Here is a 57,440-nt window from a genome sequence, read left to right as displayed (position 1 = left end):
TTGTCGTTGCAGGGCGGTGAGTTGGTGGCGCAGGGTGAGGATCTCGATGTCCTGCTCGCGGTCGGTCATGCGCGATAGCCGCAGCGCGCGGCGAAAGCGTGGGTGACGGCGAGGTAGGCGAAGCGGACCAGCACGAGCCGCCATCATGCCCGACGGCGGCCGCTCATAGCCTCATTTGGCATCGTCTCCTGTTCGGCCGGTTCGACCTGCTGCCGGATCAGTTTCGCGTAGCGGCCACCTTGGCGAAGCAGTTGGTGGTGTGTGCCTTGTTCCACGATCGCACCACCGTCGAGTACGAGAATTACGTCGGCGTCCCGGACGGTGCTGAGGCGATGCGCGATGATGATCTGCGTGCAGGTCAGGCTCTGCAGATTCTGCGCGACCTTTTTTTCTGTTTCCACATCGAGGTGGCTCGTCGCCTCGTCGAGCAGGAGGATGGCCGGCTCGCGCGCGACCGCACGCGCAATCGACAGCCGCTGCCGCTGGCCGCCCGAAAGCGCACTCCCACCCTCGGCAACGAAGGTGTCGTAACCCATCGGCATCGCCGTGATGTCGTCGTGTATAGCCGCGATCTTGGCCGCCTCGATCACACGCTCCCGCTCCAGCGCCAGGTTACCCAAAGCGATATTGGCGTATATCGAGCCGCTGAAAAGCATGCTTTCCTGGAGTACCACGCCGAATTGGCGTCGCAGTTCCTGCCAGTTCATGCGTTGCAGCGAGAGCCCGTCATAGATCACGTCGCCTTCTGTCGGTACGTAGAGGCCCAGGAGTAGTTTCGCGAGAGTGCTCTTGCCCGAGCCGGACGGCCCGACAATGGCGACGCGCTGCCCGGCTTCGATGGTCAGGTCGACTCGGCGCAGGACGTGCGGGCTGTTCGTGGCGTACCGGAAGCCAAGCTGCTCCAATCGCAAGGCGCCGGAAAGGGGAGGCGCCGGCGCCACGTCCTGGCGGTCCTGCTCGGGCTCTGCCTCGGTCACATCGCTGATGCGGTCGAGGTTGGCGCGTACGATCTGGAACTGCTGGCCGCTGTTCACCAGTGACGCGAGCGGAGCGAAGAAGGCGCTCGCCAGCGCGAGCAGCGCCACCATGGTTCCCAACGTGATCGACCCGTTGAGCACCTGCGCCGCGCCCACCCACAACAACGCCAGTTGCCCGAAGGAGCGCAGCGCGGTCAGAATCGCCGTCAGGGTTCCGGACGCGGTGTGGTAGCGCAACGAATTGTTGAGCTGGTCGAAGAACGCGTTCGACCAGCGTTCGAACGCGCCATGTTCGGCACCGGCGGCTTTCAGCGTGCCGATTCCGACCAGCGATTCGGCCAGATAGCCCTGGGCCTTCCCGAACGCGGCCAACTCTCTATGTGCCAGCCCGCCGATATAGCGGTTGGTGGCGACGAGGAGAAGGACCTGGAAAGCCCCGAAAGCCAGCGTCAGGAGGCCGAACGGGAGTGATTGCCAGAGCAGAATGACCAGGTAGAAAACGACGAGGCCGCTGTCCATCACGGCTGAAAGGAGCTGATTGCTGAGCACCTCGCGCAGCATCGCGTTGCTGGCAGCCCGGGACAGCAGATCGCCGCTGGAACGCTGCTGGAAGAAGCGGTAGGGCAGCGCGAGCATGTGCTCAACGAAGTCGAGCATCATGTGCATGTCGATGCGCGCCCGCAGATATACCAGCAACCATTCCCGTAAGAGCGCGGCCACCGTCGTGGCGAGGAACAGGACGAGAATGCCGATCCCCAGCAGGGGCATCACTTCCTGAATCCGGTACGGGAGGAGCCGATCCACCACGACCTTGGTCAGCACAGGCAGCGTCAGCCCGAGGAGCAGAAGCACGAGCGAGACGCCGAGTATCTGCAGGAAGGTCCCTGGAGCTTGTTTCATGTAGCGGAACAGATAGCGCCGAGACCGCTGCCGGGACGGAGCCGGTCGGCGATCGAATGCGCTTCCGGGTTCTGGGAGGATCACGACCCCCGTGAAGCCGGCGTCGAACTCGTCGTGGGTCAGGCGCCGCCGGCCCACAGCCGGGTCCACGACCGTGACGTATCTGCGCGACCATCGTTCCATGACGACAAAGTGGTTGAATTCCCAATGCAGTATCGCCGGCGTTCTGATGAAACGGAAGTCGTTCCACCGCAGCGATATCGCCCGTACCCGCATCCCGTAACGCCGGGCGGTCCGGACGATGTCCAATGCCGACAGACCGTCGCGTCCCACTCCCGAACGCGTCCGCAACTCGGAAAGGGAGACTCCGCAACCATAGTGGTTGAGGACCATGGTCAGGCAGGCAAGGCCGCATTCGACCTCGCTCATCTGCCGCACTTCCGGAACCCGTTTCCGCCACATCGCCTGAATCATCTCGCGTCCTAAGACGATCCCGGAATCACCAACAGCGGCTGCTGCCTGCCGGTCTCTACCTGTGCCGTTATGCGGGTCCCGGCGTAGCGGTCGGGCGGCAACGCCTCACCATCCCCCACGACCACGACGACCGACGGCTGCGAAACAAGATCCGGCTCGACGCCGTACCGCTGCTGCAGTAATGCCGGCGGCACCGCGTTCTGCCCGACCTGCGCGACCGTTCCCTCGACGTAGGTTTCCGATGAGCCGACCGTGATGTGTGCCGGCTGGCCGACCCGTAGCTGCCCCGACTGATCCGGCGGCACGAAAAGGACGACCGCGCCGGAGGCGGGCCGAAGCGGGTCAGAGGTGGTGACGAGCCCAGGGGCGGCGACATAGCTCGGAACTCGAACGGTGAAGGCGAGCACTGCGGCCGCGAGAAGCACGCCGAGCAGGAGCCAGGCGCACGCGGTGACTCGGCTGGAGACAAGGCGAGGAAGGACGATCTTGTCGGTGCCTCGCCGGTACGCGTCCAGTGCCTGCTCACGAAAAATGGCTCGCTCGCTCATGGCCGCCGCCTTCGTCACGGTTGCGTCTGCCATTGTGGCGGAGCCAGCAGGAGGACGCACGGCACCTTGTCGGGCTCTGCCAGGCGTAGCAGCCCGTAGCCGACCCCGGCCAGGCCGGTCATGAAGCCGGGCGTCTCGATGCCCAGGGGTACCCCCGTGGCCGGCCCGTCGGCTTCGATGCTCGACACGATCACCGCGGTTGCCTGCTCGAGCGCCGCACGGTCTTGTGTCCTCCGCAGGGTCCGAGCCGCCGTCAGCAGGAGTTCCGCGTTGCCCAGCGCACCGTGACACAGCGAGTGGTTGATGTCGAAACCGAAGCGAGTCGTGGCGCTCAGCGCGGCCTCTATCTCGGTGTGGACTTCCGGACCATCCATCAGGGACAGCGTGGCCAACCGGCCGAGCCCGATCCCCGCCGCGCCGTGACACCAGGCGACCATGCTCTTCGCGGGGGACCCGGCGGTGGTCTCATCGAGCCGATCGGCACCAGGCGGCGCCGAGAAGACGCGCAGGTCCGCCCAATTGCCCAGTTCGGGAATGAACAGGCTCCGGTCGTACGACAGGGCCTGCCGCGCGAGGTCGCCGAATCGATCGATGCCGCTCACCGCGGCCAGCCGGAGCAAGCTCGTCGCGATACCGGCGGTGCCGTGTGAGAATCCGCCGAGACGTGGCTGGTCTGCCAGAGTTGTCCACGCCTTCCCTCGGCTGGCCGGTTGCGCTGTGGCGACGAGGCGTTCGCCGCACCGGATTGCCGCGTCCAAGGTGCGCGGCGAAGGTCGCACCGCGTGAAGAGCAAGCAGGCACAGCAGGCACCCGGCCGACCCGTAGACGACATCGAGGTGGTCGTCGCGTGCGATGAAGGGTGGAAGCCGTGCGACGACGTCCTCGGCTTCGTCCAGCAGGCTCGAATCCGACCAGAGTACGCCCAGGTTGGCCAGCAGGTAGATGAACGACCCGAGACCGTCGAAGGCGCCGACGGTCATGTCGGCCGGTTCCTGTCCCGTTGCTCCGTCCGCCGCGAGCCACTGCCGGTACTGTTCGCTGACCGGCGTGAACGCGCGATACGCCAGTTCCGTGTAGGAGGGGGTGCGGGTCACTGCGCCGAGATAGGCCAAGAACAAGGCGATACCGGGGTTGCCGGCGTAGAGATCGATTCCGGAGGGAAACAGGCCCCAGGCCGACTCATCGAGGGGGCCCACCCCGAGCCAATGTGCGCAGGCGGCGCTCCGCAACGCGAGTTCGTCGATGCGTTTGCCGCAGGTGTCGGCCAGCGCCAGCAGACGCTCGCTTTCGACCGGACGTTCGGCCGCGAGCTGTGCCTGAGGCCGGGGAATCGTTTCGCGACCCATCAGCAGCGTGGCGAGCGAGGCCTCGATGATCCAGGTCTGCTTGGCGAGATCCTCGTCTCCGAGCCGCTCCATTCGTTGCCGCGCCAAGTCCAGGCTCGGCGCATCGAAGAAGTCGGCAATGGATTCCCCCTCTGAGGTGACGATCGCGCAACTGTCGGGGCGGGTCCGGAAGACAGGAATATCGCCGCGGAGCAGATCGTGCCGTTCCGCTCCGATGAGCCGGGTGAGATAGGGACGAGTAGCCGCCTCCGCCCAGATGCGGTCGAGAAAGCGGTCGCGGTCGAGCGCGTCCCGCAGGAGATCGGGATGGAAGCTTTCGTACCAGAGGAGGCCGTATACGTTCGTCGAACGGACCACGACTCGTATCTCGTCGTGGGCGAAACGTGGTAGCCGCTCCTGCAGCAGAGCGGTTCGATGACGGCAGAGGAGGCGGTACATGTCCGTGAAGCCGCGGAGGAGGGCATCACGGTAGTCGACGGCGTCGACTTCTCGATCCCTCAGGCGCGGCCGGTTGTCGCTCGCGGGCAGTTCGACGTGCTCGCGACCGAGCCGCATCTCATCCGTTCTCACCCCGGTCCAGCTCACGAGGCGATGGGGATTCATCTGCCCTTCCTGCCCGCCCAGCCCGCTCATGTCGACGCCCACCGACTGCTCGTCGGACCATATTCGCCGCGGGAGTATTCCGACCTGCCAGACGGATTGATCCAGGGCTCCCGCAGCCAGGTTGTCGGTCAACAGGCGGTCCCCGCCATGGACCGTCGGGTGAAAGAGCGCCTCGAGGTCGACGAGGATGGGGTGCTCGCCGACGGCGATGAGGTTTTCGTTGTGCAGGTCGGCCGCGCACAGGGCGTAGAGGAGTGCCAGGTAGCTTCCCTGGCGCCGGTAGAACCGGGCGACTTCCGCTTCCGAGGTACAGGAAGCCGGCGCGACGAACTCGCACCATCCGTAGTCGCCGCGATCGACGACGATGTGGGGACACAGCGGCGGATCCGCCCCATGTTCGTTCAACCAGGAGAGCAACTCCTGAAAATGTGCCTCGACGGCAAGAGGTCGCGGCTTGTACAGGACACGCAGGCCGGAGGCGAACCGCAAGAGCAGCACGCTCCGTCCGCTGCGGTGCCGGTCACCCATTCCCGCGTCGATGTCGAGCAACGGTCCTGGATCGCGGCCGCCCGCGAGGGTGGTCCGAATGACCTCCCGGTCGGCACAGAGATTCGTCAAGAACTCGCACAGGTAGTCCGCCCACTGCTCGACGGTGAGCACCAATTGGCGCGCCAGTACCGGATACTTGACGAGAATCGAGGCGACGATCCCTTCTTGACGCAGCATGGCCGAGAAGTCGTCGAACCTCGCCGCTGGTGTCTCGCCCCGCAGGCTTCCCCGCAGCCGTGCGATGTTCATTTCGAGAATGAACGGTTTGCTCATCTGAAACAGGACCGTCGCCGAGATATTGCGTAGGAAGGCCCTGCTCAGCGTGTCCGGCTGGATGGGCACGAACGGATATTCTTCTCGGAGCGCGTCGACGTGGTCGTGCAGCGCGTCGAGCGCGCGCTGGAACAGCGGACCGAGCGCCGGTAGCCATGGGCCGAGCGGATGGCTGTTCTCGACGTCATCGAGCAGGGTGAGCAGCTCCGTACGAGGAGGTGTGTCGACGAGGGCCCGTCGAAGAGCGACGAGCCATGCTGGTTCCCTCGCGAGTCGGGTCCTCAACTCGTCCGCGGGCTCCGCGAGAAGTGTCAGTAGGTCTTGTTCCGACAGGGAATCCAAGGCCAGCCGTGCTGTGAACAGTGAGTCGTTTCCGAAGGGTTTCTGTGACTTCCACGCCCGAAGCCGCCGGGCCGCCCTGTCGGCGTGGGCTGGTGGCGGGGCGGGAAGCGGACCGCCCTCGGGGCCGCACCGTTCCGTGAGCGGGAGTGCCCGATACCACGCGGCAGCGTGCCAGGTCTTCGCGTCTCTTGCCACAGGGTTGTCATCTTTCTCGACGGCTGCCGTCCGACCCCAGCGCTCTAAGGGCCGCTGAACTGCCGTCCAGCGGCCCATGTAGTCATCCTCGGCGTTCTCGTCGACCGTGCGTTCAGCAGGCGTCGCAGGGCTTGAGCGAGTTGCCGCGAGTGTGGACGCAGGTCTTGGTGTTGCACCCGACGCTGGCGCCGCTTTGTATGCCGCCGAGGACTTCGCCCAGTTCCGCGTCGGTCAGTTCAATTGCTCCGGCCGGGTGCTGCGGCAGGGCGGCCAGGTCGTCGGCGCTCAAGCTGCTTCGGTACTCCGGGTCCTCCCATGCACGGATGGCCTTGTCGATACCCATGACGTTCGCCTCGTCTCCCGATGTTCGATGCCTATATCGTTGCCTAAGTGGGAATCCACGAGGTCAGATTTCATCGCGTGATTCTCACACCATCTTTTTGGCACTTCGTTTTTCGTGCCGCCATGTTGCCGACCTTGGCGGCAGAAATCGACAGGGACCGAACAGTCGCTCAACAATTCGCGAGCCGCGGCCCCGCTGTTTTCTGGTCGGACGTGTTGAGGGTGACAGTGGGTGAGTGGCGGGTCAAGAGAGGCGCTCACCCGGGTGGGTGGAGATCGTTGGCAGCAGTGACACGCAAGCATTCTCGACGCCGCCGCGCGAGTCACCGATGCTTTCGCAGCGGAAAAGATCACCCGCTGCGGCATTTTGTCTGCATAACAGCGAAATTCGTTGACGATTTCCAGGTTCGGTGAACCTATTCCCGCTTCTTCAGGCATGCGCTGGATGTCGAGAGTCTCCACGCACCGGCTCCCGCGCGGACACCAGGTCCACCTGCTCCATCGCGTGCGCGATGTTGTCCAGCGCCGTCCCGGGATTCAGCAGGCTCTTTCCGCCCTCGCTGATGAGCAGACCATTAGCGTGCTCAGCACGATCATCCGGCGTGAGGGCGATGAGCCGCCGGGCAAGGACGGTCCTCAAGCCCGATTCTGCCGGCGGGTTCTTAGTCTCGCTGCTCGCGGAGCGGTGCCGTGAGCAGCCGTTCCAGCTCCTCGTCGGCCTCATCGCACCCGGCGTCAGATATCCGTTGCAGCTCACGCAGGTCACCCTTCGCGACCGCGCGCCGGGTGAGCAGGTGCCCGGCATGCATGCTTCCCTCGTCCAGCAACTCGCTCAGTTCCTCAAGATCCGCACGGGCGTCGGCGAGGTCGGCCAGCCGGTCCAGGGCGATCTCGTTGCCTTCATCGGCCAGGGCGCGCAGGGTCTCTCGGTCGTAGTTCGCACTCACCATGACGACATGGTGCAACGTTTCCCTTAGGGCAAGGTCAAGTGAGATCATGGTCATGTGATCACTATCGGCCAGCTGGCCAGGTATGTCGGTGTGTCGACCAAGACGATCCGGGTCTATCACGACAAGGGACTGCTCGCCGAGCCGAACCGCGATGCCTCCGGTTACCGACGGTACGAAGCCAGCCACGCCATCGAGCTGATCAAGATTCGGACCTTGGCTGAGGCCGGTGTTCCCCTGGCGCGCATCCGTGACCTCGGGTCGGCCACCGACGAGGAGATCCGCCAAGCGCTGCACCAGATCGACACCGACCTCTCCGTGCGCATCCGTGACCTGAAGGCGACGCAGGAGCGGCTCCGACGGCTCGCCGACGGGCGTCTCCTTGCGGTACCAGCCGAAGTCGCAAGCTACCTCGAACGGTTGCGCGGACTCGGGTTCAGCGAGCGATGGGTGGCCCTTCAAAACGACTTGTGGATCCTGGTGTTCGCGACTCATCCCAACACCGCGAACGTGCTGTTGCGCGACCAGGCCGACATCCTGACCGACCCGAGGCTGCGCCAGATAGTTCTCGACTACGACCACGCCCATGACCTCGATCCCCATGACTCGCGCGTCGACGACCTCGCGCGCCGGATCGTCGACGCCACCCGAGCACGCTACGGAGCCGATGATCTGCCCGGATATGCCACAGGCTCGGAAATCCCGGCGATGATCCAAGCGGCGGTCAACGCCGCGTCGCCGACATGGCAGCGGCTCGACACCCTGATCCGAGAGCAGCTGGACGCTCGATAGGTCGGGGCCTCGCGGAGTGGCTCATCCCGCTGACTCGCGCTGGCTCGGAGGTGTCGATCATCTGACTTCACACCCGCCCGGGCTGCCGTCTCCGCCGGGGCTGATCGCTGTTACGAGTCGGCCCGGATGATCGCTAAGAGCAGCCGACAGCGGGCGGCACCGATGCGCAGCTTCCGGCGAACTGTGTCCGCGAAGGTCGGTCGGCGATGCGTGACCGCGCCGTGCCGCTGGCGAATGCTGCTGACCGTTCGCTGTTCGACGCCGAACCGGTCACCCAGTACACCGTCGCGTCGGACTGATAGCCAGCGATCAACTCCTCGATTCGATTGTTACAGGGAGTGACCGCGCGATGATACGGCCTTCACAACACTTTCTGAGCTGGGAAATCTCCGGCTTGATCACTCATCGGATGGCGGACATGAAGGTGCCGAAGATCGTTGTGCCGGTGGTTCCGGCTGATCTGGTCCGCAGGGTGTCGGTGGGCTGTCAGGGCCGGTCGTTGGAGGGTCGGCGGGATACGCCGATTAGCTGTGCCGGTAGAACTCGACGACCTGCTGGAACGTCGGCCTGTTCTGCCAGTCGACGTCCGGCTGGCCGACGATGCCGACCGGCCGGAAGGCGATGGCGTCGTACTGCGGCATCGTCTGCTTGGCCGCCACGGTGTCCGGCGTGCTCGTCCAGCCGGCCACGTCGGTGGAGTCGCCGTTCGCCGAGACGAGGGTGCGGTAGGTGTCGGCCAGCGCCTGGTCGATCACCCCGGGGCAACTCGCCGGGCCGGAGCCGCAGATTCTCGACATCACGGCAGGGCCGAACGGCGAAGCCACCGGGGCTCCGCGCAGCTGCCGCAGCACCTTGACGACATAGCTTTCGTAACCGCCGTCGTAAGCGCTGCCCAGGTGCGCGCCGCCGCTGTTGGGCGTGTTCACCCACTGCATCGGCAACGCCGAGTACCCCGCCGCGGACGCCCCGCCGGTCGAGCCGACGCCGGTGACGCCGCCCGCGGCGAGGACCGAATCGAACAGCGCTCGAATCAGCTTCGTCTGCAGCACGTCCATGATGGCCACGGCGGCGTGGTCGGCGTACTGGGCTTCGCCCGGCGCCGTCTTGCGGCGGTGATCACCCGTGGCGTTCCAGCGCTCGAGCACGCCGATCATCTGCCGCACGCCGGCCGGCTCGGAGCGACCGTCGAGGTAGGACAGCAGCTCCGGCAGCGTGGTCAACCCGTCGAGATCCTGGGTGGCGGCGGTCTCCATGGCCTGCACCAGGTTCGCGCGGGTGAGCTGACCATGGTGAGCATTCAGTTCGTCCGCGATCTGCGTGTCGAGCATCTGCACCCGGTAGACGGGACCGTAGCCGTACTGGCTGTCCGAGGCCGAGAACCCGGGCGCCGGTTTGTTGTTCCAGCTGGTGAGGACGCCCGACGGCGGGTCGATGGCGTGCGGGTGCTGGGCGGCGGGCAGGAACCCCTGCCATTCCGCGCCGCCGGTGCCCCAGGTCGGCAGATTCGGGTCGGCACCGGGCTGCCGGACCGGGTCGAGCCCGGAGTTGTAGTAGGCGATGTCGCGGCTGTCCGCGTAGAACCAGTTGAACGTGTACCCGATCTGCTGGGCACCGGCCATCCAGGACGCCGCGTCGTGGGTGAGGGCCGGTTGACCCCAGTGCAGGAACCCGACGACGGAGTCGACCTCGTGCCCGTAGGTGGAGCGCTGGTCGACCACCGCGACCGGTGCGCCACCGGCCGCGCTGGTCCAGCCCTGCACGATGCCGTGCCGGGTGAGGTAGACGTCGTGCGTGATGACGGTCGGCGCGCCGACGCCGCCGGGCTTGGGCACCGCGGTCTCGGTGAACGTCTCGTGGGTCATGGGCAGGCATCGGCCGTCGAATTCGTAGTACTTCCCGGTCGGGGCGGGCGACGCCCCGGTGGGATCGCAGACGCGTTCCAGCCGCTGATCGGTCAGATCCGATCCGGCGGAGGTGGCCGACCAGGCGAAGTCCCTGCCGCGGCCGAGTTCGACCAGGCCGGTTCCGGGGAACGACGCGCCTTCGGCGTCGTAATCCGGTGAGTGCAGGTCCTCCTGCATCAGGATACCGGGCGCGAAATAGGACACCTGCGGGCCGAACACGGCGATGGGGTGCCCGTCCGCGGAGTGCTGGGCGGAGACCACCAGCGCGTTGCTCATGTGCTTCGGCATGGCGAGCAGGTTCGCGACGATCTCCGTGGCGGCCGGGTTCGGGGCGGTGAGGTCGCAGCCTGCGGTGGTGCCGGCCGGACCGCCGGTCAGCGGCTTTCCGGCGTCGTCGGGCAGTGCGGTCAACGCAGGGTCGACGTGGCCGGGAATCTCGTAGGGGAACGTATCGTCCACAGTGGTCGGTGCGTCGCCGTCGTTCTGCTGCTTGAAGTCGGTGAACGCCTGCCGTCCCGGGGCGTCACCCAGCTGCCGTTGCAGGTACTGCAGCAATGCGGCGTTGTGCACTTCGGACCCGCCACCGTCTCCGAAGATGCCGCCGATGAGGGAGGCCACGTAGACCACGTCCGCGACCGACCAGCGTTGCGGTGGTTGCAGCGCCGCGGCGTAGTCCGCCGGAAGGGCGCCCGGGTCGGTCGTGGTCCGTCCGATGTAGGCGTTGACACCGTCCACAAAGGAATAAATCATCCGGCGGGCGAGGGTGCCCTGGGTGCCGAACTCCGCGGGCAGCGCGTCCACCTGGGCCTGGGCCTGTGCCGCCGTGTACGGCGCCAGCAGGAGCTGGTCGTGGTCCATGCGCTCGTCGGCACAGGACGGTCCGAGGAACTGCGAGAGGCTGCCCGCACCGTAGTGCCGCAACACGTCCATCAGGAACAGCCGGTCCTCGGCCTGCGCGTAGCCCGCGCCGAACGCCAGCGCCGCGTCGTTGTCGCCGTAGACGTGCGGGATGTCGCGAGCGTCGCGGTAGATCACCACCGGCTGGCCGGCGGCGGGATGCTCGGTGCGGGTGACGTTGCCGGGCGCGATGCCGAACGACTCGTCGCCGTAGTAGTCGCCCAGCGTCGCGTCCGTGAGCGAGGGTGCGCCGTACAGCAGGCCGGCGTACGGCCCGAGCTGGTCGTCACTGTGGGGTGGGCGCGTGCCGTTCAGTTCGAACTGGGCGAGCTGAGCGGCGTCGACGAGCCCGTTCTCGCCGGGTGGGTCGATGCTCATGACCCGGCCGTCGCCGTAGTCATGGGCCCGGTAGGTGGGCGGTGACGAATCGGCCGCGGCCGGGACGGCGGAGGCCACCAGAACCGCGGCGGCTGACAACAAGATCCACGACGGACGCCGGAAGGTGCTGCACGCGCGGCTCATGGGGTGTCCTAGCTGTCGGTGCGGCTCAGCGCCGCGGCGATCTGACGGGCGTCGAGGGTGATCTCACGGAACATCCCGCTGGGCGGATTGGTGTAGCCGATGAAATGCAGGCCGGGTGCCGTGCGATGGGTGCGCGGCCCGTGTACCAGGGGCAGGCCGGTGGGGCCGAGTACACCGAGGTGACCGACGAGCGGTTCCAGCCCGCGGCGGTAGCCGGTCGCGGCGATGACCGCGTCGGGCCGGATCGCGGTGCCGTCGGCCAGGCGAACCCGGTCCCCGTCGAATCCGGTGACGGCCGGGACGGGTTCCACGCGCCCGTCCAGCACTGCGTCGACCACTCCCGTGTCCAGTATCGGAATCTCCCCGCGCGCGGACCCGCGGTACACGCCGGGTCCCGGGTCGGGCAGTCCTTTGTGGTCCAGCCTGGGCACGGACCGTTTCCGTACCGGCTCGGCCAGCCGGTCGGCGAGGGCGACGGGAGCGTGCCGCAACAGCACCGCGACGAGCTGGGTCGGAATGCCGAACTGGGAGCGCCGCAGGATGTGCGGCGGGGTGCGAAACGCCAGCCGTACCCGGGCGGCGCCGTGCTCCACCAGGTCCACCGCGATCTCGGCCCCGGTGTTGCCGGCGCCGACCACCAGCACGTCCTGGCCGCGGAACGGCGTGCCGTTGCGGTAGTCCGCGGCGTGGCAGAGCGTCCCGCGATACGTCCGCCGGCCGGGCCATTCGGGCAGCAACGGGCTGTGGTTGTACCCGGTGGCCACGACGACGGCACGCGCACGCAGGTCGTGCCGCCCGCCGTCGTCGCACCGCAGCGACCAGCCGTCGCCGGACCGCTCCACGCGCCGCACCGTGACGCCGGTGCGGATCTCGAGATCGTGGTGCACGGCATAGCGTTCGAGGTACGCGATCACCTCGTCCCGAGAGACCCACCTGCCCGCCGTGCGCGGGATGCGGTAACCGGGCAGATGGGACAGCCAGCGGACGGTGTGCAGGTGCAGCCGGTCGTAATGACCACGCCAGCTCGTCGCCACGGACGCGCCCCGCTCGAGCACCGCGGCGCTGACCCCGCGCCTGGCCAGCGTCGCGGCGACCGCGAGACCGGCCGGGCCCGCGCCGACCACGGCCACTCGCGCTCGAGACCCTCCGCTCATGTGTCCTCGCACGGTCATCCGTCGTGAACAAACACGAACCTGAGTCAGGTTCTTGTCTGTTTGTACACTGGAGGTGTGGCAGAGGCAAGGGGTGCCGCCGGGAATACCGACCGGGCGGCTCGACGGGTGCCGGTGCAACGGCGGAGCAGGGAGCGGGTGGCACGGATCCTCGACGCCGCCGCGGACCTGGTCGTGGAAGCCGGGATCGAGGCACTGGGCACGCGAGCCGTGGCCGCGCGGGCCGGGGTGCCCATCGGTTCGCTGTACCAGTACTTCGCCGATCGCGACGAGATCATCCTGGAGCTGGTGCGGCGGGACACCGCCGAAATGGACGAGGCCGTCGCGCGGGCGGTCGCCGCGCTGGAGCGACCGACGATGCGCAACGTGGTCGAGGCGACCATGCGCGCGTTCGTGGGCGTCTACCACCACCGGCCCGCGTTCGTCGTGATCTGGTGGCGCGGGCGCACGAATGCGGCCGTTCAGGAGTTCTGCCGTGCGCACAACCGCGAGATCGCGGCGTTCCTGTTCGCGTTCGCCCAGCAGCAGGGCATGCTGCGCGACGGCACCGACCCCGTGATCGCCGAGCTGGCGGTGGAGGTCGGTGACCGGGTGTTCCAGCTCGCCTTCGAACACGACCTGCACGGCGATGAGCGGATCATCGCCGAGGGCATCGACCTGGTCACCGGCTATCTGGAGCGCCACACCCGCGGCCGGTGACCAGGGCCCGTCACAGCGCGTCGAGCACCTCCCGCGCGGCCCGTTCGCCGGATCGCACCGCGCCGTCCATGTACCCGGCCCAGTAGGTGGAGGTTTCGGTGCCGGCCCAGTGGATGCGTCCGATCGGCCTGCGGATCCACTCGCCGTAGGAGACCAGCAGACCGGGGGGTGCGAGCGCGACCGGGCACCCCCGGGTCCACTGCTCGGCCGCCCACTGGGTCTCCAGGTAGCCGGTCGGCGACAAGGCCGCCGGACCGAAGAAGCCCGAAAGCTGGTCCAGCACCGCCGCTTGCCGGTCGGCGGCCGAGAGCTGCGCGAAGCCGCGTGCGCGGTCTCCACCGACGAAACCGAAGACGACACCGGGGCCGCCCTCGGGCGGGGAGTCGTCGAACGTGGCACTGATCGGGCCGTCCGTGCTGATCGCCTGGCCGGTGAGCCCGGCGGTGCGCCAGAAGGGTTCGGGATAGACGGCCGCGACCTTGCTCAGCGTGCCCTGGCCGAACCGCTGGGTCAGCTGGTCCCGCTGGAAGGGCAGCAACGGCTGGTAGTCGATCCGCCCGGCCAGCGCGGGCGGAATCGCGACGACCACCTGCTTGGCGGACACCGTGACGCCGTCGGCGGTCACGACGACCCCGGTGCCGGACTGGCTGATCCGGCGTACCGGGGCATTCAGCACCAGCCGGTCGCCGAGCGAGTCGGCGATGCGCTGACAGATCAGCTGCGACCCGCCGGCGAAGCGCCACATCTGCGCCCCGTCGCGGGTGTCGAAGTTGCGTTCGAAGGTGCCCGGCGTGGTTTCGTTGCCCGAGGCGGCGATGTAGTAGAGCACGTACAGCAGGGACAGCTCCCGCGGCTCCGCGCCGAAGATCGGCCGCGTCGCCGCCGCGGCGAGCGCGGCGAAGTCCGGGTTGACCGTGTTGGCCGCGAGCCAGCTGCCCAGTGACTGCCGGTCGTACTCCTCGGCCTTGGGGGCGGTCCACGGCGCGTCCACCGGGACTTCGGTGGACATCTGGTCCAGCCGGGTGATGACGGTGGTGAGGTCGGGCAGCAGCAACGGGTCCGGCGGCGCCGAGCCGGTGGGACCGGTGTCGCTGTAGGTCTGCCTGCCGCTGCCCGAGACGTAGACGTCGTTGCCCGTGTCGTAGGTCGGGAACGTGGCCACGCCGGTCTCGGCCGCCAGGTTCAGCACGTGGTCCTGGGTGGGACCGACGAATGTCGCCCCCGCCTCGGAGATGACGCCGCCACCCAGTTCGTGGTTGTACGCGCGACCCCCGACCCGGTCCCTGGCCTCCAGGACCACCACCGACGCGCCTGCCCGGGTGAGCTCCCGAGCAGCCGTCAGCCCGGCGAATCCCGCGCCGACCACCACCACATCCGCGGTGGACGGCGCCGCGCCGCTCGCGGCCGCGGAGGGCGCGGCCTCCGCCAGCAGTGCGCCGGCACCCAGCGCCGCGCCCGTCCCGAACAGGCTACGACGCGTGATGTCCCGATCGGCCATGAGAGCACTCCTTCCACAGCGCCCCCTGTTGTCCGCCCGCACAAGTGAACACAACTCAGGTTCACTTTGCAAGCGCCGCGTACGCCGGCTCCGATGTTCGAGCCGCCGGGGTCGGCCACGCGCGTCCGGCGGGGGATCGGGCTGCCTGGGATTCCGATGTGGACGGTCGAGAACGCATGCGAGGAGATGCGGGGGCCTACGCGAGCGCGGAGCGGGCGGCGGCGCGGGCAAGGACGGAAACGCTTGCGTGGTCACAAATCCCGTCGCCCGGGCATGGCGATCACGCCACCACCTCTTGGCCCACCCCCAGCACCTCCGCGCAGATCGCCGGCAGCGCTTCCGTCATCGCGGGGTTCCGGCGGACGTGCACGGTGCGCCCCGCGTCGTTGATGATGTTCAGCACCGCGTGCACCCGGACGCGCGCGACGGCCGGGCTCAGGTCCGGGTGCGTTCCGCGCAGCAGGTGGACCCATTCGCTGATGTAGTCGGACTGCGCCCGGCGCGTTTCGTGGCGTTCGTCGTCGGGCAGGTGCTCGATCTCGGTGATCAGCAGGCCCGCCAGGTCCGGGTTGTGGAGGATCGCGGTGAGGTACGAGCGGATCAGCTGCCGCAGCGCGTCCGCCGGCGTCGTCGCCGTGCGGTAGGCGTGGGACAGGTCCGTGAACAACACCGCGGTGCCGCGCCGGAAGGCCGTCACCAGCATCTCGCTCTTGCTGCTGAAATTGTTGTAGATACTCGGGCCCGCGATGCCGACCGCCGCGGCGATGTCCTCGTTCCCGACCTGCTTGTAGCCGCGCGTGGCGAACAGGTGGACCGCCGCTGCCAGAAGCGCCTCGCGCCGGGACGCCGGTATCAGCGTCGCCCGGCCGGGGTTCTCCGTGGGGGCGGCCGGCAGGTCCGGCTGGACCTGTGCGTCGAGCACGATGCCGGCCAACTCGGCCAGCACCGCCTCGTACTGCGGCCTGTCCAGGTCGAGGCGGTGGTGCGACGGGCTCGTCAGCACGGACACCAGGCACCGGCGGATCAGGTCGGCGGCGGTTTCGCCCAGATCGGGGCGGGCCTCCCGCACCCGCTGGGTGAGAGCGCGGCCGATGCCCCGCAGCTCGAGCACGACCGTCTTGCGGTCCTCAAGGGACAGGTGGCGCGCTTCGCGGCGCCAGAGCACGGCGAGCCGCTGCTCGCCGAGCGACAGTGAAGCGATTCTGCGCCGGCCCGTATCCTCCGCCAGGTCCACCTCGTTGACGACAGTGCGGATCGGGTCGAGCCCGGCCGTGATCGTTTCGACGAGCAGTTGTGGTTTGCCGGAGAAGTGCCGGTACAGCGCCGACGGTCCTATTGAGACCGTCGCGGCGATCTCACCGACACTGACGCGGTCATAGCCGCGCGTCGCGAACTTCTCCGCCGCGGCGGCGATGATGAGGGCGCGGCGGTTGCGTGGCCGGGTCCCGCGGGCCGGTCGTACGGCCGGTTCGTCCACCGTCGTGCTCCTTTGCTGGGCCAGTGCGCCAGTACAACGTTGTTCAAGCTACTGATCTTTCACTTGGACACTGTTTTTCCTTGACACAGCGGAAGTGAAAAGTTCATGCTCTCCAACCCATAGGGTACTGACCATTCACAACACGCCAGTGTTGGTGGCTTGTCGGCGAGGCCAATGACGACATCGACGGACGAGAAGCCCACAAACGCGAAACCCCCCGGCTGGCTGCGGCCGCTGCCGCCGATCGGGCAACTGGTCGGCTTCACGGCGGAGACGATGCGGTTGTCGTTCCGTCGTCCCTTCCAATGGCGCGAGTTCTTCGACCAGTGCTGGTTCGTGATCCGGGTTTCGCTGCTGCCCGCCTGCCTGATCACGATCCCGCTGGGCGCCGTGCTGGCGCTCCAGGTCTTTTCGCTCTTCCAGCAGCTCGGCGCGGAGTCGTTCACGGGCGCGGTCGCGGTCCTCGGCATCATCCAGCAGGCCGCTCCACTCGTGACGGTCGTGATCGTCGCCGGCGCGGCGGGCAGCGCGGTGGCCGCCGACCTCGGCGCGCGGACCATCCGCGAAGAGCTCGATGCCATGGCTGTGCTGGGAATCTCGCCGATCCAGCGGCTCGTGGTCCCGCGGGTGCTGGCCATGGCCGTCGTCGCGATGCTGCTCGACGGCGTCGCCACCGGCGTCGGCCTCGCCGGCGGCTACACCTTCAACGTGCTCGTGCAGGGTGGGTCGCCGGGCGCCTACGTGCAGGCGTTCACCGCGCTGGCGCAGCTGCCCGACCTGTGGGTCGGCGAGTTCAAGGCGCTGATCTTCGGGCTGATCACCGGGGTCGTCGCGGCGCACCAGGGAACGCACGCCAAGGGCGGCCCGCAGGGTGTCGGCGACGCGGTGAACCAGTCGGTGGTGATCTCCTTCGTGCTGCTGTTCGTCGTCAACACGGTCATCTCCGCGCTGTACTTCCAGATCGTGCCGCCGAAGGGTCTCTAAGTGTCCACAATGGAAATCCTGGGGAGGTTGCGGCGGAAGCCCGTGCTCGCCGTGCGCGCCCTGTACGACACGCTGGCCGCGCTGGGCGACCAGATGCTGTTCTTCGGGAAGGTCCTCGCCTGGACCCCGCGGTCGGTGCGCCGCTATCCCAAGGAGATCACGAAGCTGCTCGCCGAGGTGAGCCTCGGCCGCGGGGCGCTGGCGCTGGGTGCGGGCACGCTGGGTGTGATCATCTTCGAGTCGGTGTCGATCGGCGGTGTCGTCGGACTCGTCGGATACCAGGGCCTGCGGCAGGTCGGGATCACCTCCTACGTCGGCTTCCTCTCCGCGTACTTCAACACCCGCGAGGCCGCCCCGCTGATCGCCAGCAACGCGCTCATCGCGACGGTGGGCGCGGGTTTCACCGCCAGACTCGGCGCGATGCGCATCAACGAGGAGGTGGACGCGCTCGAGGTGATGGCCGTGCCGTCCATCCCGTTCCTCGTCACCACCCGCTTCATCGCCTCGGCCGTGGCGGTGGTGCCGCTGTACGTGATCTCACTGATGGGTACCTACGTGGCGACGCAGGTGGTGTCGGTGTCCTTCTACGGGCTCACGAACGGCACCTACAACCACTACTTCAACCTGTTCCTGCCGCCGATCGACGTGCTCTACTCGTTCATCAAGGTGTTCGTGTTCGCCTGCATCCAGAGCCTGATCTGCTGCTACTACGGGTTCAGCGTGCGGGGCGGGCCCGCCGAGGTCGGCGTCGCGGTCGGCCGCGCGATGCGGCTGGGCATCGTGGCGGTCAACATCGTCGACCTGCTGCTGAGCCTGGCGCTGTGGGGTTCGACGACCACGGTCCGGATCGCGGGATAGGTGCGGGATGGCTACTGGCTGGCGGACGCACCTCAAACCGTTGCTGGGACTGGTTTATCTCGCGGTTCTGGTGTTGCTGGGCGCCGTCTGCGTCTCGGCCTACGACAAGACGCTGCCGTGGCAGCACACGGTGGAGGTCACGCTGACCACGCAGAGCGCCGGGCTGGAGATGAACCCGCTGGCCGACGTCAAGCTGCAGGGGATCCGCGTCGGCGAGGTCAGGGACATCACCTCCGACGGCACGAACGCCGTGCTGCACCTCGCGCTCGACCCCGGGCAGGTGCACCTGGTGCCGTCCGATGTGGACGCCGAGATCGTCCCCAAGACCCTGTTCGGCGCGAAGTTCGTCAACCTCGTGCTGCCTCCGCGGCACAGCTCGCAGCCCATCGCGGCGGGCGCGGACATCCGGCAGTCGACGACGTCGGTCGAGGTCGGGCAGCTGTTCACGCACCTGGAGCCGATTCTCAAGACGCTGAACCCGGCGCAGCTGTCGGTGACACTGGACGCGCTCGCGCAGACGCTGTCGGGCCGCGGCGAGGAGCTGGGGCAGAACCTGGAGCTGGTGCACCAGTACCTGACCGGGTTCGACCCGCACCTGGAGACCTTCACGCACGACCTGCACCAGCTCGCCGGCGCCACCGACGTGTTCAACCGGGCAGCGCCGGACTTCCTGCGCCTGCTGGACAACTCGCGTGCCATCGGCAGCGATCTCCTGGTTCCGCACGAGCAGTCGTTCGCGTCCTTTTTGGACCAGACGATCGCGACCGTCGACGAGACCAACAAGGTGCTGTCGGCCAACGCGCACGACCTCATCACCCTGTCCGGCAACGCCCGGCCGATCCAGGAGGTGCTGGCCGCCTACTCCAGCGAGTTCCCGTGCCTGATCACCGCGGTGAACCTGCACAACGCGCTCGCCGACCGGATTCTCGGCGGTGAGGGCCCGTACCTGCGGGTCTCCATCGACCTGGTCGCGCACCGGGACGCCTACCAGGCTCCCGGGGACCTGCCGCGGAACCCGGCCAGCGACGCCAGCAACACCGGACTGCCGTTCTTCGTGCCGAACTGGGCGCCGCACTGCGCGCTCGTGCCACCGCAAGCGCAAGGGGTCCAGGACGTACCTCCGTATTACGCACAGGTACACCCCGCCCCGGCGCAGCCGGCCGCGCCCCGGACGGACACGGATCCCAGGCAGGCCATGGCGAACTCCGTGGCCGCGGTGGCCATGGGGGTGTCCCCGGACCAGGTGCCCGGCGTCGGCTCGATGCTGGTGCAACCGCTGCTGGCGGACGGGCAGGTGAGCTGAGTCGTGAAACGCTTTCCGTCCTCCGCGCTCAAGGTGGCTGCCTTCTCGGTCGTCACCGTGCTGGTCGTCTGGTTCATGGCCACGATGATCGGCAACGTGTCCTACAGCCCGAGCACGACCTTCAAGGCGAGGTTCACGGACGCCACGAGCCTCAACACGGGTGACCCGGTGCGCTTGGCGGGTGTCGAGGTGGGCAGTGTGCAGTCACTGGACCTGGTGTCCGACGGCGAAAACCGGGTCGCCGAGGTGACCTTCTCCGTCGACCGGTCGGTTCCGGTGTACGCCAGCGCCCAGGTGCAGCTGCGCTACCAGAACCTCGTCGGTGGCCGCTACATCGCGCTGGAAGAGCGGCCCGGTGACGGCGCCACGATGCCCTCCGGCGGCACGTTCGACCTCAAGCACACGAAGCCCGCGCTCAGCCTCACCCAGTTGTTCAACGGGTTCCAGCCGCTGTTCGCCGCGCTGCAGCCGCAACAGGTGAACGACCTGTCGATGCAGATCATCCAGACGCTGCAGGGCGAGGGCGGCACGATCCAGCAGCTGATGACGAACACCGCCCAGCTCACGAACACGATCGCCGAGAAGGACGGCGTGATCGGGCAGGTGGTCGACAACCTGACCGCCGTGCTCACCACCGTCGACCAGCGCGACGGCTCGCTGACCGCCCTCATCTCGCAGTTCCGCGATCTGATGACCGGGCTGGCGCAGAACAAGGACACGCTCGGCTCGAGCCTGCCCGACCTCGCCTCGCTGCTGAACTCGTCGAGCAGCATGCTGTCGGCCATCCGGCCGCCGCTGCGGGGGGACATCGACGGGCTGCGGTCGTTCGCGGGCCAGGTGGCGTCTACAAAGGACACTCTCGATCAGGTCCTGCAGGTGGTCCCCGAACGCATCAACACCTACACGCGGATCGGGCACTACGGCAGCTGGTTCAACTTCTACCTGTGCGGCGCGGACGCGGAGTTCTCGTTGCTTGGCCAGTCGATGGAGCTCAAGACCCCGGCGGGCGTCCAGGCCGACGAGAAGGACACCGTGTGCGGCGGCGGGCAACTGGCAAGGGGAGGTGGCCGATGAAGTCGTTCACGGAGCGCGATCCGGTCAAGCTGGCCGTCGGCGGGATCACTCTGCTGGTGGTGTCGCTCGCCGTCGCCTTCAACGCCAACCGGCTGCCCCTGATCGGCGACGGACCGCTCTACCACGCGGAGTTCGCGGACGCGTCCGGGCTCGCGGCCGGGCAGGAGGTGCGCATCGCGGGCATCAAGGTCGGGTCGGTCTCGGCCGTCCAACTGGACGGCGACCACGTCGTGGCGGACTTCCACGTCAAGAACGCCACGTTCGGCACCGCTACCAAGGCCTCGATCGAGATCAAGACACTGCTCGGCGAGCACTATCTCGCCCTGGAACCGGCGGGGCCGGGTGCGGTGGACGAAGGGGGGACGATCCCGCTGGCGCGCACCTCGGTGCCGCTGAACATCGTCCCGGCGACACAACAGCTGACCGAGCAGAACAACGCCATCGACACGCAGCGGGTCGCGCAGGCCTTCGACGCGTTGTCCAGCGCGTTGAACGCCAGCACGCCCGAGGCGCGCGCGACGCTGGACGGTCTGTCGAAGCTGTCCCACACGATCTCCTCCCGCGACACGCAGCTGCAGCAACTGTTCGCGCGGGCACACAGCGTCGCCGGCACCATCGCCTCGCAGGACGGCAACATCGACCAGCTGATCGCCGGGTCCAACCAGGTGCTGGAGGTGCTCGACCACCGCCGGGACTCCATCCACGAGGTCCTCACCGGGACGCGGGACCTGGCCGAGCAGCTCAGCGGGCTGGTGCACGACAACCAGGCCACGCTGGGGCCCGCGCTGGACCAGCTGCACCAGGTGGAAACGGTGCTGCAGAAGGACGACGACCAGATCAACCAGATCTTGCAGCGGCTGCCCGCGTACTACCGGGTCTTCACCAACGTGGTCGGCAACGGCCGCTACTTCGACTCGACGGTCAAGGCCCCGCGCAGCGTCGCCGCGTGCGACGTCGGGGCCCCCGGATCGCTGTCGGCACTGCTCGACCCGATCCTCGAACAGGCCGACAGATCCGCGGGCGGATCCGGCGGGCCGTGCCTGCCGCTGGGCCCGGCCGCCGACGCGGTCAACCCGCAGCAGGGAGGCGGACAGTGAAGGGCAGGCTCGTCCGGATCGGCGCCGGCGTCGTGGTGCTGGCGCTGCTCGTCGCCGGGCTCGTGGTCGCGCTCGACGGCGGTGCGCCGCAGAAGCAGCTGACCGCCGACTTCACGAGCACGGTCAGCCTCTACCCGGGGGCCAACGTCGAGATCCTGGGCGTCGCGGTCGGCAAGGTCACGTCCGTGACCACGCAGGGCACCCATGTGCGGGTCGGCATCAGCTACGACCCGAAGTACAAGCTCCCCGCCGACGTGCGCGCGTCGATCGTGCCACCGTCCATTGTGGGCGATCGGTTCGTGCAGCTGAGCCCGGCGTACCACTCGGGCCCGACTCTGGCCGACGACGCGGCCCTCGGTACGGACCGCACGGCCGTGCCGCTGGAGCTCGACGACGCCTACCGTGGGCTCGACAAGATGGCGACGGCGCTGGGCCCCAACGGTGCCAACGCCGACGGCGCGCTGTCCCGGCTCATCACCGCCAGCGCGGCCAATCTCGACGGCAACGGCGCGGCGTTCCACGACGCGATCGAGGGCCTGTCCCAGGCGGTCGGCGCGCTCAACAACAGCAGCGGCGACATCGCGGGGACGGTCACCGACTTCGGCAAGATCACTGGAACGCTGGCCGCGGACGACCCGCAGGTGCGGCAGTTGATCAGCAACCTCACGACGGTGTCGGGCGAGTTGAACGGGCAGCGCACCGACATCCACGACGCCAACACGGAGCTGACCACCGCGCTGGATCAGGTCTCGAAGTTCGTGGGTGACAACCGCGGCCCGCTGACCGCCGACATCGCCGACCTCGGCAAGATCACCGGCACACTCGCGAGCCACCAGCGCGACCTCGCCGAGCTGATGGACCTCAGCCCGCTCGGGGTCACCAACCTGGCCGACTCCGGGGCGTACGAGAACTTCGATCCCACGCATCCCGGCAACATGGTGGACCAGGCGAAGACGACGGCGGTCATGTCGCGCAGCAACACCTTCGACGACATCGCGACTCAGCTCGGGTTCACGATGACCGCGGTGTGCGGCGCGCTTCCCCCGGCCCAGCAACAGCAACTCTCGTCGCTGTGCACCGCGCTGCGGCAGTCCGGCGGTCAGCTCGGCACAGTGCTCGACAAGTTCCTCAACCCGCAGCCCGACGGCGCGGGCGGCGGCGGGCTGACGGTCGCTGCGCCGGCCCGGTCGCTGCCCGGCCTGATGCTGGGAGCGGGCTCGTGAAGCGGCCGATGCAGCTGGCCGGGTGCCTCGCGGTGACCACGCTCGCTCTGTCCGGCTGCGACTACCAGGGCGCGGCGAGCCTGCCGCTGCCCGGTGGCGTGAGCGGGCCGGACACCTACCCGGTGTCGATCGTGCTCGACGACGCGACCAACCTGGCGGTGAAGGAGACCTGCCGCAGCAACAGCGTCATCGTCGGCAGCGTCTCCTCGATCTCGATCGGGCCGGACCTGAAGGCGCACGTGGTCTGCGCCATCCAGAAGTCCACGCACCTGCCCGCCAACACCTCCGCCGTGCTCTCGTCGACGAGCCTGCTGGGGGAGAAGTTCGTGGCACTCGGACCGGCGCCCGGGCAGCAGGCGTCGGGCGACCTGCCCGCCGGCGCGACGATCCCGGACTCCGGCACCCGCGTCGACCCCGACATCGAACAGGTGCTGGGGGCTCTCTCGGCCGTACTCAACGGCGGTGACCTGCCGAAGATCGCGACCATCAACGGGGAGCTGAACAACGCGCTCGGCGGGCACGAGGGCGACGTCCGCTCGCTGCTCGGCCAGTTCACCACGCTGACCGGCGAGCTCAACGCCCACAGCGACGACATCACGCGGGCGCTCGACGCGCTGAACCACCTGTCCGGGACGCTCGACCGGCAGCGCGACGTGCTCGGCTCCTCGATCGACGCGATCCCGGCCGGGCTCAAGGTGCTCAACGACCAGCGCCCGCAGCTGATCGCGTTGCTGCAGCACCTGCAGCAGCTGTCCCACACCGTGGTGCCGCTGATCGACGCGAGCGAGCAGGACACCGTGGCGGACCTGAAGTCGGCGCAGCCGATCCTGGACAACCTGGCGACGAACGGCGACCAGCTGGCCACCGCGGCGCGCGCCCTGCTCACCTATCCCTTCCCCAACAACGGCGAAGCCGCCGTGAAGGGGGACTACGCCGGCTTCTACGGAACCGTGCACGTGGACATGGGCACCATCAACAGCCTGCTGGCGCTGTTCCCCCAGCCGGGCCCGCCGCCCACGGCACCGGGACAGGCGCCGGCGCCGCCGGCCGCGGCCGTGCCGGGCCTGCCGGCTCTGTCCGGGGTGCTCGATCCCGCCACGCCGATCGTGCCCGCGGCGCCCTCGCAGGATCTGCCCGGTCTGCTGTCGGGAGGTAACCGTTGATCCAGCGCGGTATCAAGATCCAGCTGGCGGTGTTCGCGCTCGTCGCGCTCACCGCGCTCGCGTACGCAGTGGTCCGCTTCACCGGGGTGACGGACCTGGCCTCGCCGCCGTATACGGTCCACGCGACTTTCGCCGAGCCGGGCGGGATCTACCCGCGCGCCGAGGTCGACCTGCTCGGCACCCCGGTCGGCACGGTGCGGGACCTGACACTGGAGCCGGACGGCAAGGTGTCGGTCAACCTGACCATGAACAACGGCGTGCGGGTACCCACCGATGTCACCGCGACCGTCGCCCAGCGTTCCGCGCTCGGCGAGCAGTACGTCGAGCTGACCCCGGGCAGCGCGGGCGGGCCGTTCCTGCAGAACGAGAGCGTCATCCCGGTGTCCCGTACCAGGACGCCGGTCCCGGTCAAGAACCTGCTGGGCGATCTCGACGGGCTCGCGAAATCGGTCCCCACCAAGGACCTCGACACCACCCTGCGGGAGCTGGCCACCGCTTTCGGCGGCACCGGGCCGGATCTGCAGCACCTGCTCGACGACGGCAACAGCCTGACCCGCAGTTCGCTCGCCAACCTGCACGACCAGATCGGCCTGATGGACTCCAGCGCGACGGTGCTCGACACGCAGGTCGCGGCGGGCGCCCAGATCACGACGCTGACCGCGCAGCTCGCCGGGCTCACCGACGAGCTGCGCGACCTCGACTCGACGTTCCCGCAGACGTTCGCCAACGGCATCCGCGCGGGCAGCCAGGTGACCGGGCTGCTCGCCGAGAACGAGGCGGCACTGCCGCAGCTGCTCAACCACCTCATCACGCTCACGGACGTGACCTTGCCGCGCCTGCAAGGAGTCCGGAAGACGCTGGTGGTGTTCCCGTGGGTGCTGCAGGCGGAGTTCGGCGCGATCCGGTACTGCGACGACAACGATCCGGCCACCGGCAAGCCGATCCAGAGCACGTGTCACTACGACCCGGCGACGGGGCAGCCACTGTGGACCCAGCACTTCGGTGCGCAGCTTTCGCAGACGCCGGGCAAGGACCCCAGCGACGACCCGTGCGTCAATGGCTACCAGGGCACGAAGCGGTACCTGCCGAACGGCGCGCCTGCGGACGGGCAGGGACCCGCGGAGACGGCCGACACGCCGGCGAACCTGAACGCGCACTGCGCGGCGTCCCCGTACGACCCGAGAACCCCGAACGTGCGGGGAGCGCAGAACGCGGACACCCCCACCGGCGCGAGCCCGCCGGGACCGTCCGGGCCGTCTTCCGGCGCGCCGGCCCCGGGCGGCGGGCACGACATGGCGATGTACGACCCCAACAGCGGGGACGTCGTCGCGACCGATGGCAGTGCCTACCACCTCAGTGGTCTGACCGGCGGGCCGATACCGCAGGGCCCGGACGGGCTGGGCTGGCTGCTGACCGCACCACTGACCGCGCAAGGAGGCTGACGTGACCGAGACCGACGAGAAGACGGTGGACGAGAAGGCTGCGGACGAGCCGGTCGAGGAGAAGGAGAGCCGGTCCGCGTCGCGACGGTGGTGGCCGGCGAAGCCGCGGCTGCGCACCGTTGTCCCGGTGGCTCTTGTGATCATCCTTTTAGGACTGATCGTCACCGGCGGGGTGGTGTGGTGGCGGGGCCGCCAGACGCTCGACGAGGGACCGCAAGCGGTGGCGAGGCAGGAGGCGCAGAACTTCTTCAGCCTCGACTTCCACAGCGCCGACGCCGACATGGCGCGCGTGCTCGACCTCGCCGCCGACCCGTTCAAGGCGGACTACACGGGCAAGCAGCAGGACGTGCGGCAGGGCCTCACCTCGAAGAGCCTGGTCCTCACCGCGGCGCTGCCCGACAACGCCGCCGCGATCGAGTACGAGCACGGGGACACCGCGGACGTGCTGGTGGCGGTCGACGTCACCACCAAGACGCCGAACGGGCAGCAGGAAGTGGCCCGCAACCGGGTCCGTGAGCAGCTCAAGCTGATCGACGGGCGCTGGCTCGTGGCCCAGTTCAACCAGGTCGGATAAGGAGGCAGCGACCCATGAACGCGAAGCAGGAAGCCACCGAATCCGACGTGCTACCAGAGGAATCCGAGTCGGCACGGCCGAGCCCACGCCCGCGCGCCGAGAACGCCGCGGCGGAGACGTCGGCGGTGGACGAGAAGGCCGAACCCGCGGAGGGTAAGGAAGATCGCGAGCCGCCCACGAAGCGACTGTCCACTCGCTACAAGGTGGTCGTGTCGGTGCTGGCGCTGCTCGTCGTGGCAGCGGGTACGGGCGTCGGGTATCTGCTGACCCGTCCGGCCCCGCCGGACGTGCAGCCCACGGTGGCGCCGGACGGGAACTACACGGTCGGCAGCTTCCCCTCGGACGCCGGGCAGGCGGCGGTGAGGGCCGCGGCAGGCAAGCTGCCGACGGTCCTGACCTACGACTACCGGTCGCTCGACGCCGCGGAGAACCAGGCCGCGCAGCAGATGACCTCGTCCTACGCCGGCACGTTCCGGGGTGTCTTCGACAAGACGGTCAAGGTCATGGCCGCCAAGCAGAACGCGGTCACGAGGGCGCTGGTCCGGGGAGCGGGCCTGGTGAACCTGTCGGACGACGACAACACCGCGACGTGCCTCGTCTACGTCGACGAGGTCCTGGTCTCCAGCAACGACGCCAGGCAACCGGCGCAGGTGAGCCAGAACCGGGTGTCGGTCACGATGAAGCACACGGGAGACGGGTGGCTGATCGACAACATCCAACCCTTCTGACCACGCAGGTCCCCGGCGCCTGACCCCACGATGTGGGACCCGGCCGGCCCGGAACATTGGCGAACTTCCTGTTCCCGCGGCCTGTTCAACATCATCGCCGGCGCCTCCGCGATCCCCGACGACCTGTGGGAGGCCGGCACCAACTTCCGGCGCCCTGCTCGGAGGTTCGGGCGCGGGCAAGTCCACTTTCCTGCGTGCTGTGGAGGCGTCGGTGGCTGGCCCCGGCGCGTGAGCAGGGGCCAAGCCCTCCTGCGCTGCGGAGTCGGTCGGGAGTGTTGTGCGGGTGCGCCGCCACACGGTGAGGCGAACCGGTTCAGTTCGGGTATCCGGCGAGGATGCCGCTGGTCTGGGCCGCGTAGCCGGTGGCGCTGCCGGAACCGCCGAGGGAGGGGCTGTCGGTGGTGTAGGCGATGTGGGCGAACCCGTTCTGGTCGGTGTCGACGCCGAAATCGTCCAGTAGCTGGCGCCCGGAGTTGCAGGTAATGCCGGTATCGCAGATGGCTCCCTTGTGCACCGGAGAGACCTGGCTGGTCGACCAGCCACTGCCCTGCGTGTTCTGTGCGAAGTAGACAGACCAGGTGCGGGAGTCGGTAGCGCCGGGCTTCACCGTGTCGGGGGTGCCGTAGTAGACCAGGTCGACCCCGTTACTGGTGGCCACGAGCCAGGGCATCACGGCGGCCTTGGTGGTGCTTACCGGACCGGAACAACTCCAGTTGTCACCGTGGTCGGCGGAGCGGGCCACGTAGACGGCGTCGTTGTTGGAGACGGCGTAGTACAGCGTCCCGTCCGGTGCGACGGACACGTTCGGGAACTGGTGGTCCAGGCCATTTTTGCCAAACGCGGTGCTGCACGGAATCGGTTTGTCCGTCCAGGTGTGGCCGCCGTCGTCGGACACGCCGAGGAATGCTTCGTTGTTGGTGGTTGCGCCTGCGGCGCTGGGGGCGACGAAGGACTGGTAGGCCCAGAAACCGCCCGTGACCGGCGAGCCGTTGCGGTGATCGATGGCGAGGTTGCCCAGTTCGTTGTTGGTGGCCTTGTAGTCGGTGTCGGGGATGACCCGCGCGATATGGCTGTAGAGGTTGCCGCCGTTGTCCGAGCGCAGCATGTCGATGTTGTTGGTGGCGATGTCGTGATAGCTCAGCAGTGACGTGTCGGCACCGTAGGCGGCGATCCACTCGCGATCGTCCAACGGGAGCCCGGCCTGCACCGGTGTCTGCGAGAAACTCGCACCGTCGTCAGTGGAGACCGCGACGTTGACGGAGCCGAGGTTCAGACTCGCGACATAGGCTCGGTAGGTGCCCGAGGAGGACTTCTCAGGGGCGAAGGCGGTGTCGGTGTCACCACCGGCCAGGCCCCTTCCGTTGACCGCGTTGGGTTGTCCCGCATATGTCAGGCCGCAGCCGCTCGCCGACGCCGGACCACGCCAGTACTGACTGCCGGCGCCCAGCCCGTTCTCCGAGCTGATCCCGACCAGCCCCGCCTTCGAGACATGAATCGAGGGCTCACCGGCCTGATTCGTCCCGCAACCCGACTGTCCCACGGTCTGGACCTGCAGTCGCCCGGTGGAGAAGGTGGCGGCCGCCGGGACGGTCGGCGAGGCCGCAGCGGTGAGCACGACGGCGCCCACGCTCGCGGTCATCACCGTGGCACACCACCGAAGCACCACCGCCGTAGACTGCGAGCGAAAGCCGGCCATCACTACTCCTGCGTCTCGGTGACAACGACGGGTGGCCGCGATCAAAACACTCGAACGAGTGAAAACACAAGGATCACGGGAGACATCGCTGGCAAACGACGTTCAATCGGGTCGCCTGACAGCGGTTTCGCCGTCTTCCGGCGGGGCTACGCTGGCGAGCGGTGAGTAGTGGTTGTACCGCGTGGTGCTCACCGTGCCGGACCGGGTGAACCGGGCGAGCGCGAGGGGGCCGCCGGGGCCGGTGATTCCTTGCGGACCAGTGATCGCATTCAGCGCCGACCGCGATGGCGATAGTGTCCAGCGTTCCGGAAACCCTGCGCCGAACTGGATTCCGGCAGCGCGAGGGCGCCGACGCGGCCGGCTGTTCTGGCGGGACGGCTCACGGCCGTGACGGCGCTGACGCCTCTGTCGGCGTCGGTGGTGGTTGATCTGGCCGAGTGCTGGATCTTTATCCGACTTCTGACACCGCGTTGGGTGCTGCGCGCTACCGGTGCCACCCGCGTCGGGTTAGGACAGTGTGGTGGGCGTGGGCCAGTGCATCCGGACGGTGGTGCCGGTCGGCCCGGTGGTGCTGCTGGATTCCGGTGCCAGGGCTGGGATCAGCGGCAGGCCGAGGCCCGCGTGGGATGAGCTGGGATTGTCATGGCAGCGGCGGTTGTCGGTCACCGTGACCATGAGCCCGTCGGGGCCGGCGGTGACGGTCATGGTGCCCGACGTTGCGTCCGGGTCGGCGCGCGTGACCACGTTGGCCATCGCCTCGTAGGAGGTTCAGGGTCACGACGGCTGCTCGGCGTCCGCCGGCGTTGCTTCGCCGCTCGCATTCGGCGTCGGAAGCGGCACGGTTGTCTGCTCGCAGGTCCGCACGTGTCGGCGCGACCCCGGGGCGGCCGGCTCATGCGTCAGCGCCGGACCACCCCAACGACGCGATCCGTCCGGATCGTCGAACCGGTGTCTGCCCATGAAGTCCTGCCACAAACTATGACGAGATGCCCGTGCCGCTCAGCCGGTCAGCGGCGACGCAGCGCACGGATGATCAACTGGCCCACGACCGCGTAGATCAGCGCGGCGAGCGCGTAGTTCATGACCACGCCGAGCACGGCGTCGTCCGGCGTGAACACATCGCCCAGCCCCAGTACCAACCCCTTCGCCAGCATGTAGATCGCGCGCACGAACCCGTTGTGGTGATTGGCGTCCAGCACGACGAACAGCACATGCAGGGCGAAGATCAGAATGACCAGCCCGACGACGACACGAACGACGTTCGCGACCGTTTCGGCGCCCCGATCGGCGCGCCGGTCACGCTCGCGATAACCCTGCGCATCCTGATACGGATCACGCGCGGGATACGGATACCGGTCCTGCGGACCGGGCGGCTGGTAACTCATGGCCGCGGATTCTGGCAACCTATTTGGAAAAAAACAACCTCATCGATGGGTGGCGAATTCCCATTGATATCCGTTCAAGGATCGTGCTCAGCGGAAACGTTCACAGACGCGGCGGAAATTCACGAGCGCCCCGTGTCCTCGCCCACGCCTCCTGGCTGGCTCGGGGCGCGCCCCACACCGGCGGTGCCGCCGAAGAACATCCGCATGGGCAGGAGCAGACCGGCCAGCGACAGCGCGATGAACACCACCTGGTGGACGTGGTCCTTGCCGGGTGGCAGCCCGAACACGAGGTGCGCGAGCCAGAACAGCGGGTAGAACCACAACACGAACCAGGCCCACCGCTCCCTTCGCCGGAACGGCACCACGGAGATCAGCGCGCCGAACAGCCCGAGCCCGCACGAGGCCAGCCCGTCCGCGCGGTACAGCGCCCCATCACCGGCCGGCGGCGCCACGGCGAGGACCACACCGAACCCGAGAATCCCGGCGCTGACCACGAGCAGGCAGATCCAGCCGACCCGTACCGCCATCTGCGTCCGCACCGGATGAATCTAACGCGCGACGCGCCCGGGCCGCACCGATGATTTTCCGGTGGATCCGTCGTCTGTATCCCTGGACATACCTTCCCAGGGTGGGAGGGCCGGTGATCTCGCCGACCGTAGAGAGGAATCCAAGCATGACGAGACCGTTTCGATTCGGGGTCGTTGCCCCGTTCGGCACTGACCTGCCGACGTGGCTGGCCCAGGTGCGCCGCATCGCCGACAGTGGCTACTCGACGCTGCTGATGCCGGATTTCCCGCGCCTGCAACCGGCGCCCGGCCCCACGCTGGCCACCGCCGCGGCCCTGACCGACCTGCGTGTGGGCACCTGGGTGTATGCCTGTCCGCTGCGCCCGGCGTGGATGACGGCGTGGGAAGCGCACTCGCTGTCGGAGCTCACCGGCGGTCGCTTCGAGTTGGGCATCGGCACCGGCAGGCCGGGAATCGAGGAGGAGCTCCGCGAAAAGGGCATGCCCGCCGTCCCGCCGAACGAGCGGCTGGTCCGGGTACGTGAGACCGTGCAGGCGCTGCGAGATCTCGACGGCCCCGGCCGTCACACGCCTGTGGCGATGGCTGTACGCGGTCCGAAGGCCCGGGCGCTGGCGGCCGAGGTCGCGGACACGGTCACCTTCGTACAGGTCCCGGATGAACCGCGGGGCGAAGTCACGCGGCTGGCACGCGACTTCCACGCTGTCCGGGACGTCGAGCTCGCGCTCCACGTGTCGGTCGTCGGGGACAGGGTCGCGCCGTTCATGGCGCCTCCCGACACCGACCCTGCTGCGCTTCGCGCCGTGGACTCGCTGGCCATACTTCCGGCCGACCCGGCGGCCGCCGCGGAGGAAATCCAGCGCCGACGGGAGGAGATCGGCTTCTCCTATATCGTCTTCGGCGCCGACTTCGCCGACACGTTGGCTCCGGTCGTAGCCGAGCTCGCCGGACGGTAGTTGAGGCGGCGGGGGAAGCCGGAAGGCGGAACCCGCCGGTTTCGAAAGCCGACGCGACGGTCGCTGACCTGCCGCCCACCGCTGTCCCAACAGGACGACCCGCGCCGTGGCCCCTCCGGGCCAAGGCTGGCCCGGACGCTGGTACCGGCCGGGCCCGGGCTCAATCATTCTGCTTCGGACAGACGATGGTGTCGGGAGAGATCTTCACATGGACAGTGCCGTTCACCACCTCGGCCCGGAGGACCTCGGCTGGACGCTCGTTCGAGCGATTCAGCAAGGAGAGGGCGATGCGTTCGAGATCCTCTATCGCCGGTACGCGAGGGATGTCTACGCGTATGCGTTTTCTCGCTCCGGCAACCGGTTCCTGGCCGAGGACGTGACCAGTGAGGTGTTCGCCCGTGCACTGCGGTCGATCGGCTCGCTCGAGTCGCGGGGCAAGGATGTGCGGGCCTGGCTGGTGACGATCGCCCGTAATCTCCTCATCGATCAAGCGCGTTCCGGCCGGGCCCGCTACGAGGTCTACGGCGAGGTGCCGCACGGTCGCGAGCAACCGGCCGGCGATCCCGCCGACGAGATCGTGCGCCGGGCACGGTGCGCCCGAGTGCGCGGAGCACTCCGGGATTTGACGGACGACCAGCGCAACTGCCTGCTTCTGCGGTTCTTCTTCGACCGGACGGTCGCGGAGGCGGCCGCGCTGCTGGACCGCGATCCGGCCTCCGTGCGCGCTCTGCAGCACCGCGCGGTGCGCCGCCTGCGCGAGCTGCTGCACCAGGACCCGGCCGTCAGCACGGCGATCGCCGCGTGAGGAGGGTGAGGTGAGAGGGATGGCCGCAGGAGCTCAGGGCGCTGGCGAGCGCGCGCCCGCACTGGACGTGATCGCCGTGGTGCGCGGGGCCTCTCGCGCGTTCACCGTACTCGTGGTCGGCGGGCTGCTGTTGCCGATCGTGGCCCATCTGGTTCCCGTACTCGGCTCGATATGGCTCAGCATCGTCGCCGTGGTGGCTTTCGTCGTGGCCGGTTACCGGACTGGAGAGGCCCGAGTGCCGATCGCGCAGGCATCGGCGTCGGCATTGTGCGGATATCTGCTTGTGCTGCCGCTCGTGCTGATGAACCCGGTGACGCGAGACGTCAGACAGATCGGGCTGACCGCGCTGGCAGCGCTCGTGGTGGGGGCGGCGACAGGTCTTGTCGCCGGTCGCCTCCGGGGCGGAAGGCCGGGTTCGCCGAAACACCGCCCGTCCTGACCGCACACGCTCTATTCGCGACCGCACAAGGGAGTGCTTCATGACCGCGACCATGCCCACAGCGGCCGCTCAGCGCACCTCTGCGCGCCGTAAGCGACCGAAATGGCTCTCCGCCGCCAGCGGGCCGCTCAACCAGGCCGGCGAGATGGTCCAGTTGCTCGGCCGCGTGCTGTATTTGGCCGTACGGCACCCGTTGGGGTACTGGGGCGAGGTTCGCGAGCAGATGTACGCGATCCTCAAGCTTTGCTGGATTCCGATGGTCATCTCCACCACCGCGTTCGGCCTCGGTGCACCCGGCCTGCAGGGCGGCAACCTTTTCTCCTTGTTCGGCATACCCGAGCGGCTCGGCTCCTTCTTCGTCATGGCGAGCGTGCGGGAATTCGCGCCCTGGATCAACGCGATGGTCGTCGCCGGGGTCATGGGCACGGCGATCACGGCGGATCTCGGCGCCCGGCGGGTTCGCGAGGAGATCGACGCGATGGAGGTCCTCGGCGTCGATCCGATCAGGACACTCGTGTTGCCCAGGGTGATCGCGCTGACGCTCATGACCGGCATGCTGGACCTGCTCGCGCTGGCCTTCGGCGTCCTGGGCGGTTACATCGCCGCGGTGCCGATCCTCAACGCCAACGCGGCCGCGTTCTTCAACAACTTCTTCGCCAACGCCACGACCACCGATATGTGGGCCAGCGTGGTGAAGACGGCGATCTTCGGCCTCATCGTCGGCGTCGTCTGCTGCTACAAGGGACTTCGTGTCGAAGGTGGGCCGATCGGGGTCGGAAAGGCCGTCAACCAGGCGGTCGTGATCGCGTTCGCCTCGATCTGGATCTTCAACGCGGTATTCACGGCCACGCTGCTGGGGCTCAACCCGAGCATGCAGGTGTTCAAATAGGACGGAGCGGTTCTTGTGACCAGTGTGATCCCCCGCCGTCCCGGTGACGAGCCCAAGAGCGGCGCGCCACGGCCCCGCGATGTCGAGATCGGTTTCGGGTCGGCCGCGAAGTACGTGCGGTCGGCGATCGAGACCGGCGGCGACATCATGCGGTTCTCGGGGCGGACCGTGCGCGCGTTCCCGGATCTGCGGCACTACTTTCCCGAGGTGCTGTCCCAGACCGGGATCTTGATCCTGTCGAGTGGACTGATCATCTGGCTGATGCAGTTCGTGATCGGATACGAATGCGGACTCGAAGCGGCGTACACGCTCAAGCAGATCGGTGCACCGTTGTATTCCGGTGTCTTCGACGCCTGGTGTGCCATCCGGGAAATGGGGCCCTACATGTGGGGCTACATCCTGTCCGCGAAAGTCGGTTGCGGGCTCGTCGCGGAAATCGGCTCGATGCGCATCTCGGACGAGATCGACGCCATGGAGGTCATGGGCGTCAAATCGCGCAGCTACCTGGTCGGCACCCGGATCATCGCGGCGTGGCTGGCGATGCCGTTCCTGTATGTGGTCGGCCTCGGGATCATGTACATCGGCGAATACCTCACCACGGTGAAGATGCTCGGCGGTGTGTCGGCCGGTGGTTATGACTACATCTTCTGGCTTTACCAGAACCCGGCGGATTTCGTGTACTCACTCGCCAAGATCATGGCGATGGGCACGGTGATCATTTTCGTGGGCTGCTATTACGGCTATACCGCCGGCGGCGGCCCGGTAGGAGTCGGGAAGAACACCGCCAAATCGATGATGCTCAACATGGTGCTCGTCCACGTCGTCGGCGTTCTCGGCACCCAGCTGTTCTGGGGTCTGAGCCCGAACGCACCCGTTGCCAACTGACCGCAGGAGCTTTTCCATGACCCAGCACGCCAGGACCGACCTCGCTGACACGGACCTGCTTCCCGCGGTAGGGGCCGCGCCCGCCGTCGGCGACGACGGCGCCGTACACACCATGCAGGTGCGCGATGTGTACAAGTCCTTCGGCAGCTTCGCCGTGATGAACGGTATGAGCATCGACTTCACCGACAACGCGATCACCACCGTGCTCGGCCCCTCGGGTACCGGGAAGAGCGTGCTGCTCAAGCACCTCGTGGGGCTGCTCGAACCCGATGCCGGGGAAATTCTCATCTTCGGGCGCGACATCTGGGACATCAGCGAGAACGAGCGTTACGAGATTCGCAAACGGTTCGGCGTGCTCTTCCAGGACGGTGCGCTGTTCGGCTCGATGAACCTCTACGACAACACGGCGTTCCCGCTGCGGAAGCACACGGACAAGGCTGAAGACGAGATCGAGCACATCGTGATGACACGCCTCAAGGAGGTGGGTCTGGAGCAGGCCGTCGGCAAGTTTCCGAACGAGGTCTCCGGTGGCATGCGCAAGCGGGCGGGGTTCGCCCGCGCGCTCGTGCTCAACCCGGACATCGTGCTGTTCGACGAACCCGACTCCGGCCTCGACCCGGTGCGCACGAGCCTGCTGTGCGACCTGATCATGGAGATGCACGCCCAGCACGGCGGCACGTACCTCGTCGTCACCCACGACATCCGCAGCGCGCGCAAGGTCTCCGACTACGTGGGGCTCATCTGGCACGGCAAGGTCGTGCACTACGGCGAGGCCGACGAGGCGTTCGCCTCCGACGATCCGTTCGTGCGGCAGTTCCTCGCGGGTGATTCCGCCGGACCACTCGGGATGGACTGACCCATGCGCCGACTGATCATCGCCTTCATAGCCGCCGCGGTGGTGGTGGCCGGCGTCGTGCTCGCACTGCCGTCGGCGATGTCCGGCTACACGGTGACGGTCGTCCTCGATTCGGCCGCCAACGTCGTGCGTGGCGGAACCGTCGCCATCAACGGCTTCGAGGCGGGCAAGGTCGACGACATCACGGTGCAGGACGGAAAAGCGAAGGTGTCACTCGCGCTGGCGGGCGGCCAGGGACCGTTGCACGACGGTGCGGTGGTGACGATCGAGTGGAAGGCCGTGCTCGGCGAACGGTGGATCGCCGTGACCGATGGACCCAAGAGCAACCCGGTCATCCCCAGCGGGGGGATGATCAGGGGTTCGATGCCGTCGCCGATGGAGTTCGACCAGGTACTGGCCGCGCTCGACCAGCCAACGCGAGACCACCTGGTCTCCCTGATCAACACGCTGAACGGCACGGTCGGCGGCAGCGAGCAGGACCTGAACCGGACGCTGCGCACCGCGGGCCCGGCGGTTCAGGCGCTCGGCGACGTGGTTCGCGGCCTCGGCGCCGACGGGCCCGCGATCAGTCAGCTCGTGACGCAACTGGACACCATGGTGCACACGGTGGCCACCCGGGACTCCGACGTCACCACGATCATCAACGAGCTGTCGAGGACCACCGCCCTGACGGCGCAGCAGAAGCAGGCACTGGCCGACGCGCTGAAGAAGCTTCCGGACACGCTGCGGGCCGCGACGAGCACGCTCGGCGATGTGCCCGGTACCGTCGACAAGGCGTTGCCGTTGTTGCACGCCGCCAAAGGCGCCACCGACCGGCTGCCCGCGCTCGCGCGGAACCTGAGTCCGCTGCTCGCCGATCTGCGTCCCGCGGTGGCACAACTGAAGCCGACCCTCGCGGCCGCGTCGGATCTGCTCGACACCACCCCGGCTCTGCTCGATGCCGCGCATGCCGTGCTGCCCGGTGCGAATTCCGCCGTCGGCAGCCTGCTGCCCGCATTGAGTTTCTTGCGGCCCTACACCCCGGAACTGGCGGGATGGCTGGCCAACTGGGGATCCCTGGCGGCGAGCTACGACGCGAACGGCCACTACGCGCACATCTATATCCAGGCCGGCGCCGGCAACCTCGATGCGAATCCCGGTGTCGTGCCGCCCGGCTACGTCAGCGACCCGAACCCGATGCCGGGCTCGCTGGTCGGGCAGAGCTGGACCGACGCCTTCGGAAGTGGAATGCGATGACTCGAAATCGTGCGCGCCGCGCCACCCGCACCCGCCTGCTGGCGGTGGCCGTCGTGGCGCTCGTGAGCGTGACCGCCGCGACGACCGGCATCGCCGCACGGAACAGCGGTTCCGGCATCACCATCGTCGCTCAATTCGCCGACGCGAGCCCTTTGCTGGTGGGCAACGACGTCAAGGCCAACGGCGTGACCATCGGCCACGTGGCCGCGATGAACGTCGTGAACGGCCGGCTCGCGGGAGTGGCGCTCACGCTGGATCGCTCCGCGCTGCCGGTGCACGTCGACGCGCGCGTGACGATCAAGCCGGTGAGCCTGCTCGGTGAGCGTTACGTGGATCTCGAGCGCGGTAGCGCGGCGGCCCCCGAAATCGGGGACGGCGGTCTGCTCCCGGCGAACCAGACCGGTACCGAGCCCGATCTGTACCAGGTGCTCAACACCGTGGACCAGCCGACCGGATCGGCGCTGTCGGCCCTGGTGACCATGCTCGGCGAAGGTATGCGGGGCAACGGTTCCGACGCCGCCGCCACGATCGGTGTCCTTCAGTCGGCCATGCGCGACACCGACGGCCTGGCGCGGCTGCTCGACCAGCAGAACGACGTGCTCAACAGTCTCGTCGAGCGCCTGCAGCCGGTCGCGAGCGCGCTCGCCGACGACAACGGGCGCACACTCGACGGGTTGATCAACTCGGCACGTCAGCTCACCAGCACCGCCGCGGCCGATCATCAACAGCTGGAGCAGTCGCTGGCCGAGCTTCCCGCGACGTTCAACCAGGCGCGGGCGACACTGGCGCAGCTGACCGGGACGGCGAACGCGACGGTGCCCACGCTCGCCGCCATCCGGCCGACGACCGACCAGCTGACGGCGATCAGCCAGGAGCTCGGCACCTTCGCAGACGCGGCCGATCCGGCGTTGGCCAGTGCCCGGCCCGTGCTGGAGCACGCACGAGAGCTGCTCGCGCAAGCAGGACCCGTCGCCGACGAACTGCGGATGGCCGCGCCCAGCCTGCGTTCGGTCGCGGCGAACGCCAGGCCGCTCGTCACGAGCCTGACGGCGAATCTCGGCACCGTGCTCGACTTCGTCCGGAACTGGGCACTCACCACGAACGGGCACGACGGCGTCTCCCACTACTTCCGGGCGATGGTGACCATCAATCCGGACGCGGTCACCGGGCTGCTCCCCGGTGGCGCACCCAATGCCGCGCCCAGCCCGGCACCGGGTCCCGGCGCCGCTGCGCCTCCCGCTCCGCCGAACGGCTTGCTCGCGCCGCAGAGTTCGGACGGCAGCGCGACCGGGCTCACCCAGAACCAGGAAAGCGGCGCGCTCCAGCTCCTGCTCGGCGGAGGTCAGTGATGGCGGTCGGCAAGCGCAAGACACAGCAGGCAAGGCGGGCCACGGCGCTGGGTGCGGCAGTGCTGCTCACCTTCGCCGCCTCGGTCGGTGTCGCGATCAACGCGTCCAACGGGCTGCCAGGTCAGTCTCGAACCGTCGCGTACGCGGCTTTCGACGACGTGGGCGCGCTCCGCGCCGGAGACGACATCCGGATCGCCGGTGTGCGCGTGGGCCAGGTCGGCGACATCCGGCTCGACGGCGATCACGCGGTGGTCGAGCTCAAGTTCGACGGCGACCGCCCGATCTACCGGGGCTCGAAGGCGGTCACCGCGTCCGTCGGCGCACGCTCGGCCCTCGGCCAGAAGTATGTCGCGTTCACCCCTGGCGATCCGGCTTCGGGAACGCTGCCCGACGGCGCGACGATCCCGGCGACGAAGACTTCGGGCGCCCAGGACCTTTCCGATCTGATCTCGGTCTTCGACGATCCCACCCGGCAGGCACTGGGCAGTACCGTGCGCCAGCTCGGTGGCGGAGTCGCCGGGCACAGCCAGGACCTCAACGACGCCTTGCGGGCCCTGCCCGCCGAGTTGCCGGATCTTGGCACCGTGTCCTCGGCCTTGGCCAGCCGATCCGCCGACGTCACCGCCATGCTGCGCACCGTCGATCAGTTCGCCGCGCGTTTCCAGGGCCGTCAGCAGCAGCTCTCCGACCTGACCGGCCAGCTCGGCACAACGCTCGGCGCCGTCGCGACGGATGGTGGGCAGCCGCTCGCGGACACGCTGAAGCAGACACCGGACACCCTGCGCCAAGCCAGGGAGGCGCTGAAGAATCTGCAAGGCCCCTTGGCGGATACCCAGCAGGCGGTCCGGGTCCTGCAGCCCGGCGCCACGGCACTCGGCCAGGCCACCCCGGACCTGCGTGGCGTGCTGCGTGAGGGAGTTCCGCCGCTGAACAAACTCCCGGGCGTCGATGCCCAGGCCGTCCCGGCAGTCACCGACCTGACTCAGGTGTTCGCCGACGCCCGGCCCCTGGCACCCGAAGTCACCGGCGCTCTGCACGACGCGGCTCCCTTGGTACAGACCTTGGCCCCCTACGCGCCGGAGATCGCGATGTGGTTCACCTACGCCGACGGCGCGCTCTCCGACGGTGACGCGGCGGGGCACTGGCTGCGGATCTACCCGCTCCTCGGGACCGAGTCCGTCACCGGAGCGCCGGCAGGTGTGCGCGACCCGCTCACCGTACGTGATCCCTATCCCGCGCCCGGGCAGGCCGCGCAGGACAAGAAAGGCAGGTGAGATCTCGTGCGGTTGAACAAGCCACGGATGACACGGTTCGGGCTCGGCATCACCTTCATCGTGGTGGCGCTGGTCGCCGGGGCGGTGCTGTTCACGAAGGACCGGATCATCACCACACTGCGACCCGGCACGACGATCACCGCCGACTTCGCGCGCGACTACAAGCTGGAGCCCTACCAGACCCAGGCGAAGATCGCCGGCATACCGGTCGGTGTGGTCACCGCTGTGGACCAGGCACCCGACGGGAAGGCCGTGGTTCACCTCAAGATCGATGACGACGCGCCCGCGAAGCTGCGTTCGGCGCCCACCGCGGTGATCCGCCCGGCAACGCTGCTCGGCGGCAAGTACTACGTCGACTTGGTGCCCGGCGGCGAGACCGGGCCGTTCGACGGCAGGATCCCGGCCGAGCGCACGAAGACGCCGGTGGAACTGGACCAGGTCATCGACGCGTTGCCCCCGAACACGCTCGCCGCGACCCAGGGCACGCTCAAGGAACTCGACGGCGGCCTGACCAGCGCCCAGCCGAGCGTGAAGCGACTGCTCGCCGATGCGCCGTCGATGCTCGGTCCCACCGCCGAGGTGTTGCGGGCGGCGCAGGGTATGAATCCGGGCTCCGACCTGACCACGCTGGTGAGCGGTCTGGAGTCGACGGCACGAACCCTCACCGAGCGGCAGGGTCAGCTCGAGTCCATTCTGGACAACCTGGGTACGGCCAGCGACGTTCTCGGGCGACGAGCCCAAGATCTCAATCGGACCCTGGCCCTCCTTCCCTCTACTTTGGACAGGACGAAGGCCGGCCTCGACCGGCTCGACGGCACCCTGCACAAACTCGGCGACACGTCCGGGCCGGCGCTGCCGGTCGTTCAGCGGCTGGACACCGCACTGCAGCACGCGGACCCCGTCGTGGCCAGTGCGCGTCCCCTGGTCGCCGACCTCGACGGACTGCTGAGCGACGCCCGCCCGCTCGTCGAGAACCTGGTGCCGACCGCGCCTCGGCTGACCACCACGCTCGACGACGTGCGCGGCCCGGTGCTGCAGCGCGTGAACGGCCCGATCATGCAAACCGTGCTCTCGCCCTACCAGGGCACCGGCCGCTATGCGGGTTCGGGCGACGGTAAGCCGTTCTACCAGGAACTGGGCTACCTCGTGGCCGAGCTCGACAGGGTGTCGTCGTTGACGAGCGCGAACGGCGCCAACCTCGCCTTCGCGCCCGGTATCGCACCGGGCAGCCTCGGCGGCCTGCCGATCAGCCTGGAGCAGCTGTTCAGCAACCTCGCGGTGCTGAGCGGACAGGGAGGACGATGATGAGGCGGCTGCGAACCCTCTGGCAGCGTGTGCGTTCCGAACGCGCGCTGCGCCGGAACGTGCTGATCCTCGCCGTCGCGGTGGTGCTGGGCCTCACCGCGGGCGGCGTCATCCTCAGCCAGCAACGGGCGATCTGGCCATGGCAGAGCCGGCATGTCTTCTGGGCGACCTTCGACGAAGCACCCGCGGTCAGCCCGGGCAACGGGCAGGAAGTGCGCATCGCGGGTGTCTCGGTCGGGCAGATCACCAGCGCACGGGTATCCGGCGACGGGAAAGCCCAGCTCCAGCTGTCGATCGAGGACAAGTACCCGGTATACGACAACGCGACCGTCGTGCTGCGGCCGAAGAGCCCGCTCAACGAGATGTACGTGGAACTCGATCCCGGTGACAATGCCGGAAAACCGCTGCCGGAGGACGGTGTGCTGCCTGCCGGCCATTCCCGGAGCCCGGTCCAGGTCGACGAGGTTCTCGCGCACCTCGACACCAGCACCCGCGCCGCACTGACGACGCTGCTGAACGAGTCGGACGTCGCCCTCGCCAAGGCACCCGAGCAGTTCGCCGGGGGAGTGGGCGCGACCGACCAGGTCGCCAGGGACCTCCAGCCGGTCGTCGCCAGGCTGCAGACGCGCAAGGACACGCTGGCCAAACTCGTCACCGCGCTGTCGCAGATCTCCAAGACCGTCGGAGGCGACGACACGCGGCTGGCCGATCTCGCCGGCACTCTGCAACAGACGCTGCAATCGGTGGGCGCGAACAGCGGCCCGCTGGATCAGGCGCTGTCCCAGCTGCCCGATCTGGCCGGTCAGCTCAAACAGGCGACCGACAGTGTCCAGTCCCTGTCCGGCGAACTCGATCCCACGCTGGACAACCTTCGCCAGGCCAGTGGCACCTTGCCGGATTCACTGTCTCGCCTGACCAAGACCGTCGACCAGATCGGCAGCACGGTCGACGCCGCACGCCCGGTGATCGACGGTGCGGTGCCGGTCGTGCGTGACCTGCGGCCCGTCGTGGGGGACCTCAACGCATCGCTTCCCGATCTCCACGAGATCACGGCCCGGCTGGATCCGGTCACCGCGGGGCTGGTGCCTTACCTCGGCGACCTGGGGGCGTTCGTCTACAACACGACGTCGGTCGGCAGCCTGCGCGACGCCAACGGCGGCATCACCCGCGGCCTCGTCGAATTCACACCGAGTTCGTTGCCGCTGTTGAAGAACCTGTCCAGCCCGACCCGACGCTAGGTGGGATCATGCGGATCTCTCACGCGGCGCTGCCGCTCATCCGGCTTCTTGTGCTGCTCGTGTTCACGGCGGCCTGTGCGGTGTTCTTCGGCTGGCTGTGGGTGAATTCGGGCGGCAGGCTGCCGTTCAGCTCGGCCGGATACCGCACGTCGTTCACCGTTGCCGCGGTGTCGAACCTGGTGAACGACGCGGACGTGATGGTCGCCGGCGTCCCGGTCGGCAAAGTCGTCGAGGTGACACCCGATGGCGCACAGGCCCACGTCACGGTCCAGCTCGACTCCGACGTCGCACCACTGCATCAGGGCGCGACCGTGCGGATCCGGCAGAAGACCCTGGTCGAGGAGAGTTACGTCGACGTACACGACGGCGGCGGGACACCGCTGGCGAGTGGGTCCGCGCTGCCACCGGACGCGGCGAAGCCCGCGGTCGAGCTCAACGACGTGCTCACCAGCCTCGAAGGCGGCCCGCGCCAGGAACTGGCCGGGACGTTGCGCTCGCTCGGCGCCGCGACCGACGGCACGGCGGGGGACCTGGCGGCCGCACTGAGCGGACTCGGCGAACTCGGGCGGCAGGGCAAGGGCGCGATGGACGCGCTGGCCGCGCAGTCCGATCAGCTCAAGCGGCTGACCGGGGATGCCGCGACGCTGGTCGCCGCGCTCGACACCCGGCAGGGTCAGATCGCGCAGCTGGTGTCCGATGCGGACACTCTCACCAGGGCGACCTCCGCCGGAAGCGGCGACATCCAGACGGTGATGCGGGAACTGCCGGGCTTGCTGACCACCGCTCGCTCGGCCAGCACCGGTCTGGACCAGTTGTCGGCCGCGCTCGGGCCCGTCGCGGCCAACCTCCGCACGGCGGCCCCCGACCTCGACGTGGCGCTGCGGCAGCTTCCGCAGACCGCGGCGGACCTGCGGGGACTGCTGCCCTCGCTCAACGGGGTGCTCGACCGTGCCCCGGCCACGCTCGGCCGGACCCCGGTACTGGCGGCCGACGCACATCAGCTGCTGCCGACGTTGAACGTGGCCCTGGGCGACGTCAACCCGATGCTGGCATACCTGCAGCCCTACGGCCGCGACATCGCGGCGATGTTCACCAACACCGGCCAGGCGCTGGCCCGCGGTGACGGCAACGGCTTCGCGTTGCGCGCCTTCCTGATCTTCAACGAGCAAAGCCTGAGCGGGCTGCCACTAAACCTCAACCGGATTCCCGCGCTGGACAAGTGGAATCCCTATCCGGCGCCGGGGCAGGCGGCTCGGCCGGGCCCGTTCAACGGCACGTACCCCCACGTGCGCAAGGAGGGGAACTGACCGATGCGCCTACCCCGGCCACGCAAGCCCACGCGCCGCGGCCTCGCCGCGGCGGTGGGTCTCCTCCTCGCGGCCGCGTTCCTGGGCTTGGGGCTGGCGCAGGTGCGCGTCGAGACGACGGTCGGCTCGTTCCTGCCGGCGGACGATCCCGCGAGCGCACAGCTGGAGGACTTCGCCCGCGCGTTCGGTGGAGATCCCGTCGTGGTTCTGCTCGAGTCCCCGCAGGCCGCTCAGCTGCTCGACCAGTCGCACCTCGGCCCGCTGCTCGGTCTTGAGGGGCGGTTGTCGACGCTGCCCGCCGTGGCGACCGTGTACGGCCCGGCCACGGTGCTCAACCAGATCGCGGGGCAGACGCAGAACCTGCTCGCCGAGCTTTCCGGGCGACGGGACGCGGTCCGGCAACAGGGACCGCGGGCACTGCAGGAGTTCGACGCCCGTTACGGCCCTTTGCTGGTGCAGGCCATGCCCGCGGGACTGCCGACTCTGCACAACCCCGCGTTCGTCAACTCGGTGGTCTTCGACGGTAACGGTCGCCCGCGGTCGCAGTGGCGGTTCGTGGTGCCCAACGACCACAGTGTCGCGATCCTGATCCGCCCCGCCCAAGGACTCGACGAGACCGCGACCGCGCGGCTCACCGACGGGGTGCGGAACACGGTCGACGCCGCCCACCTGCCGGACGCGAAGGTCACGGTCTCCGGTGTGCCGGTATTGGCGACGGCATTGAGCGGGCAAGTCCGGCGAGAGGTGCCGCTGATCGGAATCGCGGCCCTGCTGGCGGTGGGGGCGTGCTTCCTGGTCGTGCCATGGACACGGCGGCGGCGCCGGTTGCTGCCGGTGGCCACCACCGTGATCGCGATCGGCATGACGCTCGCGGTGTTCGGCTGGCTGGACCATCCACTCTCCCTCGGCGTCGTCGCGTTCCTGTCGGTGCTGCTCGGGGTCGGCAGCTACTACCCGACCTACCTGGCGCACCAAGCTCGACGACGGGTGGTGCTGGTCGTCGCTGCCGGAACGTCGGCGAGCTTCGTCACCCTGGTCTTGTCCCCGCTGCCGTTCGTGCGGGACCTGGGCATGAGTCTGTCGATGGGCGTGTTGTTCGCGGTCGGTCTCGGGCTGCTGGCCGTGCGCCTCGCAGGCCCGGGCGCGGCCACGCCGGCCGCGCCGGTCCCGTCGCCGCCGGCGGCAGCACCGCGCGGGCTCCGGTTCGCGGGCGTGATCGCGCTGACGGCGCTGGCGGTCCTCGGCTGGGCCGGGCTGTCGTCGTTCCCCCTGGAAACCAACATCGAGAACTTCGCCGACGGGCTGCCGGCCTTGTCGGACGCGCGCTACGCCGAATCGGTGATCGGTTCCTCCGGCGAGGCCGATGTGGTGCTCACCGGAAACAACGTGCTCTCGCCCGAGGCCATCACGTGGATGCGTCAGGCGCAGGACGGCATCGTGGCCGGTTTCGGTGATCGTGCACGCCCCGCGATCTCACCGTCGAGCCTGCTCGGATTCCTCGGCCCCCAGCCGAGCGCGGAGCAGGTCAGCGCCGGGGTGCGTCTGTTGCCGCCGTACCTGTCCGGCGCGGTGTTCCGCAGCGACCTGAAGATGGCGCAGCTCAGCTTCGGCGTGCACATGGACAACATCGGTGAACTGCGCCGGCTGCGGGACCAGATGCTGGCCGGGCTGCCCCCGGTGCCCGCCGGTTACCACGCGGAACTCACCGGCCTGCCGATGGCCGCCGTACGCGGCGACGAACTGGTCTCGGGCCAGCGCGTGCTCAGCAACGTCGCGGGCATCGTCGCCGCCGGAGTGGTCCTCGGCATCGGCCTGCGGCGGCGCGGCGACGCTCTGCGGGCTGTCGTCGCCGCCGCGATCGCGACAGGTCTCGGTTTGCTGGTACTCGCGGTGACGGGAGTTCCGTTGAGCCCGGTCACCGCCGCCCTGGGATCTCTGACGGCGGCCGTCGGCTGCGAATTCACCGTCGTGCTGGCGGCCGCGGCACGAAGTGGCGACCGCTCGCTTCGCAGGTCGGTACTGCTCGCCACCGCATCATCCGCGGTGGGATACGGCGTGCTCGCCTTGTCCGGGCTCGCCGTTGTGCGTGATTTCGGGATCCTGCTCGCCTGCTCGGTGGTGCTCGCACTCGGGTCGGCGGCCGGTGTCGTGTGGGCAACCGTTCGGCCCGGCAGTTCTGCCGCCCCGGAATCCGCTCTGTCCGAAGAAGAACCCGACATGTTGGCAGAGGTGACGTCATGACCATCGACGCGCACGAGGAAGTCGCCGACGAGGTGGCCTCCGAGTCCGATGTGGACGAGAGGCGATCGGGGCGGCCACGATGGCGTCCCCGCCTACCGAGGACGCGCCGGGGCCGGTGGATCGCGCTCGCCGTCGTGGCGTTGCTGGCCGCCGCCGGTGGTGGCGGCTATTACTGGTATCAGTCGACTCAGTTGCCCGCTGGTGCCGCCTTCGAGGTCGGCGGTCGTGTGGTGAGTATCGACGAGCTCAACCAGGAAGTGCAGACCCTGCGCGCACTCTACGGGGTCCAGCCACCCACGGACGAGGCCAAACTGGACGGTTTCCGGCGCGACGCGGCCAAGTCCTACGCCGTGAGCCTGTTGCTCGACCAGGCCGCGCGGGATGCGAATGTGACCGTCGCGGACAAGACGGCGCGCGACACCCTGACCAAGTTCGTCAGCCGGCAACTCGGCGACGGCCCCGACGCGCAGCACCAGTTCGTCCAGGCCCTCGGCGACGCGGGTACGTCGGAGCAGGCGGTGCTGGACGAGATCCGCAGGCAAATGACCGTGTCCCAGTTGTTCAATCAGATCACCGCGGGGACGACGGTGAGCGATGACGAGGTGCGCTCCGCGTTCACCACGCGTGGCGCACAACTGGCGACACCGGAGAAACGACAGCTGTCCAATATCGTCGTCTCGACGAAGGAGCAAGCTGATCAGGTGGTCGCCGACCTGCGAGGCGGGACACCGTTCAGCGCGGAAACGCAGCGCTACAGCGTGGACGGCAGCACCCGCGACAAAGGCGGGGACCTCGGCGAAGTCGCTGCCAACCAGCTCGACAAGACCTACGCCGATGCCGCGTTCGCTGCCCAGCCCGGCCAGATCTTCGGGCCGGTTCAGACGCAGTACGGGTGGAACGTCGGCCAGGTCGTGCACGTGGTGCCTGCCACGCCCGCGGTGTTCGATCAGGTCAAGGACCAGCTCAAGCAGGATCTCGTGCTGGAAAAGGCGTTGGGCACGTGGCGGAACTGGCTGGCGCAGCGGATCAGCGACGGGCACGTGCGCTACGCCGACGCCTACCAGCCCGCCGACGCCGACTCGCCGCCGCCGCTTCAGCAAAGTCCCGCGGCGCAACCGAAATGAGGCCGCTCGTACAGGCACTCGTACTGCTCGCGCTCGCCGCGGCGGTGGGTGCGTTGGGCCGGTGGGGCCGGCGCAACGCCCCCAGACTGGCCCCTGGTGCGCTTTCCGAGCGCGATCGCGCCCACCGTGCCGCCGTGTTGCGGCGCGGTGGGCTGGCCTGTTACGTCGTCGCGTTCCTGCTCGCCGCTTTCGGAGTGGCGTCCGCGTTCTGACCGGCATGGAAAGAGGCCCGTTGAACCAGCTGATGCTGGGACAACGGGCCTCTTCGCGTCGAAGCGTCAGGCGTTGATGAGATCGGTGCGGCCATCGGCATCGAGCCGCTGCTGGTAGGCCGGGAAAAGGGCTTTCGCGGCCGGCACCAGCTTCAGGATCTTCGAGACCGGGCCCTTCGCGCGCACCTGGCCTTTCGCCATCGCCATGGAGAGATTGACCTTGCCCAGCCAGAACCGGTTGCCGGTGTCGGCGGACATGAACAGCTCGACATTCGGCTGGAGATCGGTCGCACCGCTGACGACCTTCCCGCCGGCGAAATCGATGGTCAGTACCGCGTCGGGATCGGTGTAGGTGATCTGCAGGGTGACACCGGAGGCGGCGAGCTTCGGGCCGAGTTCGGCGTCGGCGAGTCCCTGCTCGAAGATTCCACCGATGTAGTCGTAGATCTCCGCGTCATCTTTGAAGGCGGGCATCAATCACTCCTTTGTGTTATCACGGGTTGACGAAAACCTGGCTGAGATTTCAGTCCAGGCCGATCCAGACAGCCTTGGTCTGCGTGTAGCCCAGCAGCGACTCCGCGCCGAGATCCCGGCCGTATCCCGACGCCTTGTAGCCGCCGAAAGGCGCCACCGGGTCGAGCATGTTGTACATGTTCACCCAGACGGTGCCCGCTTCCAGCGCGTGCGCGACCCGATGAGCCCGTTTGACGTCGTTGGTCCAGAGTCCGGCGGCCAGGCCGTACTCGGACCTGTTGGCCCGCCGCACCACTTCGTCCTCGTCTGTGAAGGTGAGAACCGACAGCACCGGGCCGAAGATCTCCTCACGGGCGATCGTCATGTGGTCACCGACGTTCGAGAACACCGTGGGACGCAGGAAGAAGCCATCGGCGAACTCGCCTCCCGGGCGGTCGCCGCCGCAGACGAGGTCGGCACCCTGCTCGACCCCGGACGTGACGTAACCCTGGACGCGTTCCAGCTGAGCAGCCGAGATCAGGGGCCCCATGTCCGTGTCGTCGGCCAAGCCGTGACCCAGCTGTATCGCGCCCGCCGCAACGGAAAGCTCGGCGATCAGGTCGTCGGCGACATCCCGGTGCACGAAAAGCCGCGAGCCCGCGCAGCAGACCTGGCCCTGATTGAGGAAGATCCCGGTCAGCGCACCCTGCGCGGCCGCCGCGAGGTCGGCGTCGGGGAAGACGATATTGGCGGATTTCCCGCCGAGTTCGAGCGTCAGCTTCTTCAGGCTCGCGGCGCTGGCGGTCACGATGCGGCGTCCCGTGGCGGTGGAGCCGGTGAACGAGACCTTGGCGACTCCGGGGTGATCGATGAGGGCCTGTCCCGCTTCCGTGCCATAGCCGGTGACGAGGTTCAGCACACCGGGAGGAAGGCCCGCCTCCAGCGCGAGTTCGACGAGCCGCAGGGCGCTCAACGACGTGAGCTCCGACGGTTTGAGAACGACGGTGTTGCCTGCCGCGAGCGCCGGTGCGAGCTTCCACGAACCGATCAGCAGCGGGAAGTTCCACGGCACGATCGCGCCGATCACGCCCAGTGGCTCGCGTCGCGTGTAGACGAATGACTCGCCGACCGGAGGTGACACGGGCAGCGTTTCGCCGGCGACCTTCGTGCACCAGCCGGCGAAGTAGCGCCAGACTTCCGCCACCATCGCCACGTCGAGGTACTGCGACTCGGTCAGCGGCTTGCCGTTGTCCAGCGTTTCCAGCACGGCCAGCTCTTCGGCGTTGCGCTCGATGAGGTCCGCCAGGTCGGCCAGAATGCGGCCACGGGCGGCGGGTTTGAGGGACCGCCAGCTCGGGAAGGCCCGCGATGCCGACGCGACGGCCCGCTCGACGTCGAAGCATGAGCCGGCGGCGATCCGGGCCAGGACTTCACCGGTGGCGGGGTCGATGGTGGGGATGTCCGAACCATCGGCCGCTGGGCCCGCGATCCCGCCCACCACGATGCTGTTTCCGGCTCTGCCGAGCAGAGGGCGCACAACCTGGGGCGGTTCGCGCCGCACCGGGACGGGCGGGGCTTCGGTTGTCATGTTCCACACTCGCCTTCTCTTCGCGTGGTCCGTCTCGTGACTGTGCCGTCCGCCGGCCGCCGCCGGCGACGACCGGGCAGGCCAACGATGGCCTTCCGGGGCCGCCCTTCCGACGTTCGCGGCGCCGGGCGGATGGCACCGCGGGGCCACGGCTGGCGCGCGAGGACCGGCCGGTACGCCCGTGATCGCGCGATGCTGATTCGCGGCCGTTGCCAGGCGCGCCTTCGACGACGAGGGAGTGAGGAAATGAAGACCAAAGCCGCAGTGCTCTGGGGCCAGCACCAGAAGTGGGAGGTCGAGGAGGTCGAACTCGATCCGCCCAAGGCGGGGGAGGTGCTCGTCAAGCTCACCGCGAGCGGTCTCTGTCACTCTGACGAACACCTTGTGACAGGGGATATCCCCATCCCGTTCCCGGTCGTCGGTGGCCATGAGGGCGCCGGCACCGTGGTCGAGGTCGGCGAGGGCGTCACCGATGTCGAAGTGGGCGATTCGGTGGTACTGAGCTTCCTGCCGGCGTGCGGCCGCTGCTCGTACTGCGCCCGCGGCATGACGAACCTGTGCGATCTCGGCGGTTCCATCATCCTCGGTCCGCAGCTGGACGGGACCTACCGATTCCACGCCCGTGGCGAGGATGTCGGCCAGATGTGCGTGCTCGGCACGTTCTCCGAATACACCGTCGTGCCGATGGCCTCCGTCGTCAAGGTGGACGACGGCATGGCGCTGGACAAGGCGGCGCTCGTCGGCTGCGGCGTGACGACCGGCGTGGGCAGTGTGGTTCGCACCGCCGAGGTCAAAGCCGGCGACACGGTTGTGGTCATGGGCGTCGGTGGTATCGGCATGAACGCGGTGCAAGGCGCGAAGCTCGCGGGCGCACGCTACATCGTGGCCGTCGATCCGGTCGAGTTCAAGCGCACCAAGGCCATGGAATTCGGTGCGACACACACGGCCGAGTCGATGGACGCCGCGTGGGACATCGTCAGCCAGCTGACCCGCGGCCAGCTCGCGGATGCCTGCGTCATCACCACGGGCGTCGCCGAGGGCGAGTACATCGCACCCGCGCTGGGGCTCGTCGGCAAGCGCGGCCGTGTGGTGGTGACGGCGATCGGTCATCCCGAGGAGCTGGCGGTCTCGGCGTCGCTGTTCGAGCTGACCCTCTACGAAAAGCAGATCCGCGGCGCACTGTTCGGTTCGTCCAACCCGCAGCACGACATTCCGCGCCTGCTCGAGCTGTACAACCTCGGCCGGCTCAAGCTCGACGAGCTCGTCACCCGCGAGTACCGGCTCGAAGACATCAACCAGGGCTACCAGGACATGTTGGAGGGCCGCAACATCCGCGGCCTGATCCGGTTCTGACGGCACGAAACAAAGGAGTGATCATGCCAATCAATCGCTCGATCGAACATGGCAAGCGAAGCGGTTTCGGAAGCCTGGCCGGCGGCGGGCTGCGGATGGACTCGTTTCCGATGCGCCTTTTCCGCAAGGGAAACAAGAAGTTCTGGGATCCCGCTGAGATCGACTTCTCTCAGGACGCCCGTGACTTCGCGGAGATGAGCCCTGACGAGAAGCGGCTGGTGTGCACCTTGGCGGCACAGTTCATGGCCGGTGAGGAATCGGTGACCCAGGACCTGCAGCCGTTCATGACCGCGATGGCCGCCGAAGGACGGCTCGGGGACGAGGCATACCTCACCCAGTTCACCTTCGAAGAAGCCAAGCACATGCAGGCGTTCCGGCTGTGGTTCGACGCCATCGGCCTGACCGAAGACCTCCACGACTACGTCGACTACAACCCCGCCTACCAGACGATCTTCACCGAAGAACTGCCCGCCTCCCTGTACGCGCTTGCCGACGATCCTTCACCTGTGGCGCAGATCCGGGCGTCCGTCACGTACAACCACATCGTCGAGGGCTGTCTGGCCCTCACGGGGTACTACAGCTGGGCGCAGGTGTGCACGAAGCGCGGAATCCTGCCGGGGATGCAGGAGGTGGTCAAGCGTATCGGCGATGACGAGCGACGCCACATGGCTTGGGGCACCTTCACCTGCAGGCGTCACGTCGCAGCCAGCGAGGCCTACTTCGACGTGGTCGACGAGCGTATGCAGGAGCTGCTCCAGCCGTCGCTGGAACTCATCGCGAACCTCTTCGATCAGTTCCCGGAAAACGAGGTTCCCTTCGGTATCACACCCGACGAGATGACCGATTACGCGCTCGACAAGGTGAACCGCCGTCTGGAGTCCATCCAGAGCGCGATCGGCCGCCCGATCGAAGAGATCGACGACGACTACTCGCCGATGTCGCTGGAGGACAAGTTCGCCGAGGAGGACGAGGCCGCCACCGCCGCGGCGCTGGCGGGCGCTTCCGCCTAGGGCCGTTTCGGGTGCTGGGTCGCTCCGGCGATCCAGCGCTCCGGAACGTGAGACGAAGGACAGGAACGTGAACTCCAAGCGGACGACAGTCGACCTGCTGTTGATCGGTGCGGGACCGGTTGGGCTCTACGGCGCCTACTATGCCGGTTTCCGCGGGCTGACCGTGGCGGTGCTGGACTCCCTGCCACAGGTCGGCGGGCAGATCAGTGCGCTGTACCCGGAGAAGAACATCTACGATGTCGCCGGTTTCCCCGCCGTGAGGGGGCAGCAACTGGTGGACAACCTGGTGGCACAGGCGGCGCCGTTCGAGCCGGTGTATGTGCTCGGGCAGGAAGCGCGGAGCCTGCGCGGGGAACCCGGCAGGATGGTCGTGACGACCGCGGAAGGTTCGGAGATCGTCGCCGGTGCCGTGATCGTCACGGCCGGGGCCGGCGCGGCAAGCCCGCGGCCACTTCCCTGCGGGGAGGATTTCCTGGAACGGGGACTGCACTACTTCGTCCCGCGACTGTCCACATTCGACCACAAGGATGTGGTGGTCGTCGGTGGTGGCGATTCCGCCGTCGACTGGGCACTCGCGGCGGTGGACCGTGCTCGCAGCGTGCGACTGATCCACCGGCGCCGGCAGTTTCGCGCACACGAACATTCGGTCGCACGGTTGCGCGCATCCGGATGCGAGCTGGTACTCGACGCCCAGGTGGCGGGAATTTCCGGGACCGCGGCTGTCGACGCGGTGAGCGTCACGGTCCAGGGCGAGGCCGAACCGCGGAAGCTGCCCGCCCAGGTGGTCGTGGCGGCGCTGGGCTTCATCATGCGCCTCGGCGCGATCGCCGACTGGGGTTTCGAGATCGAGAACCGGTCCATCATGGTCGATTCCGCCATGCGTACCAGTGTTCCGGGTGTGTTCGCGGCCGGCGACATCACCGCCTACGACGGCAAGGTCAAGTTGATCGCGGTGGGTTTCGGTGAGGTCGCGCTCGCCGTCAACAACGCGGCCGCAGCGCTGCGCCCAGAATCCGGGTTGGCACCGGGACATTCGTCGGATGTCACCGTGCTCGCGGCGCGGTGAGGGAAGGAGAGACACGATGGCCTTTGTCATCGGTGAACCCTGTGTCGATGTGATGGACAAGTCCTGTATCGAGGAATGTCCTGTCGACTGCATCTACGAGGGCGAGCGGATGCTGTACATCCACCCCGCCGAGTGCATCGACTGTGGGGCATGCGAACCGGCCTGTCCGATGGAGGCGATCCGGCCGGCACAGCAGGTGAACGCCGAGTGGAAGCCGTTCCAGGACGCGAGCCGGGAGCTGTTCGGCGAGCTCGGTTCGCCGGGCGGGTCGTCCAACGTGGACGGGCCGGTGACCGACCCCGGATACGTGGCGGAGTTGCCCAAGCCGGAATGAACCCTCGCGTGTGTGGGCCGTGAGTGTTAGTTTGCGTCAGCGGAGCGTGGAAGCCGGCAGAGCCGCCGGGAACGAGGTCGATATGCCGGGCACCAGTACGGAAAAGTCGATGACCGACGATGTGAACGCATCGCCTCATCAGCGATTGCGCGTGTTCATCGTGGACGATCATGCCCTGTTCGCACAAGGTCTGTCCTTGTTGCTGTCCGCCAACGCCTCGGACCGGATCGAAGTCGTAGGCCTGGCCACGCATCCGGCTGAGGCCGTGTCGGAGGTGATCAACGCCGGCACTGACGTGGCGCTGGTCGACCTCGCCATGCCGCCGCTCGGCGGAGTGGACGTCATTCGCGCGATCAAGCAGCGCAAAGCACAGGTCAAGATCATCGCACTGACCGGGTCGGAGGACCTGGAACTGGGTGAAGCCGCGATCAGGGCCGGCGCCGACGCCTACCTGACGAAATCGTCGGATCCGGATGCCCTGCTGGCGCCGATTCTCAGCGTCGCCGGCGGATTGTGCGTGCTGCGTCCCGAGATGGTCGCGGCGTTGCTGTCGACCCCCCGCAAGCCGCCGGAGTTCCTGCTGGCCAAACTGAGCCAGCAGGAACTCCGGCTGTGGTCCTTCGTGGCGCAAGGGCTCGAAACCGGAGACATCGCGCACCGGCTGCTGGTGTCGGAACGCACCGCGAAACGCATGGTCGCCGGCCTGCTGCACAAGATCGGCGCCGCGAACCGGATCGAGGCGGCCGGGCTTGCCGGCTGGTACGGCCTGCTCCACCCCGGCGAGCAGTAGGCCTTCACCGTGGGATGGTCAGGTCCACCCGCAGGCCACCGCCATCCCGCGCCCGGAAATACAGATGTCCGCCCAGGGCCCGGGTGATCTGCTCGACGATCCACAGCCCGAGGCCGGCGGTTCCGCGTGAATCCCCGAGCGAGACGTATTTCTCGGTGACACCGGCCAGTTGTTCCGGCCGGAGGCCCGGACCACGGTCGGCCACGCTGATCTCGATCTCCTGGGCACCGGCCCGGGCGGTGATGTCGATGGGCCGGGATTCGCTGTGCCGCACCGCGTTGTCCGCCAGATTGGTGATCACGCGACGGAGCCGCACGTCGACGACGACCTGGGCGTTCGCGGGTGTGACGACGAGGTGGAGCTGGGGAGGCCGGAGACCGGCGGCGTCCGCCGCGGCGAGAAGGAACTGTTCCAGGTCCACCTCCCGCCGGCGCGGCGTGCCCAGCGGAGAGCCTTCCATCCGGGCGACGTCGGCCAGCCCGTCGAGCATCTCCGCGAGATGCTCGACGTGGCTGGCGACCAGCACCGAAGCCATGTGGCGAGTTTCTTCCGTGCCGCCTTTCCGCACCAGGTTGCTGCCCAACGCGGACAGCGACGCCACCGGCGTGCGGAACTCGTGCAGGATGATCCGCAGCCCGTCCTGCTGGGCTTGGTAGGACGCCAGCAGCCGGTCGCGCAGCTCGCGCTCGTATTCGGCGGCATCATGTTCGACCTGTGCCCGCGCCTGTGCTCCGAGCACCTGCTCTTGCTGACGTTCGGCGAGGAACGTGATGCCCGCTGCCAGCAGGCCGGTGAAGAACAGGAAACCGCTCCACCACGCCGACCAGCCGAGCCGCTCGTGCACGGGGGGTGCCGTGTTGGCCAGCATGCCGACCATGAAGGTCGCGGCCGCGATCGCCAACGTCAGCACCACCGCACCACGCAGTCTGATGCGAATGCCGCCCGACACGACCACCAGGAACAGGATCGCCACGGCTGGGCTCGTGCTCCCGCCGGTGGAGGCCAGCAACTCGGTCGCGACGACCGCGTCGACCAAGCCGACGGCCATCGCCTCGCGTGTCCCGATGCGTTCGAGTCTGGGCAGGCACACGGTCGTGACGCCGTAGCACCAGGCGACGGCGACCAAGCAGAGGGTCACGGCGGGATGCGCACGCACGGACTCGGGGCCGAACGCGAACAGCAAGGTCGCCGCGATGATCACGCCGATGCGGATGGCCCCGGTCAGCCGGCTCACCGCCGTGGTACCGGTGACCTCATCCAGAGCCAGGCGTGTCGAGGCGTGTCTGTTCCGGACTGGTTCGACTACGGCCACCGTGCTCATCACCATGTTTCCGTACCTCCGCACCGCCGTTGGTGGGGAAAGGCCGGAACATGGTAGGAAGCGGCGAGCCCCGGCCGGCACGGGCGCGGCGCACGAAGCTGCCGGTTGTATTTGTGCAGCCGGTACGAACCCACTCCGGTAGCCGCCCCGTGACCTCCCGGCTAGGTTTGCCGGGTGCGGACTCGAGCAGCGGGCGACCCGGAGGGAGTCGTGGCGGCCCACCTCACGACGATCGGGGCGACGCTCAACGACGACCTGCCCGCACTCGTGCAGCAGCTCTACGCGCGGCTCGTCGAGGAAATCGAGGAGCTGCGCGGTGACGAACGCCTGCTGAGGTTGATGAACTCGACGATCGAGGGCAATCTCAGCACCGTGCTGCACCTCCTGCAGCACGGAATCGAGGTCGACCGGGTGGACGTCCCGGCCACCGCCATCGAGTACGCCCACCGCCTCGCCCAGAACGGTGTCCCCGTGCAGGCGCTCGTGCGTGCCTACCGGCTGGGGCAGGACTCGTTCCTTCAGCGTGGCCTCGAACTGCTGACGAGCGAGGTCACCGACGTCCGGCTCGTCGCCGCGACGGCCCAGCGGCTCACCGCGATCACCTTCGACTACATCGACCGCGTGACCGAACAGGTGCTGGCCGCTTACCAGGACGAGCGTGAACGCTGGCTGCGGCGGCGCAACGCGGACCGCGAGGCCCTGGTGCACGAGCTGCTGCGCGGCAAGGCGGTCGATCTCCGGACCGCCGAGACGACGCTTGGTTACCAGCTGCTCGGGCGCCGGCATCTCGGCCTGGTCGTCTGGGCCCCGCCGGAGGAGCGGTTCGAGCCTGGCGGGCCAGGGTTGGAGCGGCTCACCCATGAACTCGCGCACCGCCTCGGATGCGCCCTGTCGCCTCTGTTCCTGTCCCCTGACCAGGTGACGGTCTGGGCCTGGTTCCCGATGGAGGGCCCCTCGCCCACCGGCGCGGATTTCCGGTCCGCCCTCGACGCGCTCGGGCGCCGTATCAGGGTCGCGGTGGGGCAGCCGGGGGCCGGGGTCGAGGGCTTCACACGAAGCCACGATCAGGCGAGCCAGGTGCAACGCGCACTGCTCGTCGCGGGATCCGCCGCTGCGTCGGCAGCCGACTTCGGTGAGGTCGGTCCGATCGCTCTGCTGTGCGAAGACCTGCCGGCCACCAGGGCGTGGGTGATCGAGATTCTCGGCCGGCTCGCCGCCGACGACGAGTCGCATGCCCGGCTCCGCGAAACGCTACGGGTCTTCCTGCTGACCGGGGGCAGCTATGTCGCGGCCGCGGAGAAGCTCGCCCTGCACCGGAACTCGGTGCATTACCGGGTACGTAAGGCGGAAGAGGAGCGCGGTCGCCCTATCGACCCGGACCGGCTCGACGTCGAGATCGCACTGAAGGCCTGCCACTGGCTGGGCAGGTCCGTGCTCCTGTAGCTGGTTCCTGGTGATACGTCCGTACACCGGGCGGACGCCGAAGGCGTGGCGCCCACCCGGTGTCGACCTCAGCTCAGCACCGGACGGCCCAGCGGCAGGGGCCTGCCGCCCGTCGCGGCGGACAGGGCGCCGGCGAACAGGTACACCCCGACCGCGGTGAACGAGAACACGACGTACCCGCCGACGGTGGTGGCCGCCGTGGAGCCGCCCACCGTGCCGTAGAGCACGAGCGCGAGCGCGATGTCGATCAGCGTGAACAGGAGTGTGAAGGCCGCGGGAAGTCGCAGCGTGGCCAGCGTCAGCAGCACGATCGTGACCAGCCAGGCGATCAGGAACAGGCCCTGGGTGGCGACGGCCGCGTCGGCGGAGATGCCGAACCAGTTGTGGATCAGCCCGAGCACGAGTGCGGCGTAGCTGAGCCAGAAGCCGGTGAACACCCCGAACACAGCGGCGACCGCGTTCTGGCCCAGCGACGCGGCCCACACCGCGGCGATGAGCTGGCCAAGACCGGTGGCGGGCAGGATGATCGCGATCGAGGCGCCGACAGCGCTTGCCGGGACGTATCCGGTGAGCACCAGGCCGAGCGCGGTCGCGCCGACGATGAAGGTGGGCACCCCGATCAGGGCGGGATCGCCCGCGGGTGCGGATCGGACGGGGGCTTCGGTGGCAACGGCAGTGGTCATCGTGTACTCCTCGTTGAGCTGCGAATGATCCTCGGATGCGGTTCGAACTACGTGCTGCTGGGAGTTGCGAGCACTTACCCGGTCCTGGGCCAGATGTGTGACAGCTCAGGATGGTCGTCGTCGATCACGCGATGCGCGAGAGCGATCGCTTCCTTCGGATCGATCTGGTCATAGGCGGGATGCCCCTTGGCGATACCCTCGAGGACGCTTGCCAGCTCCTCGGCCGTGGCCGGGGACAGGCCGGCATCTCGCTTGCATTGCACATAGCGCAGCCGCAACACTCCCGCGGCCTGCAGCAGTAAAGAGCCGTAAGTAGCGTGTGCGGCTGACTCCTGGTCTTTCACGCCGACTCCCTTTCTCTCTTCAGGTCTCCCGAAGCGGCTCGCGTGGTGGCCTTGTCCGCTACGTGCCGGCGGGTGTGCCGGGCACGTAGCGGGCGGGCCGGGTTAGGCGGTGGCGCGTTTTTTGAGTTCCTTGGCGGCTGCGCCGGGGTCGGTGGCGTTGTAGATCGCGCCGCCGGCGACGGCGACGGTGGCGCCGGCCTGGCGGACCGAGGCGATGGTGTCGGCCTTGATGCCACCGGCGATGGAGAAGGGGACCCCGGCCTCGCGGCCGTCATCGAGCAGGGTCTGGATGCTGTAGCCGGGGCGGGCCTGCTCGTCCAGACCGGCGTGGATCTCCACGAACGACACCCCCAGCTTGGCCACCTCCCGGATACGGGCCACCCGGCCCTCCACCACGGTGATCATGTCGGCCACCACCTGCTTGCCGTACT

General features: G+C 68.3%; 53 protein-coding genes. 33 read left to right on the top strand and 20 right to left on the bottom strand.

Features of this window, described 5'->3' with window-relative positions:
- Positions 1-143: 143 nt before the first annotated feature.
- The 6 genes from HFP15_RS33400 to HFP15_RS33375 form a co-directional block, all read right to left on the bottom strand.
- The gene (locus tag HFP15_RS33400; protein ID WP_168520953.1) at positions 144-2,351 is read right to left on the bottom strand and encodes a peptidase domain-containing ABC transporter; all 2,208 of its coding nucleotides are present in this window, start codon (positions 2,349-2,351) and stop codon (positions 144-146) included.
- Between the two features lie 8 nt (positions 2,352-2,359).
- On the bottom strand, positions 2,360-2,899 hold the full coding sequence (locus tag HFP15_RS33395; protein WP_168520951.1) for a hypothetical protein: 540 nt from the start codon (positions 2,897-2,899) through the stop codon (positions 2,360-2,362).
- Positions 2,900-2,913: 14 nt separating this feature from the next.
- Complete coding sequence (locus HFP15_RS33390; protein ID WP_168520949.1) at positions 2,914-6,012, bottom strand: type 2 lanthipeptide synthetase LanM family protein; 3,099 nt, start codon at positions 6,010-6,012, stop codon at positions 2,914-2,916.
- 307 nt (positions 6,013-6,319) lie between these two features.
- The gene (locus HFP15_RS33385; RefSeq protein WP_168520947.1) at positions 6,320-6,550 is read right to left on the bottom strand and encodes a mersacidin/lichenicidin family type 2 lantibiotic; all 231 of its coding nucleotides are present in this window, start codon (positions 6,548-6,550) and stop codon (positions 6,320-6,322) included.
- A gap of 429 nt (positions 6,551-6,979) precedes the next feature.
- Positions 6,980-7,189, bottom strand: a complete 210-nt coding sequence (locus HFP15_RS33380) for a hypothetical protein (protein WP_168520945.1) — start codon at positions 7,187-7,189, stop codon at positions 6,980-6,982.
- 22 nt (positions 7,190-7,211) lie between these two features.
- Entirely contained in the window at positions 7,212-7,499 is a 288-nt protein-coding gene (locus HFP15_RS33375; RefSeq protein ID WP_168520943.1) for a hypothetical protein, read from the bottom strand.
- Positions 7,500-7,553: 54 nt separating this feature from the next.
- Here HFP15_RS33375 and HFP15_RS33370 point away from each other — a divergent pair, with 54 nt between their 5' ends.
- The gene (locus HFP15_RS33370; RefSeq protein ID WP_168520941.1) at positions 7,554-8,288 is read left to right on the top strand and encodes a MerR family transcriptional regulator; all 735 of its coding nucleotides are present in this window, start codon (positions 7,554-7,556) and stop codon (positions 8,286-8,288) included.
- A 524-nt stretch (positions 8,289-8,812) separates the two neighbouring features.
- Here HFP15_RS33370 and HFP15_RS33365 read toward each other — a convergent pair.
- Positions 8,813-11,611, bottom strand: coding sequence for a penicillin acylase family protein (locus tag HFP15_RS33365; protein ID WP_168520939.1), 2,799 nt, complete (start codon positions 11,609-11,611; stop codon positions 8,813-8,815).
- An 8-nt stretch (positions 11,612-11,619) separates the two neighbouring features.
- Positions 11,620-12,903: a flavin-containing monooxygenase gene (locus HFP15_RS33360; protein ID WP_281355704.1), complete on the bottom strand. Its 1,284-nt coding sequence runs from the start codon at positions 12,901-12,903 to the stop codon at positions 11,620-11,622.
- Between HFP15_RS33360 and HFP15_RS33355 the strand changes: the two genes are divergently transcribed.
- Positions 12,841-13,482 (top strand): TetR/AcrR family transcriptional regulator, encoded by a 642-nt coding sequence (locus HFP15_RS33355; protein ID WP_168520935.1) that lies wholly within the window; start codon positions 12,841-12,843, stop codon positions 13,480-13,482. The two genes, HFP15_RS33360 and HFP15_RS33355, sit on opposite strands and share 63 nt — an antisense overlap.
- A 10-nt stretch (positions 13,483-13,492) precedes the next feature.
- Here HFP15_RS33355 and HFP15_RS33350 read toward each other — a convergent pair whose 3' ends face one another.
- Complete coding sequence (locus tag HFP15_RS33350; RefSeq protein ID WP_168520933.1) at positions 13,493-14,980, bottom strand: flavin monoamine oxidase family protein; 1,488 nt, start codon at positions 14,978-14,980, stop codon at positions 13,493-13,495.
- A 280-nt stretch (positions 14,981-15,260) separates the two neighbouring features.
- A complete protein-coding gene (locus HFP15_RS33345; protein WP_168520931.1) occupies positions 15,261-16,457 on the bottom strand; it encodes a TetR/AcrR family transcriptional regulator in 1,197 nt (398 codons plus the stop codon).
- Positions 16,458-16,631: 174 nt separating this feature from the next.
- Here HFP15_RS33345 and HFP15_RS33340 point away from each other — a divergent pair, with 174 nt between their 5' ends.
- From HFP15_RS33340 to HFP15_RS33295, 10 genes are all read left to right on the top strand, one after another.
- Complete coding sequence (locus HFP15_RS33340; RefSeq protein ID WP_168520929.1) at positions 16,632-17,441, top strand: MlaE family ABC transporter permease; 810 nt, start codon at positions 16,632-16,634, stop codon at positions 17,439-17,441.
- Between the two features lie 93 nt (positions 17,442-17,534).
- On the top strand, positions 17,535-18,299 hold the full coding sequence (locus HFP15_RS33335) for an ABC transporter permease (RefSeq protein WP_246272263.1): 765 nt from the start codon (positions 17,535-17,537) through the stop codon (positions 18,297-18,299).
- A gap of 7 nt (positions 18,300-18,306) precedes the next feature.
- Positions 18,307-19,602: an MCE family protein gene (locus HFP15_RS33330; protein ID WP_168520927.1), complete on the top strand. Its 1,296-nt coding sequence runs from the start codon at positions 18,307-18,309 to the stop codon at positions 19,600-19,602.
- A gap of 3 nt (positions 19,603-19,605) precedes the next feature.
- Entirely contained in the window at positions 19,606-20,676 is a 1,071-nt protein-coding gene (locus tag HFP15_RS33325) for an MCE family protein (protein ID WP_168520926.1), read from the top strand.
- Positions 20,673-21,773, top strand: coding sequence for an MCE family protein (locus tag HFP15_RS33320; protein WP_168520924.1), 1,101 nt, complete (start codon positions 20,673-20,675; stop codon positions 21,771-21,773). Before HFP15_RS33325 ends, HFP15_RS33320 begins: the two co-directional genes overlap by 4 nt.
- The gene (locus HFP15_RS33315) at positions 21,770-22,996 is read left to right on the top strand and encodes an MCE family protein (RefSeq protein WP_168520922.1); all 1,227 of its coding nucleotides are present in this window, start codon (positions 21,770-21,772) and stop codon (positions 22,994-22,996) included. Before HFP15_RS33320 ends, HFP15_RS33315 begins: the two co-directional genes overlap by 4 nt.
- Positions 22,993-24,159: an MCE family protein gene (locus tag HFP15_RS33310; RefSeq protein ID WP_168520920.1), complete on the top strand. Its 1,167-nt coding sequence runs from the start codon at positions 22,993-22,995 to the stop codon at positions 24,157-24,159. The genes HFP15_RS33315 and HFP15_RS33310 overlap by 4 nt, the downstream gene beginning before the upstream one ends.
- Entirely contained in the window at positions 24,156-25,601 is a 1,446-nt protein-coding gene (locus HFP15_RS33305; RefSeq protein ID WP_168520918.1) for an MCE family protein, read from the top strand. Before HFP15_RS33310 ends, HFP15_RS33305 begins: the two co-directional genes overlap by 4 nt.
- Position 25,602: 1 nt before the next feature.
- Positions 25,603-26,175: an Rv1363c family protein gene (locus tag HFP15_RS33300; RefSeq protein ID WP_168520916.1), complete on the top strand. Its 573-nt coding sequence runs from the start codon at positions 25,603-25,605 to the stop codon at positions 26,173-26,175.
- 14 nt (positions 26,176-26,189) lie between these two features.
- A complete protein-coding gene (locus HFP15_RS33295) occupies positions 26,190-26,903 on the top strand; it encodes a hypothetical protein (RefSeq protein ID WP_168520915.1) in 714 nt (237 codons plus the stop codon).
- Between the two features lie 313 nt (positions 26,904-27,216).
- Here the strand turns inward: HFP15_RS33295 and HFP15_RS42325 are convergent, their stop codons facing one another.
- The 4 genes from HFP15_RS42325 to HFP15_RS33275 all read right to left on the bottom strand — a co-directional run bounded on the left by HFP15_RS42325 (position 27,217) and on the right by HFP15_RS33275 (position 30,523).
- On the bottom strand, positions 27,217-28,542 hold the full coding sequence (locus HFP15_RS42325) for a sialidase family protein (protein ID WP_210718196.1): 1,326 nt from the start codon (positions 28,540-28,542) through the stop codon (positions 27,217-27,219).
- 564 nt (positions 28,543-29,106) lie between these two features.
- Positions 29,107-29,352, bottom strand: coding sequence for an ATP-binding protein (locus tag HFP15_RS33285; protein ID WP_168520913.1), 246 nt, complete (start codon positions 29,350-29,352; stop codon positions 29,107-29,109).
- 254 nt (positions 29,353-29,606) lie between these two features.
- Complete coding sequence (locus HFP15_RS43115; protein WP_246272254.1) at positions 29,607-29,984, bottom strand: hypothetical protein; 378 nt, start codon at positions 29,982-29,984, stop codon at positions 29,607-29,609.
- 119 nt (positions 29,985-30,103) lie between these two features.
- Positions 30,104-30,523 (bottom strand): hypothetical protein, encoded by a 420-nt coding sequence (locus HFP15_RS33275; protein ID WP_210718195.1) that lies wholly within the window; start codon positions 30,521-30,523, stop codon positions 30,104-30,106.
- Positions 30,524-30,657: 134 nt separating this feature from the next.
- Between HFP15_RS33275 and HFP15_RS33270 the strand changes: the two genes are divergently transcribed.
- From HFP15_RS33270 to HFP15_RS33200, 15 genes are all read left to right on the top strand, one after another.
- Positions 30,658-31,464 (top strand): LLM class flavin-dependent oxidoreductase, encoded by an 807-nt coding sequence (locus tag HFP15_RS33270; protein WP_168520911.1) that lies wholly within the window; start codon positions 30,658-30,660, stop codon positions 31,462-31,464.
- A 208-nt stretch (positions 31,465-31,672) separates the two neighbouring features.
- Entirely contained in the window at positions 31,673-32,269 is a 597-nt protein-coding gene (locus HFP15_RS33265) for an RNA polymerase sigma factor (protein ID WP_168520909.1), read from the top strand.
- A 19-nt stretch (positions 32,270-32,288) separates the two neighbouring features.
- The gene (locus HFP15_RS33260) at positions 32,289-32,708 is read left to right on the top strand and encodes a hypothetical protein (protein ID WP_168520907.1); all 420 of its coding nucleotides are present in this window, start codon (positions 32,289-32,291) and stop codon (positions 32,706-32,708) included.
- 40 nt (positions 32,709-32,748) lie between these two features.
- Positions 32,749-33,597: an MlaE family ABC transporter permease gene (locus tag HFP15_RS33255; protein WP_168520905.1), complete on the top strand. Its 849-nt coding sequence runs from the start codon at positions 32,749-32,751 to the stop codon at positions 33,595-33,597.
- A gap of 147 nt (positions 33,598-33,744) precedes the next feature.
- Positions 33,745-34,482, top strand: coding sequence for an ABC transporter permease (locus tag HFP15_RS33250; protein WP_168520955.1), 738 nt, complete (start codon positions 33,745-33,747; stop codon positions 34,480-34,482).
- A 16-nt stretch (positions 34,483-34,498) separates the two neighbouring features.
- The gene (locus HFP15_RS33245) at positions 34,499-35,338 is read left to right on the top strand and encodes an ABC transporter ATP-binding protein (protein ID WP_168520904.1); all 840 of its coding nucleotides are present in this window, start codon (positions 34,499-34,501) and stop codon (positions 35,336-35,338) included.
- A gap of 3 nt (positions 35,339-35,341) precedes the next feature.
- On the top strand, positions 35,342-36,574 hold the full coding sequence (locus tag HFP15_RS33240) for an MlaD family protein (RefSeq protein WP_168520902.1): 1,233 nt from the start codon (positions 35,342-35,344) through the stop codon (positions 36,572-36,574).
- The gene (locus HFP15_RS33235) at positions 36,571-37,923 is read left to right on the top strand and encodes an MlaD family protein (RefSeq protein WP_168520900.1); all 1,353 of its coding nucleotides are present in this window, start codon (positions 36,571-36,573) and stop codon (positions 37,921-37,923) included. Before HFP15_RS33240 ends, HFP15_RS33235 begins: the two co-directional genes overlap by 4 nt.
- The gene (locus HFP15_RS33230; protein WP_168520898.1) at positions 37,923-39,197 is read left to right on the top strand and encodes an MlaD family protein; all 1,275 of its coding nucleotides are present in this window, start codon (positions 37,923-37,925) and stop codon (positions 39,195-39,197) included. The genes HFP15_RS33235 and HFP15_RS33230 overlap by 1 nt, the downstream gene beginning before the upstream one ends.
- Before the next feature lie 27 nt (positions 39,198-39,224).
- Positions 39,225-40,502 (top strand): MlaD family protein, encoded by a 1,278-nt coding sequence (locus tag HFP15_RS33225; protein ID WP_168520896.1) that lies wholly within the window; start codon positions 39,225-39,227, stop codon positions 40,500-40,502.
- Positions 40,502-41,740 carry an MlaD family protein gene (locus tag HFP15_RS33220; RefSeq protein WP_246272253.1) on the top strand — a complete coding sequence of 413 codons (1,239 nt, stop codon included), beginning with the start codon at positions 40,502-40,504 and terminating at the stop codon, positions 41,738-41,740. The genes HFP15_RS33225 and HFP15_RS33220 overlap by 1 nt, the downstream gene beginning before the upstream one ends.
- Positions 41,741-41,748: 8 nt before the next feature.
- The gene (locus tag HFP15_RS33215; RefSeq protein ID WP_168520892.1) at positions 41,749-43,047 is read left to right on the top strand and encodes an MlaD family protein; all 1,299 of its coding nucleotides are present in this window, start codon (positions 41,749-41,751) and stop codon (positions 43,045-43,047) included.
- A gap of 3 nt (positions 43,048-43,050) precedes the next feature.
- A complete protein-coding gene (locus tag HFP15_RS33210; RefSeq protein WP_168520890.1) occupies positions 43,051-45,288 on the top strand; it encodes an RND transporter family protein in 2,238 nt (745 codons plus the stop codon).
- Entirely contained in the window at positions 45,285-46,412 is a 1,128-nt protein-coding gene (locus HFP15_RS33205; protein WP_168520888.1) for a peptidylprolyl isomerase, read from the top strand. The genes HFP15_RS33210 and HFP15_RS33205 overlap by 4 nt, the downstream gene beginning before the upstream one ends.
- Positions 46,409-46,624, top strand: coding sequence for a hypothetical protein (locus tag HFP15_RS33200; protein WP_168520886.1), 216 nt, complete (start codon positions 46,409-46,411; stop codon positions 46,622-46,624). Before HFP15_RS33205 ends, HFP15_RS33200 begins: the two co-directional genes overlap by 4 nt.
- Positions 46,625-46,690: 66 nt before the next feature.
- Here the strand turns inward: HFP15_RS33200 and HFP15_RS33195 are convergent, their stop codons facing one another.
- Together HFP15_RS33195 and HFP15_RS33190 are read right to left on the bottom strand one after the other, a co-directional pair.
- Entirely contained in the window at positions 46,691-47,098 is a 408-nt protein-coding gene (locus tag HFP15_RS33195) for an SCP2 sterol-binding domain-containing protein (RefSeq protein ID WP_168520884.1), read from the bottom strand.
- Positions 47,099-47,147: 49 nt separating this feature from the next.
- Positions 47,148-48,665, bottom strand: coding sequence for an aldehyde dehydrogenase family protein (locus HFP15_RS33190; RefSeq protein WP_168520882.1), 1,518 nt, complete (start codon positions 48,663-48,665; stop codon positions 47,148-47,150).
- 246 nt (positions 48,666-48,911) lie between these two features.
- Here HFP15_RS33190 and HFP15_RS33185 point away from each other — a divergent pair, with 246 nt between their 5' ends.
- From HFP15_RS33185 to HFP15_RS33165, 5 genes are all read left to right on the top strand, one after another.
- A complete protein-coding gene (locus tag HFP15_RS33185) occupies positions 48,912-50,018 on the top strand; it encodes an NDMA-dependent alcohol dehydrogenase (RefSeq protein ID WP_168520880.1) in 1,107 nt (368 codons plus the stop codon).
- A gap of 23 nt (positions 50,019-50,041) precedes the next feature.
- A complete protein-coding gene (locus HFP15_RS33180; RefSeq protein ID WP_168520878.1) occupies positions 50,042-51,028 on the top strand; it encodes a R2-like ligand-binding oxidase in 987 nt (328 codons plus the stop codon).
- 67 nt (positions 51,029-51,095) lie between these two features.
- Positions 51,096-52,094 carry an NAD(P)/FAD-dependent oxidoreductase gene (locus HFP15_RS33175; RefSeq protein WP_168520876.1) on the top strand — a complete coding sequence of 333 codons (999 nt, stop codon included), beginning with the start codon at positions 51,096-51,098 and terminating at the stop codon, positions 52,092-52,094.
- Between the two features lie 16 nt (positions 52,095-52,110).
- On the top strand, positions 52,111-52,428 hold the full coding sequence (gene fdxA, locus HFP15_RS33170) for a ferredoxin (protein WP_168520874.1): 318 nt from the start codon (positions 52,111-52,113) through the stop codon (positions 52,426-52,428).
- Positions 52,429-52,537: 109 nt separating this feature from the next.
- Entirely contained in the window at positions 52,538-53,218 is a 681-nt protein-coding gene (locus tag HFP15_RS33165) for a response regulator (protein ID WP_168520872.1), read from the top strand.
- 4 nt (positions 53,219-53,222) lie between these two features.
- Here the strand turns inward: HFP15_RS33165 and HFP15_RS33160 are convergent, their stop codons facing one another.
- Complete coding sequence (locus HFP15_RS33160) at positions 53,223-54,452, bottom strand: sensor histidine kinase (protein ID WP_168520870.1); 1,230 nt, start codon at positions 54,450-54,452, stop codon at positions 53,223-53,225.
- A gap of 261 nt (positions 54,453-54,713) precedes the next feature.
- Here HFP15_RS33160 and HFP15_RS33155 point away from each other — a divergent pair, with 261 nt between their 5' ends.
- The gene (locus HFP15_RS33155) at positions 54,714-55,982 is read left to right on the top strand and encodes a PucR family transcriptional regulator (protein ID WP_168520868.1); all 1,269 of its coding nucleotides are present in this window, start codon (positions 54,714-54,716) and stop codon (positions 55,980-55,982) included.
- A gap of 68 nt (positions 55,983-56,050) precedes the next feature.
- Here the strand turns inward: HFP15_RS33155 and HFP15_RS33150 are convergent, their stop codons facing one another.
- The 3 genes from HFP15_RS33150 to HFP15_RS33140 form a co-directional block, all read right to left on the bottom strand.
- The gene (locus HFP15_RS33150; protein ID WP_168520867.1) at positions 56,051-56,665 is read right to left on the bottom strand and encodes an acetate uptake transporter family protein; all 615 of its coding nucleotides are present in this window, start codon (positions 56,663-56,665) and stop codon (positions 56,051-56,053) included.
- Between the two features lie 74 nt (positions 56,666-56,739).
- Positions 56,740-57,009 carry a hypothetical protein gene (locus HFP15_RS33145; protein WP_168520865.1) on the bottom strand — a complete coding sequence of 90 codons (270 nt, stop codon included), beginning with the start codon at positions 57,007-57,009 and terminating at the stop codon, positions 56,740-56,742.
- Positions 57,010-57,111: 102 nt separating this feature from the next.
- On the bottom strand, positions 57,112-57,440 hold a 329-nt coding region (locus HFP15_RS33140), incomplete at its 5' end, for a beta/alpha barrel domain-containing protein (RefSeq protein WP_512699088.1).

The sequence above is a fragment of the Amycolatopsis acididurans genome (assembly GCF_012328925.1).
In the GTDB taxonomy this organism is placed as follows: domain Bacteria; phylum Actinomycetota; class Actinomycetes; order Mycobacteriales; family Pseudonocardiaceae; genus Amycolatopsis_E; species Amycolatopsis_E acididurans.
This window is presented reverse-complemented; position numbering and strand designations above follow the sequence as displayed.

Excerpts from the sequence above, each read along its gene's own strand:
- HFP15_RS43115 (WP_246272254.1), bottom strand. The coding sequence starts at position 29,984 with ATGAGTTACCAGCCGCCCGGTCCGCAGGACCGGTATCCGTATCCCGCG.
- HFP15_RS33225 (WP_168520896.1), top strand. The coding sequence starts at position 39,225 with ATGACACGGTTCGGGCTCGGCATCACCTTCATCGTGGTGGCGCTGGTC.
- HFP15_RS33395 (WP_168520951.1), bottom strand. The coding sequence starts at position 2,899 with ATGAGCGAGCGAGCCATTTTTCGTGAGCAGGCACTGGACGCGTACCGG.
- HFP15_RS33210 (WP_168520890.1), top strand. The coding sequence starts at position 43,051 with ATGCGCCTACCCCGGCCACGCAAGCCCACGCGCCGCGGCCTCGCCGCG.
- HFP15_RS33235 (WP_168520900.1), top strand. The coding sequence starts at position 36,571 with ATGACTCGAAATCGTGCGCGCCGCGCCACCCGCACCCGCCTGCTGGCG.
- HFP15_RS33165 (WP_168520872.1), top strand. The coding sequence starts at position 52,538 with ATGACCGACGATGTGAACGCATCGCCTCATCAGCGATTGCGCGTGTTC.
- HFP15_RS33220 (WP_246272253.1), top strand. The coding sequence starts at position 40,502 with ATGAGGCGGCTGCGAACCCTCTGGCAGCGTGTGCGTTCCGAACGCGCG.
- HFP15_RS33335 (WP_246272263.1), top strand. The coding sequence starts at position 17,535 with ATGCTGTTCTTCGGGAAGGTCCTCGCCTGGACCCCGCGGTCGGTGCGC.
- HFP15_RS33180 (WP_168520878.1), top strand. The coding sequence starts at position 50,042 with ATGCCAATCAATCGCTCGATCGAACATGGCAAGCGAAGCGGTTTCGGA.
- HFP15_RS33205 (WP_168520888.1), top strand. The coding sequence starts at position 45,285 with ATGACCATCGACGCGCACGAGGAAGTCGCCGACGAGGTGGCCTCCGAG.
- HFP15_RS33365 (WP_168520939.1), bottom strand. The coding sequence starts at position 11,611 with ATGAGCCGCGCGTGCAGCACCTTCCGGCGTCCGTCGTGGATCTTGTTG.
- fdxA (WP_168520874.1), top strand. The coding sequence starts at position 52,111 with ATGGCCTTTGTCATCGGTGAACCCTGTGTCGATGTGATGGACAAGTCC.
- HFP15_RS33385 (WP_168520947.1), bottom strand. The coding sequence starts at position 6,550 with ATGGGTATCGACAAGGCCATCCGTGCATGGGAGGACCCGGAGTACCGA.
- HFP15_RS33190 (WP_168520882.1), bottom strand. The coding sequence starts at position 48,665 with ATGACAACCGAAGCCCCGCCCGTCCCGGTGCGGCGCGAACCGCCCCAG.
- HFP15_RS33255 (WP_168520905.1), top strand. The coding sequence starts at position 32,749 with ATGACCGCGACCATGCCCACAGCGGCCGCTCAGCGCACCTCTGCGCGC.
- HFP15_RS33215 (WP_168520892.1), top strand. The coding sequence starts at position 41,749 with ATGCGGATCTCTCACGCGGCGCTGCCGCTCATCCGGCTTCTTGTGCTG.
- HFP15_RS33265 (WP_168520909.1), top strand. The coding sequence starts at position 31,673 with ATGGACAGTGCCGTTCACCACCTCGGCCCGGAGGACCTCGGCTGGACG.
- HFP15_RS33340 (WP_168520929.1), top strand. The coding sequence starts at position 16,632 with ATGACGACATCGACGGACGAGAAGCCCACAAACGCGAAACCCCCCGGC.
- HFP15_RS33250 (WP_168520955.1), top strand. The coding sequence starts at position 33,745 with ATGCGGTTCTCGGGGCGGACCGTGCGCGCGTTCCCGGATCTGCGGCAC.
- HFP15_RS33320 (WP_168520924.1), top strand. The coding sequence starts at position 20,673 with ATGAAGTCGTTCACGGAGCGCGATCCGGTCAAGCTGGCCGTCGGCGGG.
- HFP15_RS42325 (WP_210718196.1), bottom strand. The coding sequence starts at position 28,542 with ATGACCGCGAGCGTGGGCGCCGTCGTGCTCACCGCTGCGGCCTCGCCG.
- HFP15_RS33230 (WP_168520898.1), top strand. The coding sequence starts at position 37,923 with ATGGCGGTCGGCAAGCGCAAGACACAGCAGGCAAGGCGGGCCACGGCG.
- HFP15_RS33195 (WP_168520884.1), bottom strand. The coding sequence starts at position 47,098 with ATGCCCGCCTTCAAAGATGACGCGGAGATCTACGACTACATCGGTGGA.
- HFP15_RS33295 (WP_168520915.1), top strand. The coding sequence starts at position 26,190 with ATGAACGCGAAGCAGGAAGCCACCGAATCCGACGTGCTACCAGAGGAA.
- HFP15_RS33200 (WP_168520886.1), top strand. The coding sequence starts at position 46,409 with ATGAGGCCGCTCGTACAGGCACTCGTACTGCTCGCGCTCGCCGCGGCG.
- HFP15_RS33245 (WP_168520904.1), top strand. The coding sequence starts at position 34,499 with ATGACCCAGCACGCCAGGACCGACCTCGCTGACACGGACCTGCTTCCC.
- HFP15_RS33330 (WP_168520927.1), top strand. The coding sequence starts at position 18,307 with ATGGCTACTGGCTGGCGGACGCACCTCAAACCGTTGCTGGGACTGGTT.
- HFP15_RS33185 (WP_168520880.1), top strand. The coding sequence starts at position 48,912 with ATGAAGACCAAAGCCGCAGTGCTCTGGGGCCAGCACCAGAAGTGGGAG.
- HFP15_RS33150 (WP_168520867.1), bottom strand. The coding sequence starts at position 56,665 with ATGACCACTGCCGTTGCCACCGAAGCCCCCGTCCGATCCGCACCCGCG.
- HFP15_RS33375 (WP_168520943.1), bottom strand. The coding sequence starts at position 7,499 with ATGGTGAGTGCGAACTACGACCGAGAGACCCTGCGCGCCCTGGCCGAT.
- HFP15_RS33285 (WP_168520913.1), bottom strand. The coding sequence starts at position 29,352 with ATGGCCAACGTGGTCACGCGCGCCGACCCGGACGCAACGTCGGGCACC.
- HFP15_RS33350 (WP_168520933.1), bottom strand. The coding sequence starts at position 14,980 with ATGGCCGATCGGGACATCACGCGTCGTAGCCTGTTCGGGACGGGCGCG.
- HFP15_RS33400 (WP_168520953.1), bottom strand. The coding sequence starts at position 2,351 with ATGATTCAGGCGATGTGGCGGAAACGGGTTCCGGAAGTGCGGCAGATG.
- HFP15_RS33240 (WP_168520902.1), top strand. The coding sequence starts at position 35,342 with ATGCGCCGACTGATCATCGCCTTCATAGCCGCCGCGGTGGTGGTGGCC.
- HFP15_RS33270 (WP_168520911.1), top strand. The coding sequence starts at position 30,658 with ATGACGAGACCGTTTCGATTCGGGGTCGTTGCCCCGTTCGGCACTGAC.
- HFP15_RS33260 (WP_168520907.1), top strand. The coding sequence starts at position 32,289 with ATGGCCGCAGGAGCTCAGGGCGCTGGCGAGCGCGCGCCCGCACTGGAC.